The 57,671-nt window shown below is 69.7% G+C and carries 31 protein-coding genes and 1 tRNA gene (1 of these 32 running past the window's edge); 24 read left to right on the top strand and 8 right to left on the bottom strand.

Annotated elements, in window-relative coordinates:
- On the top strand, nt 1-1,576 hold the 3' portion of the coding sequence (locus GXW79_RS06145; protein WP_211873474.1) for a glycoside hydrolase family 15 protein. The gene continues 221 nt to the left of window position 1, outside the view; the window shows 1,576 of its 1,797 coding nt (coding positions 222-1,797); its start codon lies off the left edge, out of view; the stop codon is at nt 1,574-1,576.
- Entirely contained in the window at nt 1,573-2,970 is a 1,398-nt protein-coding gene (locus GXW79_RS06140) for an alpha,alpha-trehalose-phosphate synthase (UDP-forming) (protein WP_211873473.1), read from the top strand. Before GXW79_RS06145 ends, GXW79_RS06140 begins: the two co-directional genes overlap by 4 nt.
- A gap of 25 nt (nt 2,971-2,995) precedes the next feature.
- Here the strand turns inward: GXW79_RS06140 and GXW79_RS06135 are convergent, their stop codons facing one another.
- The 3 genes from GXW79_RS06135 to GXW79_RS06125 all read right to left on the bottom strand — a co-directional run bounded on the left by GXW79_RS06135 (nt 2,996) and on the right by GXW79_RS06125 (nt 9,307).
- A complete protein-coding gene (locus GXW79_RS06135) occupies nt 2,996-6,670 on the bottom strand; it encodes a translocation/assembly module TamB domain-containing protein (protein WP_211873472.1) in 3,675 nt (1,224 codons plus the stop codon).
- A gap of 5 nt (nt 6,671-6,675) precedes the next feature.
- Nucleotides 6,676-8,538 carry an autotransporter assembly complex protein TamA gene (locus GXW79_RS06130; RefSeq protein ID WP_211873471.1) on the bottom strand — a complete coding sequence of 621 codons (1,863 nt, stop codon included), beginning with the start codon at nt 8,536-8,538 and terminating at the stop codon, nt 6,676-6,678.
- A gap of 184 nt (nt 8,539-8,722) precedes the next feature.
- Entirely contained in the window at nt 8,723-9,307 is a 585-nt protein-coding gene (locus GXW79_RS06125; protein ID WP_211873470.1) for a TetR/AcrR family transcriptional regulator, read from the bottom strand.
- Between the two features lie 222 nt (nt 9,308-9,529).
- Here GXW79_RS06125 and GXW79_RS06120 point away from each other — a divergent pair, with 222 nt between their 5' ends.
- The 22 genes from GXW79_RS06120 to GXW79_RS06015 all read left to right on the top strand — a co-directional run bounded on the left by GXW79_RS06120 (nt 9,530) and on the right by GXW79_RS06015 (nt 46,247).
- Nucleotides 9,530-10,690 (top strand): efflux RND transporter periplasmic adaptor subunit, encoded by a 1,161-nt coding sequence (locus tag GXW79_RS06120; RefSeq protein WP_246503771.1) that lies wholly within the window; start codon nt 9,530-9,532, stop codon nt 10,688-10,690.
- 160 nt (nt 10,691-10,850) lie between these two features.
- A complete protein-coding gene (locus GXW79_RS06115) occupies nt 10,851-14,042 on the top strand; it encodes an efflux RND transporter permease subunit (protein ID WP_211873468.1) in 3,192 nt (1,063 codons plus the stop codon).
- A 189-nt stretch (nt 14,043-14,231) separates the two neighbouring features.
- The gene (locus tag GXW79_RS06110; protein WP_211873467.1) at nt 14,232-15,080 is read left to right on the top strand and encodes an MBL fold metallo-hydrolase; all 849 of its coding nucleotides are present in this window, start codon (nt 14,232-14,234) and stop codon (nt 15,078-15,080) included.
- Nucleotides 15,077-16,543 (top strand): YcaO-like family protein, encoded by a 1,467-nt coding sequence (locus tag GXW79_RS06105; RefSeq protein WP_211873466.1) that lies wholly within the window; start codon nt 15,077-15,079, stop codon nt 16,541-16,543. Before GXW79_RS06110 ends, GXW79_RS06105 begins: the two co-directional genes overlap by 4 nt.
- A gap of 10 nt (nt 16,544-16,553) precedes the next feature.
- The gene (locus GXW79_RS06100) at nt 16,554-17,807 is read left to right on the top strand and encodes an MFS transporter (protein ID WP_211873465.1); all 1,254 of its coding nucleotides are present in this window, start codon (nt 16,554-16,556) and stop codon (nt 17,805-17,807) included.
- A gap of 153 nt (nt 17,808-17,960) precedes the next feature.
- A complete protein-coding gene (locus tag GXW79_RS06095; RefSeq protein ID WP_211873464.1) occupies nt 17,961-19,160 on the top strand; it encodes an inositol-3-phosphate synthase in 1,200 nt (399 codons plus the stop codon).
- Nucleotides 19,157-20,077, top strand: a complete 921-nt coding sequence (locus GXW79_RS06090) for an HD domain-containing protein (protein WP_211873463.1) — start codon at nt 19,157-19,159, stop codon at nt 20,075-20,077. The genes GXW79_RS06095 and GXW79_RS06090 overlap by 4 nt, the downstream gene beginning before the upstream one ends.
- Nucleotides 20,074-21,189 (top strand): class I SAM-dependent methyltransferase, encoded by a 1,116-nt coding sequence (locus GXW79_RS06085; protein WP_211873462.1) that lies wholly within the window; start codon nt 20,074-20,076, stop codon nt 21,187-21,189. Before GXW79_RS06090 ends, GXW79_RS06085 begins: the two co-directional genes overlap by 4 nt.
- Nucleotides 21,186-22,184: a Gfo/Idh/MocA family protein gene (locus GXW79_RS06080; protein ID WP_211873461.1), complete on the top strand. Its 999-nt coding sequence runs from the start codon at nt 21,186-21,188 to the stop codon at nt 22,182-22,184. Before GXW79_RS06085 ends, GXW79_RS06080 begins: the two co-directional genes overlap by 4 nt.
- Nucleotides 22,181-23,011, top strand: a complete 831-nt coding sequence (locus GXW79_RS06075; protein ID WP_211873460.1) for a sugar phosphate isomerase/epimerase family protein — start codon at nt 22,181-22,183, stop codon at nt 23,009-23,011. The genes GXW79_RS06080 and GXW79_RS06075 overlap by 4 nt, the downstream gene beginning before the upstream one ends.
- The gene (locus tag GXW79_RS06070) at nt 23,008-24,234 is read left to right on the top strand and encodes a glycosyltransferase family 4 protein (protein WP_211873459.1); all 1,227 of its coding nucleotides are present in this window, start codon (nt 23,008-23,010) and stop codon (nt 24,232-24,234) included. Before GXW79_RS06075 ends, GXW79_RS06070 begins: the two co-directional genes overlap by 4 nt.
- Nucleotides 24,234-24,947 carry a PIG-L deacetylase family protein gene (locus tag GXW79_RS06065; protein WP_211873458.1) on the top strand — a complete coding sequence of 238 codons (714 nt, stop codon included), beginning with the start codon at nt 24,234-24,236 and terminating at the stop codon, nt 24,945-24,947. The genes GXW79_RS06070 and GXW79_RS06065 overlap by 1 nt, the downstream gene beginning before the upstream one ends.
- Nucleotides 24,944-25,984 carry a UDP-glucose 4-epimerase GalE gene (gene galE, locus GXW79_RS06060; protein WP_211873457.1) on the top strand — a complete coding sequence of 347 codons (1,041 nt, stop codon included), beginning with the start codon at nt 24,944-24,946 and terminating at the stop codon, nt 25,982-25,984. Before GXW79_RS06065 ends, galE begins: the two co-directional genes overlap by 4 nt.
- Nucleotides 25,985-26,163: 179 nt before the next feature.
- Nucleotides 26,164-29,151, top strand: coding sequence for an alpha-1,4-glucan--maltose-1-phosphate maltosyltransferase (locus GXW79_RS06055; RefSeq protein WP_367614818.1), 2,988 nt, complete (start codon nt 26,164-26,166; stop codon nt 29,149-29,151).
- Nucleotides 29,151-32,447, top strand: a complete 3,297-nt coding sequence (gene treS / locus GXW79_RS06050; RefSeq protein WP_211873456.1) for a maltose alpha-D-glucosyltransferase — start codon at nt 29,151-29,153, stop codon at nt 32,445-32,447. Before GXW79_RS06055 ends, treS begins: the two co-directional genes overlap by 1 nt.
- The gene (gene glgB, locus GXW79_RS06045; protein ID WP_211873455.1) at nt 32,444-34,609 is read left to right on the top strand and encodes a 1,4-alpha-glucan branching protein GlgB; all 2,166 of its coding nucleotides are present in this window, start codon (nt 32,444-32,446) and stop codon (nt 34,607-34,609) included. The genes treS and glgB overlap by 4 nt, the downstream gene beginning before the upstream one ends.
- Nucleotides 34,606-36,687 (top strand): glycogen debranching protein GlgX, encoded by a 2,082-nt coding sequence (gene glgX, locus GXW79_RS06040; RefSeq protein ID WP_211873454.1) that lies wholly within the window; start codon nt 34,606-34,608, stop codon nt 36,685-36,687. The genes glgB and glgX overlap by 4 nt, the downstream gene beginning before the upstream one ends.
- A complete protein-coding gene (gene treZ, locus GXW79_RS06035; protein ID WP_211873453.1) occupies nt 36,684-38,459 on the top strand; it encodes a malto-oligosyltrehalose trehalohydrolase in 1,776 nt (591 codons plus the stop codon). The genes glgX and treZ overlap by 4 nt, the downstream gene beginning before the upstream one ends.
- Nucleotides 38,452-40,464 carry a 4-alpha-glucanotransferase gene (gene malQ, locus GXW79_RS06030; RefSeq protein WP_211873452.1) on the top strand — a complete coding sequence of 671 codons (2,013 nt, stop codon included), beginning with the start codon at nt 38,452-38,454 and terminating at the stop codon, nt 40,462-40,464. Before treZ ends, malQ begins: the two co-directional genes overlap by 8 nt.
- Before the next feature lie 115 nt (nt 40,465-40,579).
- Nucleotides 40,580-43,336, top strand: coding sequence for a malto-oligosyltrehalose synthase (treY, locus tag GXW79_RS06025; RefSeq protein ID WP_211873451.1), 2,757 nt, complete (start codon nt 40,580-40,582; stop codon nt 43,334-43,336).
- Complete coding sequence (locus GXW79_RS06020; RefSeq protein WP_211873450.1) at nt 43,333-44,730, top strand: alpha,alpha-trehalose-phosphate synthase (UDP-forming); 1,398 nt, start codon at nt 43,333-43,335, stop codon at nt 44,728-44,730. Before treY ends, GXW79_RS06020 begins: the two co-directional genes overlap by 4 nt.
- Nucleotides 44,731-45,134: 404 nt before the next feature.
- On the top strand, nt 45,135-46,247 hold the full coding sequence (locus GXW79_RS06015) for a carboxylate-amine ligase (protein ID WP_211873449.1): 1,113 nt from the start codon (nt 45,135-45,137) through the stop codon (nt 46,245-46,247).
- A 104-nt stretch (nt 46,248-46,351) separates the two neighbouring features.
- On the opposite strand, the gene GXW79_RS06010 is transcribed toward GXW79_RS06015, so the two are convergent.
- The 5 genes from GXW79_RS06010 to GXW79_RS05990 form a co-directional block, all read right to left on the bottom strand.
- Entirely contained in the window at nt 46,352-50,050 is a 3,699-nt protein-coding gene (locus tag GXW79_RS06010) for a cellulose biosynthesis protein BcsC (RefSeq protein WP_211873448.1), read from the bottom strand.
- Nucleotides 50,050-54,603 carry a UDP-forming cellulose synthase catalytic subunit gene (bcsA, locus tag GXW79_RS06005; RefSeq protein ID WP_211873447.1) on the bottom strand — a complete coding sequence of 1,518 codons (4,554 nt, stop codon included), beginning with the start codon at nt 54,601-54,603 and terminating at the stop codon, nt 50,050-50,052. The genes GXW79_RS06010 and bcsA overlap by 1 nt, the downstream gene beginning before the upstream one ends.
- Complete coding sequence (bcsQ, locus tag GXW79_RS06000; protein ID WP_211873446.1) at nt 54,600-55,427, bottom strand: cellulose biosynthesis protein BcsQ; 828 nt, start codon at nt 55,425-55,427, stop codon at nt 54,600-54,602. The genes bcsA and bcsQ overlap by 4 nt, the downstream gene beginning before the upstream one ends.
- A gap of 551 nt (nt 55,428-55,978) precedes the next feature.
- On the bottom strand, nt 55,979-57,034 hold the full coding sequence (locus GXW79_RS05995; RefSeq protein WP_211873445.1) for a glycosyl hydrolase family 8: 1,056 nt from the start codon (nt 57,032-57,034) through the stop codon (nt 55,979-55,981).
- Nucleotides 57,035-57,594: 560 nt separating this feature from the next.
- Nucleotides 57,595-57,671 (bottom strand) — tRNA-Met (locus GXW79_RS05990).

Genomic DNA, 57,671 nt, shown 5'->3' with positions numbered 1-57,671 from the left:
CACGCCGGTGCTGACGACTCGCCACGCCGATGCGGATGGCAACGTCATCGACGTCATCGATTTCTGCCCGCGCTTCAGCCGCCATCATCGCCCCTATCGCCCGGTGGCCTTCGTCAGGATCGTCCGGCCCGTCGCCGGCAGCCCGCGCGTCCGCCTGCGGCTTCGACCGGCGCGTGCCTGGGGCAGCGCCGATCCCGAGCGGACCCGCGGGTCGAACCACATCCGCTACATCCTCGACGACATGACCTTGCGCCTGACGACGACCGCGCCCGTCGGATGGATCGAGGATGAACGGCTGTTCCGCGTCGAGCGGCCGCTGTACTTCTTCCTGGGTCCGGACGAGACCTTCGAAGGTGATGTCGCCGAGACGGTCGAGACCATGTTCGAGCGCACCGTTGCCGATTGGCGCCACTGGGTGCGCGGTCTCGCGACGCCGATCGAATGGCAGACCACGGTGATCCGTGCCGCAATCACGCTGAAGCTGTGCCAGCACGAGGAGACCGGCGCGATCGTCGCCGCGCTGACGACATCGATCCCCGAAAGCGCCGACTCCCAGCGCAACTGGGACTACCGGTATTGCTGGATCCGCGACGCCTACTACACGGTCCAGGCCCTGAACCGCCTCGGCGCGCTAGACGTGCTGGAAACCTACCTCGAATACCTGCGCAACATCGTGGACAACGCGAAGGGCGGCCATATCCAGCCGCTCTATGGCGTGGCCGGAACCGCCGCGCTCACCGAACGGATGGAGACCGGCCTCAACGGTTATCGCGGCATGGGTCCGGTCCGCGTCGGCAACCAGGCCTATGAGCAGGTCCAGCACGACGCCTATGGGCAGATCGTGCTCTCCAACGTCCAGGCCTTCTTCGACCAGCGGCTGTACCGGATGGCGGGGATGGAGGATTTCCGCGCGCTCGAGATGGTCGGCGAACGCGCCTGGCTTGCGCATGACCAGCCCGATGCCGGGCTGTGGGAGCTGCGCACGCGCAGCAACGTCCACACCTATTCCTCGGCGATGTGCTGGGCCGCCTGCGACCGGCTCGCCAACGCCGCGACGACGCTCGGCCTTACGGACCGCGAGGCGTTCTGGCGCGAGCGTGCGGCCGCCATTCGCACCACCATCGAAGCCGCCGCCTGGCGCGAAGGCACCCAGCGGCTGTCGGCGACCTTCGGCGGCGATGATCTCGACGCGAGCCTGATCCAGCTGCTCGACCTGCGCTTCCTCACCCCGGCCGACCCGCGCTTCCGCGCGACGCTGGAAGCGGTGGAAACGGGGCTTCGGCGCGGCTCCACCATGCTGCGCTACGCGACCGAGGATGATTTCGGCCTGCCCAAGACCGCCTTCAATCTCTGCACCTTCTGGCTCATCGAGGCGCTGCACGCCACCGGCCGCATCCTCGATGCCCGCGCCCTGTTCGAGGAGATGATCGAGCGCTGCACGCCGGCGGGGCTGCTCTCCGAGGGCATCGACCCGCTGAGCGGCGAGCTGTGGGGAAACTATCCGCAAACCTATTCGCTTGTCGGCTTGATCAATTGCGCCTGCTTGCTGAGCAAGCCCTGGAGCTCCGTCCGATGAGCCGTCTGGTGATCATCTCGAACCGCGTCTCGGTGCCGACGTCGGATGTGGGCGGCGCGCAGGGCGGGCTGTCGGTCGCGCTCGCCGCGGCGCTGCGGGAGAGCACGGGCATCTGGTTCGGCTGGTCGGGCGAGGAGACCGCCCATTTCTCCGGCCACATCAACTTCCAGCGCAATTTCGGCGTGACGACGGCGACCATCGACCTCGAGGCGCAGGATATCGACGAGTACTACAACGGCTACGCCAACCGCACGCTGTGGCCGCTGTTCCATTACCGGGTCGACCTGGCCGAGTTCGAGCGTGGCTTCGCCGGCGGCTACGAGCGGGTGAATGCGCGCTTCGCCGACACCGTCGCGCCGCTGATCGAGGCGGAGGACCTTGTCTGGGTCCACGACTACCACCTGATCCCGCTGGGCCAGAAGCTGCGCGAGCGCGGCTGCCGCAATCGCATCGGCTTCTTCCTGCATATTCCCTGGCCGCCGACGCCGCTGCTGCTGTCGCTGCCCAGCCACCGCGAGCTCGTGCAATCGGTCTTCGCCTACGACGTCGTCGGCTTCCAGACGCTGGATTCGCTCGAGGCGTTCCGCGACTATGCGCGCGTGCAGCTGGACGCGGAGTTCGGCGAGGATGGCAGCGTCACCCATGAGGGTCGCACCATCCGCGCCATCGCCTGCCCGATCGGGATCGATACCGCCGAGTTCCGCGCCAGCGCGACCAGCGAGGTCGCGCTGGGCGTCTTCGAGCGGATGCGGCTCAGCGCCAATGGCCGCACCATGATCATCGGCGTCGATCGTCTCGACTATTCGAAGGGGCTCGAGGAGCGGTTCCTCGGCTATGAGCGTTTCCTGGGTTCGCATCCGGACCAGCACGGCGCGGTGTTCCTGCTCCAGATCGCGCCGCCGTCACGCGCCGACGTGCAGAGCTACCAGGAAATCCGCGCGCATCTCGATGCGCTGTCCGGGCGGATCAACGGCGAATTCGCCGACGCCGAGTGGGTGCCCATCCGCTACGTCAACAAGGGCCATCGGCGCGACCAGCTCGCCGGGATGTATCGCGCCGCGCGGATCGGGCTGGTCACGCCGCTGCGCGACGGGATGAACCTGGTCGCGAAGGAATACGTCGCCGCGCAGGACCCGGCGGACCCGGGCGTGCTGATCCTGTCGCGCTTCGCCGGGGCGGCCGAACAGTTGGTCGACGCGTTGCTGATCAATCCGCACTCGCCCGAAGACATGGCCGACGCCATCGCGACCGCGCTCGCGATGCCGCTCGCCGAGCGCATCGCCCGCTGGCGCAGGCTGATGGACAACATCGAGGCCGAAGACGTGATCTGGTGGCGCCGCCGCTTCACCGAGGCGCTGGAGGCGGCGCGGCCGCATCCCCTGCCCCCAGGCTGAGCTGCGCGGATCCGCGGACCGCTCCTCAATACTCGTAGGAATAGCTCAGGCCGAGCCGGTCGCCCGCCTCGCCTGTCTGGGTCTCCGCCTCGAGCCGCAGCCGGGGCGTGAGCTCGACCTGCACGTTCACGCCCGGGGTGGCGGTGCTGGTCCCCTGCCTCACGCCGACATAGACGCCCGGCGCGACATAGCGGCCCGCTTCCACCGTGGCCCCGCCGCCCTGCTGGCTCTGCCCGGCCGAGAGGCGGTCGAGCCCCAGCAGGGCCCGGATGCGCGCGGCGGGGGTCTGGCTTTCGGTGATCACGCCGGCAAGCTGCCCGAGCGCCTGCGTCAGGCTCGCGATCTCGAATGGCGACAGGCGGCTTGTCTCCCGGTCGAACAGCAGCCGCGCCAGCGCTTCGTCCTGCGGCAACTCCGGGACTGCGCTGAGGGTGAGCTGCGGTGCCGAGGGCTGGCCGGTGATGGCGAGCGTGATGGTGTGCGACCGGCTGCGCGTGCTGGCGAGAAAGTCGAGGCTCGGCATCAGCGTGCCGGCGTCGAAGCTCACCACGCCCCGGGTGAGGTTCAGCGAACGCCCGGCGAGATCGAAGCTGCCGCGCCGCAGCCGGAAGCTGCCTTCGGGCAGGGGCGCGGCGAGGTTGCCGCGCACGGTGATCTCGCCGCCCAATTCGGATTCGAGTCCGCGCCCGCGCACGAAGATGGCGCGCGGCGCACTGATGGTCACATCGAGCCCCAGGGGCGGGCCTGGCGGTGGCCCCGGCCGGGCATTGCCCCGAGCCACCGGCGCCGGGCGGCCAGGCGGGCGTGGCCCGACCTCCCGCACGGCACCGATCTGCGGGATGTTCGCGGCGAGCTGCTCGGGGATGCGGATGTCGACGCGCAGCAAGTCGACGCGGCCAGAAAGACGGCCGCCTGCCATCAACGGACCGGCGACGCGCAGGTTCGCGTTCAACAACACCTCGGCCAGCTCGGACCGCACTGGCCGCGCGCGCTCGGCGGTGAAGGTGAGGGAAGCGGGAATATCCTGGCCCAGCGGTTCCACCCAACCCTCGGCCGCGAGCCGGCCGCCGCCGGGCGTCGTCGCCGCGAAGCGCTCGACGACCAGCCGCTGACCCGCGGCGCTCAATCGCGCGGTGATGTCGTTGATCTGCACGCCCAGCTCGGAATCGGCATAGCGGCCGCCGGCGAGCTCGGCGCTGCCGGAAAGCTGCGGCGCGTTGGGCGTGCCCGAGACGCGCAGGTCGAGCGTGGCGCGCCCGCTCGCCCGGGCCGCGCTGCCGGCCAGCACCGGGGCGGTGAGCACGGCGACATCTAGGCGCCCACGCAGCCGTGCCTCGGTCGCGGCGTCGGCGCCGAGCCCCCGCGGCTGCGCCGCCTCGAGGGTCAGCGCGATGCCCGGCCCAGCGTCGAGCCGCGCTTCGAGCCGGGCCGCGGTGGCCGAGGCGGTTCCCGTTGCCGTCAGCTGCGCGAGAGGCAGCGTGGGTGCCGCGAGCGCACGCAATCCCGTTCCTCGCAGGTTGAACCGGGCGTCCGGGTTCGCGAGTGGCCCGCTGGCGGTCACCTCGCCCGACAAGACGCCTTCGGCCGCACCGCCGCTGAACGGCGCCAGCGGCAGCGCCGTGAGTTCCGCGCGCGCCGTCAGCGCATCGCCGCGGGTCTGTGCCTGGAGGACGAGCCTGCCGCCGCGCGGCGAGATGAAGCGCGCCGAGGCCAGCGTGATGTCGCCATTCGCCTCGCGCCGCAGCCGCGCGCCGCCCTGCAGCGCCACGGATTCGGGACCGGCGCGCAGCTCGAGCCGGCTGATCGCCGCCTCGATCGCGTCGCCGATGCTGATGCGCGCCGCGGCCTCCAGACCCGCCTGCGCATTCGCCGCGCTCAGGCGCAGCTCTGTGGCCGCGAGCGTGCCATTCGCTTCCAGCGCAACGCGGCCCTGCTGGCCGCCCAGCCGCAGTGCCGGACCTTCCACGCGCAAGGTGAGGCCCTGCGCCGCCGGGCCGGTGGCGCCGGGGATGGCGACGGCGCGCGCCGAGGCCGTGAGCCGGCCGCCGAGCCCAGGCGCGAAGCGCGCCAGGTCGGGCAAGGTGAGGTCCAGCGCGCCGGCAAAGGGGCCGCCGACCGGGCCCTCGCCCTCGCCGCGCACGGTCGCCCCGGCCCAGCCGGCGTCGAGGCCGCTCACCCGGAAGCGGCCATCCGCCGTCGCGGCGTCGAGGCGCAGGGTCAGCGGCTGGCGGTCCAGCCGTCCTTCGGCCTCGGCATGCAGCGCGTCAAGACGAGCGTCGATCGCCAGACGCAGCGCTTCCACCAGGCGGCCGCCGGCGCGCAGGTGCTCCGTCTGCAGCACGGCCCGGGCGCGCGGGGCCTCGGCGGTGCCGGTGACGCGCCCTTCCAGCGTCACCCGGCCCTCGGCGCTGGGTGGATCGACGACGCTGCCGCGGATGGCGAGATCGAGGTCGCCCACGGCGGCGCCTTCGGCCGCAAGCTCGATGCGCGCGGCACGGAGAGCGATGCGCACCGCCCGGCCGCCCTCGGCCGCCCGCGCGGCCAGGGTGACGCTATCCCCAAGCAGGGGATCGGCGGGCGTGCCCGTGCGTGGCTCGGTGATGGCCGCGTCGATTTCGGCCGAGGGCGCGGCGAGCGTGCCGCCGAGACGCGCATCGAGGCGCGCCGACGCCCAGGAAAGCCCTGGTAGGAGCAGGGCCTGAAACACCTCCGGCGTCGCGAGGTCCAGCCGCCCGGTTCCGGAAAGACTACCGTCGGCACCCGCTCGGGCGGAACCGTTCAAACGACCGGCGGGTGTCGTGACGGCCAGGCGCTCGACGGTCCAGCTCGCGTCCGGCGCCTGGCGCAGCGCGATGCCGAGGACCACTTCCCGGGCGAGGGGCTGCAACGTCGTCGGCAGGAAGGCGCCGGGCGTCGCCCGCAGCTCGCCGGTCAAGGCGAGGCCGCCCGCGACGTCCAGGGTGCCCTCGCCTTCCAGTCCGGTGTCGCCGAGCTGGGCGCCGAGGCGCCAGCGGCCCGCCTCCAGGCGCAAGCGAGCCTCGAAGCTGGCCTCCGCGCGGCCCGCCATCGTCGCCAGCACACCACCGGCGGGCTCGGCCGCGTCCAGCCGGGCCGTGAGTGCGCCGTCGGCGAGCCGCGCATCGAGCTGGATGGTGCCCGGCTGATCAAGGCGCGTGACCGCAAGCCGCGCCACCGCCTCGGTGTCGGCGACCTGCACCGCGCCGTCGACCGAGAGCACCGCCGGCCCACCGGGGACAGCCTCACCCAACTCGAGGCGGGACACCTGCAGCGTATCCAGGCGAATGGCGACGGGCAGCCGCGGCAGCTCCGGCAGCGTGATGGCCGCGGGTTCCTCCGGCACGGGCGCAGGCGTCTCCCCGGCGGGCAGCCGCACGATCCGGACCCGGGCGGCGCTGAGCCGGGACACATGCGCCTCGCGGTGAAACAGGGCCAGCCAGTCGAAGTCGAGCCGGACGCCCTCCAGCAGCAGCCAGGGTCCATCGGCGTCGGCCATCTCGGCGCGCGCGAGGGAGAGCCGCGACGGCAACGGGCCTTCGACGCCCTCGAGCGTCAGACCCGGCACCGCCCACATGGCGACGCGACCCAGCTGCGCGCCACCCCAGGGTGTCGCGAGGATGATGATCAGCAGCACCGGCAGCAGGATCAGCACACCCAGCGCACGGAGGAGGAACCGGACCATGCGTGTCAGAAGGCGTGCCCGATCCCGATGTAAAGGCCGTAGCCGGAACTGCCGGGCTGGCGCACCAGGGGCACGGCGACGTCGGCCCGCACCGGCCCGAAGGCCGTGTAGTAGCGCACCCCGACGCCGGCGCCGACGCGCAGGGAGTCCGTCGGCGCGAAGGCATCCGTGCCGACCGCGCCGGTATCCACGAAGACCACGCCGCCCAGGCTCGCGCCGAAGCGCTGCCGGAACTCGACCGATCCCTCGAGCAGGCTGGCGCCACCGGCCGGGCGGTCGCGGGCGTCGCGTGGCCCGATGCTCTGGTAGGTGAAGCCGCGCACCGAGCCGCCACCGCCGGCATAGAGGCGCTGCGCCGGCGGCACGTTGGGCGCGTCGGCGCCGAGCAACGAACCGAGGCTTGCCCGAAAGGCCAGCACGCTCCGGCCATTGCCGCTGAGGTCGATGTAGGTCGAACCCGTGGCGCGGGTCGGCATGTAGGCTTCGGATCGGCTGATCGAGTAGCTCGGCGTCACGTTCAGGTTCAGGCGGATGCCGCGGCGCGGATCGAGCGGACTGTCGGTGCTGTCGTAGCGGGCATTCATGGCGAAGCCCACGAGGTTGGAAGGCCGGAGCTCGCCCTCGGACGGGCCCGTCCGACCGATTTCCGCCGTGGGGCCGGCACTCGCGGTCCAGCGCCGGCTCAGGCGCCATTCATACAGGATCGAGGCTTCCACCGCGTCGCGGTCGAAGGCATCCAGGCGGTCGCGGTTGAACGAAAGCCTGCTCACCAGCGCACCATCGTAGTCGAACGGGATGGGCAGGCGGAACGTTCCCGTCAGGCGCGCATTGGTCCGGTCGAACGCGCTGCCGAGGCGCCGCGCCTCCGCCTCGATGGTCAGCCGTTCGGCACCCCCGAGCAGGTTGCGATGCTCCCAGCCCAGCCCGACCGTCGCGCCGAAATTCGTCTCGTAGCCCGCCGAGCCGGTCAGGGCGCGGAACGGGCGGTCCTGCACGCGGAAGGTCACCGGGAAGCGTCCATCGGCGTCGAGTGCCGTGCCCTCCTCGACCCGGATGGATCCGTAGGGGCCGAGAGCGAGCAGGTCGGACCTGGTCTGCGCGATCAGTTCGGGGCTGTAGGGGTTGGCCGCGAGGCGCGTCGCGGCCACCCGCTGCGCGATCTCCGGCCGGACACCGACGCTGCCCTCGATGGTCGCGACCACGGCGCTCGCCAGCGGACCGCGCGCGACCAGGAAGCGCACATCCATCGCCCGGGCGGCATGGTCGACCGTCACCTGGCGCTCGATGCGCGCGAGCGGGTAGCCCGCGGCGCGATAGCCGGCCTGGGCCTGCGACTGCACGGCCAGCACGGTATCGGCGCGCGCCGGCTGACCGGCAGCCAGCGCGATCGGATCAGCGCCGTCCGTCACCACGCTGCGGATGGTGTAGCGCGGGCCAAGGCGAGGACGGAGTTCGATGTTCACCGGCCGCGGCGCCGCCTCCACCTCCGCGATGGTGGGGGGGGGCGCCCCATCGGGCGCGCCGCGCAGGGCAACGGTCGCGCGACCGGCCCAGTAGCCCTCCGATTCGAACGCCAGGCGCAGGCGGTCCGGCTCCGCCAGCATGCGCGCCTGGAGTCCCGATGCGTCGGTAGGGGCCCGCGCACGCAGTCGGATCAGTCCGGAGGCGGCACGCAGAAGCTCGTCCACCGCCTCGTCGCCGGAGGGCAGGACGGTGACGGCATGGGCAAGGCCGGCGGGTTGTTCCGAAGCGGGTTCGGCGGCGGGGTCCTGCGCCACGCCTGACAGCGGCTGCATCGCAGCAAACAGCAACGACACCCAGGTGACAGCGCTCCGCGCTGCGGCGCGGAAATGCGACGTCTTGGTCATCTCCGCCAACTTAATCGATCGTAGCGGGTGTTACAGCCCCGCAACCCGCTCCAGCCGCGATGTGGCCGGGGAAAACAGCCCAGGCGCGGTCAATTGCGCGCTAGGACCGGATGGGGCGCCGCGCGTTGTCTCAGCGGCCTACCGCCGCGCGCACCAAGCGGACTTACCGGGCTGCGGACCGCGCCTACCCGGCTGGCAGAAAGGCCCTCAAAAAGATATCGGAGCCGTCGCGCAGCACCTCACCGGCGCGCTTGCCGCCCAGATAGGGCAGGCTCGACCAGGCCCCGTCGAACAGCATGCACAGCAACTCGCCCAGGCGCCGGGGCTCGGCCGCACCCGCTTCTCGCGCAAGATCCACCAGCTTGTCGCAGACATGCGTCTTGAAGGCGGCGACCAGGCGATGCGTCGGGTGCTCGGGGTCGGGAAATTCTGCCTGGGCCAGGAGCATGGGGCAGCCGCGAAACTCCGGGTCTTCCATTTCATGGGAGGCGGCGACCATCAGAGCGCGCAGCTTGCCCGCGGGCGTAGGCGCATCGGCCGTCACTTCGGTGAACCACACATCCCACTCGGCGGCGTCGTCGCGCAGGATCGCCGCGATCAGCGCGTCCTTGCTCGGGTAGGCGCGATAGAGACTCATCTTCGTCGCTTCGGCGACGCGACACACCTCCTCGACGCCCGTGGCGCGGATCCCCTGGCGATAGAAAAGGTCCTTGGCAGCGCTCTGGATGCGCTGCGCGGCTTTCGGCTTGGTGGCCGTGGCCTCGGACATGATGGGTGAACTCCTTTTCTCCGCGATCCGGCGGTAACGTTTTGCGGTGCAGCAAACTTTGCTCTTGATGTGACTGACCGGTAACTTCTATATAGGGACGAACCGGTCGGTAACATCCGCCCTCGGAGAATGGCAATGTCGATCCTTCAACACAAGAGCCCTGCAAGCACCCCAGTCAAAAATCCCCGCGATACGCCTTGGTTTTCCTGGCTCACGAAGACTTTGGCCGCGAGCACCGGCCGGGCGGGTCACGGCGTCGCGGCGCTCGCCATCCTGGCCGCCGTCGGCACCACCTCGCCCGCCTTTGCACAAGGCCCCCCGGCGGGCCCGCCGCCGGTGACGGTGGCGACGCCCGTCTCCCGCTCCGTCCCGCAATGGGATGAGCATACCGCCCGCATCGAGCCCCTCGCACGTGTCGAAATCCGGCCGCGCGTGTCCGGCCAGGTGATGGAGGTGCATTTCCGCGACGGCGCCCCGGTTCGCGCCGGCGATTTGCTGTTCACCCTCGACCAGCGGCCGTTCCAGATCGCCGTGGCCACGGCGCGGGCCGAGGTGGCGCGCAACGAGGCCCGGGTGAACGTCGCCGAGCAGCAGGTGAACCGCTACGCCCCGCTGGTGGCGCAGCGCTTCTCCTCGGAGGCGGACATGGACAATCGCCGCAGCACGCTGCGCGAGGCGCAGGCAGGCCTCGCCGCGGTGCGCGCCTCGCTGCGCCAGGCCGAGCTCGACCTAGAATTCTCGGAGATCCGCGCACCGCGCGACGGCCGCGTGAGCGACCGCCGCGTGGATGCCGGCAACCTCGTCCAGCAGGGCACGACGCTGATGACCACGCTCGTGGCGCTCGACCAGGTCTATGCCGTGTTCGACGCGAGCGAGGCGCAGTACCTCCGTTACGCCCGCGCGGCGGCCGGTGGCATGCGCCCCGGCGGCGCGCAGGACGGCACGCCGGTGCAGCTGCGCCTGCTCGACGAGACGGAATTCTCACGCGGTGGCCAGCTCGATTTCGTCGACAGCGTGTTCGATGCGCGCAGCGGGACGATCCGCGGCCGCGCCGTGGTGCAGAACCCCGGCTTCCTGCTGGTGCCCGGCAGCTTCGCGCGGCTGCGGCTTTTCGTGGGCGATTCCACCTCGCTGCTGGTGCCCGATTCCGCCATCCTCGCCGATCAGGGCGGGCGCATGGTGCTGACGGTCAACGAGCAGGGCGTGGTCGCGCCCAAGCCCGTGCAGCTCGGGGCGCTGGTCGATGGGCTCCGGGTCATCCGTTCGGGACTCACGCCGCAGGACCGCGTGATCATCGGCGGCCTGCACCGCGCCCGCCCGGGAACGCCGGTCACAGCGCAAGCCGGCCGCATCGGCCCTGCCCCGCTGGCCTCTGCCGACTAAGCCTTTCGCTGCCCCGGACGCACTGGCCGCACAGCGGCCGGATACGTCCGGACCACCCTGCCAACCATTCACGCCCTGACAGGGCGCGAAGCCAAGCGCGCGCAGCGCGCGCGTCATGCCGAAGGCGTGCCTTCGCACGACGTCTGAGGGACAAAGTATTATGCGCCTCGCGAGATTCTTCATCGACCGCCCGGTCTTCGCCGCTGTGCTGTCGATCGCCATCACGCTGATCGGCGCCATCGCCGCCACGCGCCTGCCGATCGGCGAGTTCCCCGAGATCGCGCCGCCGACCGTGCAGGTCACGGCCTTCTACCCGGGCGCCTCGGCGGAGACGATCGCCTCCACCGTTGCCGGCCCCATCGAGCAGGAGATCAACGGCGTCGACGGGATGCTTTATCTCTCATCGCAATCCACCGGCGACGGGCGCGTGGCGATCTCCATCGTGTTCCGCCAGGGCATCGATGTGGACCAGGCGCAGGTGCTGGTGCAGAACCGCGTCGCCATCGCCGAGCCGCGCCTGCCCGAGGATGTCCGGCGCCTGGGTGTGACCGTCCGCAAGGCCTCGCCGGACTTCCTGATGGTCGTGCACATGCTCTCGCCCGACGGCAGCCGAAGCCCGGAATATGTCTCCAACTACGCCACGCTCACCATCAAGGACCGCCTGGCGCGGCTGGAAGGCGTGGGCGACGCGCAGGTCTTCGGCGCGCGTGACTATGCGATGCGCGTCTGGCTCGACCCGGACCGTGTCGCGGCGCGCGGCATGTCGGCCGGCGATGTCGTGGCGGCGCTGCAGCGCGCCAACGTGCAGGTCGCGGCCGGCGCCATCGGCCAGGCACCGCGGGCGAGCGGTGCCGGCGCCTTCGAGGTTTCGGTGCGCGCGCAGGGCCGGCTCTCCACGCCTGAGGAGTTCGACGAACAGGTGATCGGCACCGGCGCCGACGGCGCGACGATCCGTCTGCGCGACGTGGCGCGGACCGAGATCGGGGCGAATGACTACACCATCAACGCGCTGCTCGATAACCGCGTCGCGGTCGGCATCGGCGTCTTCCAGCGGCCGGGCAGCAATGCGCTGGCGACCGCGGCCGCCATCCGCGCCACCATGGAGGAGGCCGCGCGCTCCTTTCCCACCGGCATCGCCTACGACATCGTCTATGACCCGACCCGCTTCATCGCCCAGAGCATGGAGGCGGTGCTCGAGACCTTCCTCGAGGCCGTGGCGCTTGTCGTGCTCGTGGTCATCCTGTTCCTGCAGAATTGGCGGGCGGCGGTGATCCCGCTGCTGGCCATCCCGGTCTCCATCATCGGTACCTTCGGCATCCTGCTCGCGCTCGGGTTCACGCTGAACTCGCTCACCATGTTCGGGCTGATCCTGGCGATCGGCATCGTGGTCGATGATGCGATCGTCGTCGTGGAAAATGCGGAGCGGCACATGGCGCTCGGGCTCTCGCCGCTGGAGGCGGCGCGCAAGACGATGGACGAGGTCGGCTTCGCCCTCATCGCCATCGCGCTCGTGCTCGTCGCGGTGTTCATCCCGACCACCTTCATCAACGGCATCTCGGGCGCCTTCTACCGGCAATTCGCGGTGACGATCTCGGTCGCCACCGTGCTGTCGGCGATCGTGTCGCTCACGCTCTCGCCCGCACTGGCCGCGCTGCTGCTGAAGCCGCACGGGCACGCGGAACCCCGGCGCATCTTCCTGCCGGTCACGCTGTTCTTCCGCGGCTTCAACTGGTTCTTCGACAAGCTCTCCTTCGGCTATGGCGGGCTCACGCGGAAGCTGGTGCGGCTGCCGGTGATCCTGCTGATCCTCTACGCCGGCTTGCTGGCGTTCACCGGGCGGCAGGTGCTGGTCACGCCCACCGGGCTGATCCCGCCGCTCGACCGCGGCTACATCATCGCGGCCTTCCAGCTGCCGCCGGGCTCCAGCCTCAGCCGCACCGACGAGGTGATCCGGCGGGCCTCGGACACGATCGCGGCGGTGCCGGGTGTGGCGAACTCGATTGCCTTCGTGGGCCTCGATGGCGCGACCTTCACAAACGCACCCAATACCGGCGTGGTGTTTGCGGGGCTGCGGTCATTCGAGGACCGCGCCCATCTCGGGGTCACCGGCAACTCCATCCTGGCCGACCTGCAGCGTCGCCTGATGGGCGAGGATGCGGCGCTGGTGCTGGTGATCCCGCCCCCACCCGTGCCGGGCATCGGCACTGGCGGCGGCTTCAAGCTGATGATCCAGGACCGCCAGGGCCGCGGCCCGCAGGCGTTGGAGCGCGCGACGCAACAGGTGCTGGCGGCGGCGAACGGGGCGCCGGGCATCGCCTTCGCCTTCAGCCTGTTCAACACCTCCACGCCGCAGATCCTGGCGGAGATCGACCGTCCGCGTGCCGAGATGATCGGGCTGCCGATTTCGCGCGTGCATGAGGCGATGAGCATCTATCTCGGCTCGGCCTTCGTGAACGACTTCAACCTGCTCGGGCGGACCTGGCGCGTGACGGCGCAGGCCGACCAGCAGCACCGCATGACCATCGAGGACATCGCGGCACTTCGGGCGCGCACGGATACGGGTGCCATGGTGCCGCTCGGCAGCGTGGCCACCTTCCGCGAGACGGCCGGCCCCTATCGCGTGCCGCGCTACAACCTGTTCCCGGCCGCCGAGGTCCAGGGCGCGGCAATCCCGGGCTTCTCCACCGGCCAGGCGATCGCGGCCATGGAGCAAGTGATGCGCACGGCGCTGCCGGAGGGCTTCGGCTACGAATGGACCGAGATCGCGCTGCAGGAGACGACGCAGGGCAACACGGCCCCGGTCGCCTTCGGCCTCGCGGTGGTGTTCGTCTTCCTTGTGCTGGCCGCGATGTATGAGAGCTGGCTGTTGCCGCTGGCAGTGGTGCTGATCGCGCCGATGTCGGTGCTCGCGGCACTGCTGGGCGTGCAGCATGCGGGCCTCGACAACAACGTGCTCGTGCAGGTTGGGCTGGTGGTGCTCGTCGGCCTCGCGGCGAAGAACGCGATCCTGATCGTGGAATTCGCCCGCGCGGCCGAGGAGGAAGGCATGTCGCGGTGGGAGGCGGCGGCGGCGGCGGCCCGCACGCGGCTCCGGCCGATCCTGATGACCTCGCTGGCCTTCATCCTCGGCGTGCTGCCGCTGACGGTGGCGACGGGCGCCGGCGCCGAGATGCGCCAGAGCCTGGGTGTGGCGGTGTTCTACGGGATGCTGGGGGTGACGATCTTCGGGCTGATGTTCACGCCTGTATTCTACGTGATCGCGCAGAAGTTCCGTGGCGGGGGCAAGGCAAAGGTGGCGCCGCCGGCGGAAGCGCCGGTCGCGCCGGACCCCGACATCGGTCCCGCGCATTGATGCCGGGGTGGCGGGGCCGCCGTGCCCCGCCACCCGTCGCGTTCTCCACCAAGCCCCATCCACCGCATCGAGGGCGCGGAACCAATCGCCAGGTCGGGTGTTCGTCTCCGATAGGTCTCGCCGGCCATACGGATGATGGAGCAGCCTCTTGGCACAGGGTTCACAGGCCAACCGCAAATCGCGCTCGACATGGCGCTGACCCCCTGGGCCTGCGCCCATTGCGGCTTCTGGCAGAAGCATTTCAAGCCAGCCGCTTGTCCCGTCTGTGAGGACACGCGCAACGACCTGCCCGAAGATGGCTGGCATTTCCTGACCGAAGGCGAAGTCGCGGCCCGGCTTACGGGCGATTGGCGTCGCCTGCCCGGCGACATGGTGGCGTTCACCACCAGCCCTGGCTTCGGCCTCAACGGCACGGGGTGGCTGTTGCTGCATCCCGACGGCAACACGGCCTTCGAGGCGGCGCCCTACTACACGCCGCCAATGCTCGAGGAGATCCGCAGGCTCGGCGGCATCCGGTTCCTCGCCGCGTCGCATTGCCATGGCTACGGCGCGCTGTGGCAGCTGCAGGAGGTGTTCAAGCCGGAAATCCTCGCCATTCAGAAGGATGATCTACGGATGACGAAGGCGTTCCGCGTGACCTGGCCCTACGACGATACGCTGGAGCTTCGTCCCGGCCAGGTGCTGCACCATGTCGGCGGCCACTATGAAGGCCAGGCGGCGCTCCATGATTCCGGCCGGCGTACCCTGTTCTGCGGCGACGCGTTCAAGGTCGACCAGGATGCGGCGGGCAACAACCTCGCGCTCTCCTCCCACAAGGCGTTCCACAAGGACATTCCATTGTCGCCCTCTGAACTGCGTCACTATCGCGATGTCATCGCGCCCCTGGATTTCGACACCATCTGCACGCCCTTCGAGCACGCGCCGGGCATCACCACCGCGATGGCGCTGGCCTCGCTCGATGACCAGCTGGCGCGACGCCCGGGCGTTCGCCGCATTCCGATCGATGACCTGCGCAACATGGCGGGGAACGTGCGATGACTCTGGACGCCGTGGCTCAGGCATTCCGCGACAGCTTGGCAGGTCTTGGCGAGCTGACGGTGTTCCGCATCGATGCGCTGGACAGGACCGGTATACCGGTCGTGCAGGCCAACCTGATCGCGCCGGGCAAGCCCGCGACGACCGGCTATGGCTACGGCTTCTCGGCCATCCAGGCCGAGGTCGGCGCCTTGGGCGAGCTCTGCGAGGAAATCCACGCCGAACAGCAGGTCGAGCGCATCACGCCGATCCGCGGCAGCTACGCCGCGCTTTCGGCGAAGCGTCCCGTGATCGACCCGCTCACCCTCTGTCTGCCGGCGGGCAGCCACTACACCGCCGACATGACGCTGGATTGGACGGAGGCGCGGCGCTGGACCGATGGCGAGACCACCTTGCTGCCCGTCGAGTGGGTGGCCGCCTACGGCTACCAGATGGTCCACGGGCCGGCGCAGCTGATCACGCCGATCACGAGCGGCCTTGGTGCCGGGCTTGATCTCGAACACGCCATCGCCCACGGCATCATGGAAGCCCTGCAGCGAGACGGGAACGTGGTCGGATTTCGCGCGCTGGATCAAGGGCTCGTGGTCGAGCCCGATTCCGTGCCCGAGCCCGAGGTGCGCGCGCTGTTGGCAAAGCTGAGCGCGCTCGACATCGACGTCACGATCAAGCTCGCTTCCACCGATTTCGGCATCAGCAACCTCTACGTGGTGGGCCCCGATCGCGGCGGCCCGGCGGTGCCGATCCAGGTCACCTCGTGCGGCGAGGCGGCCCACCCCGACCGGGACCGTGCGCTGCGCAAGGCGCTGCTGGAATTCTGCGGATCGCGCGCGCGCAAGGCCGCGACGCATGGTCCGATCGAGTTGCTCCTCCGGCATCTGCCCGAGAGCTACACCGCGCCGCAGCTTGCGCTGCTGGATGTCGAGGAAGAGGAACCCCGCGCCCTGGCGGCGATGACGGCTTGGCTGGATGACGACGCGGCCGCACTGCAGGCACGGCTCGCCGATACGGTCTTCTCCGAATCATCCCGCCAGAAGCTTTCGGATCTGCCGAGCGCGCCGGTGCCGACGTCGGTGGCGACCCTCGATTTACTGACCAGCCGCCTCGCCGCCGAGGGGCTCGAGGTGTTCTACGTCGATTGCTCGCCGCCTGGTGATCCGGTGCGTGTGGTCAAGGTCGTGGTGCCGGGTCTGGAGGCCGAGACGATGAGCTATCACCGCATCGGCTGGCGCGGCGTGCGCAGGCTCCGCGCGCGCCAGGATCCGCTGGTGGTCGATGCTCCGCGCGCGGGTGCAAAGCGTGTCCTGCTGCGGCCGGAGGACGAGGCCCGCTCCGGCGGGCCGGCCTGGTTCGATGCTGCGCTCGCGGATCGGCTGGTCGGCAGCCTCTACCCGCTGTATCGCGAGCCCGGCACCTTCTCCGCACAGCGCGAGCGGCTGCGGCGGAAGGGCCTGCCGGTTCCGGCATGACGGACGGCTGATGCGCGCGCCAGGGCCGCTGCTGGCCTCACCCAGCTGGCGGCTGTCCCTCGTCGCGACCTTGTATTTCTACCAGGGAATCGTCGCCGGCTTCGCCCTGACGGCCTTGCCCAACCATGCGGCGAGCCTCGGCGCCAGCACGGCCGAGCTCGGCGCCTATGCCGCGGCCATCGGCCTGCCGTGGATCCTGCAGCCCTTGTGGGGCCCGGTGGTGGATCGGTTCGGCGGCATGCGCATGGGCCGGCGGCGCTTCTGGGTGATGACCGCCATGGCGGGCTCGCTCGCCGCGCAATCCTGCCTGTTGTGGCTTGGCGAGGCGCGACCGGGGGAACTCTCCACCATCGCCGCGATCTTCACGCTGCACAGCCTCTGCGCCGCGCTGATGGACACCGCGACCGACGCCATGATCATCGATCACACGCCCACCGATCAGATGGGTGCGGCCACGGCGTGCACGCGAGCCGGCCTGGTTTCAGGCATCGCCGTCGGCGCCGTAGTTTTTGCCTGGGTGCTGCCGCAAGCCGGACTCGCGCAGGCTGCGATGGTGCTGCTGTGCCTTGGCTTGCTGGCAGCGATCATGCCGCTGCTGGTGCGCGAAGCACCCGATGATGCGTGTCTGTCGCTGCGCCGGCGGACGGTCGCGACAGGGTCACGCATCGGTGCGCTGGTCGCGGAGCTTGGCCGCGGCATGGTCCGGCCGGTTCATCTGGCCCTTCTCCTGTTCTGCCTGTTGCAGGATTTCTGCGGGGCGCTGTTTCGCCTCCCTCTCGGGGTCTACCTGATCCAGCAGGAGGGCTGGACCGCCGGCGCGCTCTCGACGGCGCAGGGGATGATCGGCCTGGCCTCGGGCACGCTCGGCGCCTGGCTTGTCGGGCGATGGACGGACCGCGTCGGGCCCGCGCGCGCGCTCGGATGGCTTCTCGGCGCCAGCGCCGCGGCGCATGTGGCGTCCGGCGCGGTGCTCGGCCTGAGCGGCGGCTGGGCCGGACCAGCGGCGCTGTCGCTGTCCGGCATCACATCCGCGTTGTCGTTCGTGGCTCTCGCGCCGGCGGTGATGCATGCGAGCCGCGGCGCGGTCGCGGCGAGCCGGTTCGCGCTGTACATGGCCGCGCTCAACCTGGGTGACGTGCTCGGTTCCGCTGTCGCGGGGCCCGCCGCCGCGCTCGGCGTGGTGCCGCTCGCCCTTGCGGTGGGCGCGGGCTACGGCCTGCTGGCCCTGGGCAGCGCCAGCATGGTGCGCCGGTTTCAGCAGTAACGTCGAAGTTGCGCGCCGCGCGAAAAATATCGCGACGCATCTTCGGCTTGCGAGGCGTCGTTACACGCCCAAGTCCCGCTCCGATGCTTTGTACGTTGGTCCGGATCCGCATAATTCGGCGTGGATCCATGAATAAGAAAGAGGATGTGTTGCATGAACGTGATCGCGAAGCGCCGAAAGATCGGCGTGGCAGTCATCGGCATGGGTGGTGCCGTCGCAACGACAGCAGCAGCAGGGCTCGAAATTCTGCGGCTTGGCACCAATCGCATGGATGGACTGCCGCTCGCCCATCTTTCGGTTCCGCGGATGGTGCAATACGAGGATCTCTACTTGCGTGGCTGGGATCTCAACGCACAGTCACTGGCTGATGCGGCCGTCGAACATCGCGTGTTGCCTGCCGACCAGATGGCCAGTGTCGAGCCCGCCCTCTCGGCGATCCGTCCCTGGGCGGGTGTGGCGAGTGCCGCCTACTGCCGCCGGATCGAGGGTGCGAACATGCACACCGCCGCGGGCCATCGCGCGGCGATCGACGCCATCACCGATGACCTGCGCCGGTTCCGCGACGAGGGCGATTTCGACAGCGTCGTCATGATCAATCTCGCCTCGACCGAGCGCACGCCGCAGGCCAGCGACGCCTGGGCCTCGCCCGAAGCGTTCGAGCGCGGGCTGGATGCGGATGACGCAGCGATCGGGCCCGCGATGCTCTACGCCTATGCCGCGATTTCCGCGGGCGTGCCTTACGGCAATTTCACCCCATCCACGGCGGCGGAGGTGCCGGCTCTCGTCGAACTCGCGCAGCGGCACGGCGTCCCGCTCGCCGGCAAGGATGGCAAGACCGGTCAGACACTGATCAAGACCGTGCTTGCCCCAGCGTTCAAGGCGCGCGCCTTGCATGTCGATGGCTGGTTCTCGACCAACATCCTCGGCAATCGCGATGGTGAGGCGCTCCAGGACCCCGACAGCCTGAAGTCGAAGCTCGGCACCAAGGGCAGCGTCCTCGACTCCATCCTCGGCTACCCGGTCGAGGATCATGTGGTCGACATCCGCTACTACCGCCCGCGTGGCGACGACAAGGAAGCCTGGGACAATATCGACGTCACCGGCTTCCTCGGTCAGCGCATGCAGATCAAGGTCAATTTCCTGTGCAAGGACAGCGTGCTCGCGGCGCCGCTGGTCCTCGAGATCGCGCGCGTTCTCGACCTCGCGCAGCAGCGCGGCGAGGCCGGTCCGCAGGAGCAGTTGTCACTGTTCTTCAAGGCGCCGATGACGGCCCGCGGCGACGCGCCCGAGCACGCCTTCCCGGTTCAGGAACGCATGCTGCACAGCTGGCTGATGGCGGATACCGCCGCGTGAACCTGCCCTCGCCGCACTGGCTGCCGCTGCTGCGCGAGATCGGCAACCTCAAACGCGTGCGGTCGGCCAACCAGACGGGATCGGTCGCCGAGCGGCTTTTTGCTTTGGCGTGGCGGCGGCTTGTGGCCGGCGAGGAGACGAACTCGGTCGCGCGCGACGTCACGGCGCGGGCCTTGGTTGCGACGCGTCTGGGCGATCTGGATGCCGCCAGCCTGCACGCCGCGGGCCTGCCGGGCGAGGCGGTGCGGGAGATTCTGGGAAACGGGTTCGACGCTGCCGCGGTTCTGCTCGATGCGCCGGCGCGGCGCTGGTTGCGCGGCGGCTCGCCTCAGGTGCACCTCGACGATGACGCGGATCCGGGCGTGTCCATGGCGGTGCCCGCCTTCGTCGAGCGGCTGGCGCGGCAGCCCCGTGCCGGTGCCACCACCCCCGGCCGCTCCAGGCTGATGCTGGAGCCGCCCGAGAACCATGCCGAGCATTGCCTCTGCGTCGCCGTAGCGGCCGTCCTGCTGGCGCCGGAGACCGGTGCCGATACCGGCTGCGTCTTCCTGGCCTCCCTCGCGCATCACCTCCACAACGCCCTCCTCGCCGATGCCGGTTTCGCCGGCGAGACCTTGCTGGGCGAGTGGCTGGCGCCCGCCATCTCCGGCGCCACCGAACTCGCACTCGGGGAGCTGACCCCGGCGCTGGGAAGCCGCGTCGCCGAGGCGTGCCGCATCCTGCCCGACGTCGAGACCGCCGAGGGCCAGGCGTTCCACGCCGCCGACACGCTCGACCGCGTCCTGCAGATGGAACATCACCTGCGCGCCGCCAGCACCACAATGGCCTATCTGCAGAACGAGATGGCGCTGGTCCACGCCGGGCCGATCAAGCCGTTCCAGGATGCGCTGCTCGACCGCATGGGCCTCGCCGCGTGATCGCGGACACCGCACACTCGGTGCGCGACGCACAGGGACGTCGCTGGCCGGCGCCGGACGGGATCGCCTTTCTCCGCACCGGGCGGGAGGCCCTGGCAGCGGCGGCGCTGGAGCGGCTGGATAACGGCGACCGCACCGGTGCGCTGGTGCTGCTGCTCGGCGACCAGGATGACTGGTGGCAGGGCCCCACGGCCGACCCCGTAGCGCTGCGCGAGCTGGTCACCCGGCGCGAGACGCTGACGCTGCGGCAGGCGATGGCGCTGCTCGCCTGGGGACCCGTCGCGGATTACTTCGCGCATCGCTGGTCCGATCCGACCTTCCTTGCCGGACTCGCGCTGGTCGAGGCGCATTGCCCGGCGCCCTCTTCGGTGTTCGAGCTCGCCTGCGGCATCGGGCACCACCTGCGCGAATTGGCGCTGCGCGGCGCGGCGGTTACCGGCGCCGACGTGGTCTTCGCCAAGCTCTGGATCGCGCGGCATTGGCTGGTGCCGGAGGCTCGTCTGATCTGCATGGACGCAGCGCAGGATTGGCCGCTGCCCGATGGAGCCTTCGACCTCGTCGCCTGCCAGGATGCCTTCTATTTCCTGGAGCCGAAGCCCGCGATCCTCGCCAGGCTGCACCGCCTTCTCGCGCCACTGGGCGTCCTGGCGATCGGCCACGTGCACAATCGGGACTGGCCGAATTTTTCCACCGGCAGCGCGATGACGGCTACAGAGCTCACGGCCATGTTCCCGGGCGCGGCGCTCTACGATGATACCGAGCTGACCGAGGCCCTTGCCGCAGGCCGGGCGCCGAAGGTTGCGCACGGCGAGGCGCTCGCCGCCGCAGAGGCCTTCGCGATCGCGACCGGCCCTGGCCTGCGACCGGCTTGTGCCGTGCAGGGTGGGCTCGCCCTGCCGGCGTCGGGCACCTCCCTGTCGCGCAATCCGCTGTACGATGATGGTGGGCGCCGCGTCTGGCCGAGCGAGCGCTACAGCCGCGAATACGGGTCTCGCGCAACCTATCCCGAGACGACCAGCGCACCGTCGCGCGCCATCCTCGATGCGGCGCAACCCGCCCTCCGCGAACAGGCACGCCGCCGCGAGCTGGTCGCCCTGCCGGAGCGCTGGTGACCGTGTCGGGGCTGGCCTGGGGCGTGCTGGGATTCGGCTGGGTGGCGCGGGATTTCGCCGCGCCAGCGATGCTGGCGTCGGGCGGCACGCTCGCCGCCATCGCTGACCCTGATCCGCAGGCGAGGCGCGCCGGAGAGGTGCTGGGCGCACGTGCCCATGCCGATCTGGAGACGATGCTCGACGACCCGGCTGTGCAGGCGATCTATGTCGCGACGCCAAACCATCTCCACCGCTCAGGCGTCGAGGCGGCCGCCGCGGCGGGCAAGCCCGTGCTGTGCGAGAAGCCCATGGCGGCCACGCTGGCCGATGCCGAGGCGATGGCTTCCGTCGTCGCGCGCGCGGGCATTCCCTACGGCACCGCCTTCGACCAGCGCCATCATCCTGCCCATGCGGCGATGCGCGATGCGATCGCCGGCGGCGCCATCGGCACCCTCACCGCCATCCGCATCGTCTATGCGTGCTGGGTCGACGCCGGCTTCGCGGCGGATAATTGGCGCGCGGACCCGGCCCGCGCCGGCGGCGGCGCGATGATGGACCTGGCACCGCATGGCCTGGACCTCGTCGACTTCCTCGCCGGCGAGCCGCTGGTCGAGGTGGCGGCGCTCACGCAGCGGCGCGTGCAGGACTACGCCGTCGATGATGGGGCAGCGCTGATCGGGCGCACCGCCCGCGGCGTGCTCGCGCAGCTGCACATCGCCTACAACTGCCCCGAGGGCCTGCCGCGCCGCCGCCTGGAGGTGATCGGCAGCACCGGGCAGCTGCTGGCCGAGAACACCATGGGCCAGACCGCAGGCGGCGACGTCTGGCACATCGGCGGCGCGAGCGGCATCCGCACGCGCATGGCCGTTCCGCAGGCCGAGACCTCCCCCTTCACCCGGCAGATGGCGGCCTTCGCGCGCCATGTGCTCGCCGCGCCGGAGCCCGCCTTCAGCCTGGCGCGCGATCTTCACACCATGCGCCTGCTGCACCGCGCCTATGGAGCCGCCACGCAATGACGCTGCGCTATGCCTACAACACCAACGGCACCGCCAATCACCGGCTCGACGATGCCATCGGCCTGATCGCCGATGCCGGCTATGCGGGGGTGGCCCTCACGCTCGACCATCATCACCTCGACCCGATGGAGGAGGGCTGGCAGCAGCGCGCCGAGGCGCTCGCGCGACGACTGCGCGCCGACGGGCTTGGCTGCGTGATCGAGACGGGCGCGCGCTACCTGCTCGACCCGCGCCGCAAGCACGAGCCGACCCTGCTCTCCCCCACCCCCGAGGCGCGCGCCGGGCGCATCGCCTTCCTCAACCGGGCGATCGACATCGGCGCGATCCTGGATGCGGAGGCGATGTCGTTCTGGGCCGGCGTGCCGCTGCCCGGTGTGGATCGCGACGATGCCGCCGGCTGGCTCGCGGATGGCGTCGCCGCCGTGCTGGCTCATGCCGAAGCGAGTGGCGTGGTCGCGGCGCTGGAGCCCGAACCGGGGATGCTGGTCGAGACCTTGGACGACTGGCTGCTGCTCCAACGTCGATTGCCGCAGCTGCGCCTGGCGCTCGACCTCGGCCATTGCCTGGTGACGCAGGAGCGCGAGCCGGCCGCCGCCGTCAAGGAATTCGCCGATGTCGTCGGCACCGTCGCCATCGAGGATATGCGCCGCGGCGACCACACCCACCTGCCGTTCGGCGAGGGCGACATGGACATCCCCGGCTGCCTCGATGCGCTCGAGGCGATCCGCTTCGAGGGTCTGGTCTGCGTCGAGCTCTCGCGCGAGAGCCATCGCGCGCACACGATGGTGCCCGACGCCATGGCCTGGCTGAAGGCGTGCCGGTCATGAGGGTATTGTTCTGCTCGCGCCGGTTCTTTCCCGCCATCAGCGGTATGAGCGTCTATGCCGCGAACCTGCTGCAGGAGCTGGTGGCCGCCGGACATGACGTGACCATGGTCAGCCAGTATCGCGGCGACGCGGCCGGCACGCGCATCTATGGCGGCGGTCCGCCGCCCGCCGTCGAGGGCGTCACGGTACTGGGGCGGCGATCCGTGGGCGAGGAGGTCACGCCCGCGGATTTCGAACGCGACGTCGACGACATGCTGGAGACCATCCTCGCCGAGCACGCGAAGGTCCCTTTCGACATCCTGCATGCGCAGTATGGCTATCCCAATGGCTGGACGTTGCTGCTCGCGGCGCAGCGGCTCGGCATCCCGGCCGTGGTGTCCATCCAGGGCGGCGACGGCCATTGGGTGGGCTCGTGCTGCGAGACGCATCGGCAGGCCATGCTGCGCGTGGTCGAGAACGCCGATGCCCTGCTCATCGGCTGCGAGAGCTTCGCCGGCGAAGTCGTGCAACGGCTCGGCGTGGCGCGGGAGCGCTTCACCATCGTGCCCGGCGCTGTCGATGTCACGCGCTTCAAGCCGGTGCAGGCGCCAGGTGCGGCGGCAGCGATACCGCGACTGCTCTATCATGGCCGCGTGGACCGGCGGAAAGGCGTGCTCGATTTCCTCGCCGCGCTGCGTCTGCTCCGCGATGACGGCGTGGCCTTCGAGGCGGTGGTGTCCGGCATCGGGCCCGATCATGACGCCGCACAGGCGCTGGCCGCCGAGCTCGGCCTTGATGTCCGCTTCACCGGCCACGCGGCCTATGAGGATGCGCCCGCGGTGTATGCCCTGGGCGACATCTTCGTCTCTCCCACCTATGCGGAGGGATTCTCCAACACCATCCTCGAGGCGATGGCGTCCGGCCTGCCGTGCCTGTCCTGCCACGCGGTGGGGGTGATGGACTGCCTCCGCGATGGCGAGAACGGTCTGCTGGTCGAGCCGGGCGACGTGCCGGCGCAAGCGGCCGCGCTGCGTCGCCTGATCGAGGAGCCCGAGCTGCGCCGGCGCCTCGCCGAGGCGGCTCTCGACGAGTGCCGGCGAACCTATTCCTGGGCAGCCGTGGGCCGGCAGATCATGGAGGTCTACGGCCAGTTGCGCGGCGCCGTTCCGCGTGCGCGCTCGATGGACACGGAGCTGCCGCATGATGCGACGTGTCGGTTCCGCGCCGCGCCGCATCTGTTGTGATGCCGCACGCCCTGGCCTTGTCACCGCATCTGGATGACGCCGCCTTCTCGTGCGGCGGCACGCTCGCGCGGCTGGTGCAGCAAGGCTGGTCGGTGACCGTCTGCACCGTGTTCACCCGCTCCGTCACGGCGCCGAGCGGCTTCGCGCTGGCCTGCCAGACCGACAAGGGCCTCGCGCCGGATGTGGACTACATGGCGTTGCGCCGCGCCGAGGATGCGGCCGCCTGCGCCGTGCTGGGCGCGGAGCCGCTGTGGCTGAATTGGCCGGAGGCGCCGCATCGCGGCTACCAGGATGCCGCGGCGCTGTTCGGTCGCCCGCTTGAGGAAGACCCCGCGCACGGCCTCGCCGAGACGTTGCCCGACGGGCCAGCCGACCTCCTGCTTGCCCCACAGGCGGTCGGCGGACATGTCGACCACGTGCTGCTGGTGCAGGCGCTGCGGCTGCAAGCGCGGCCCGTCCTGTGGTGGACCGATTTCCCCTACGCCACCCGCGCTGCGTCCGTCCGCCCGTTCGACGCTGACATGAAGCGTCTTGCGGAATGCCAGGTCGAGGGTGACGCGCAGGCCCGGCTGCACGCCTGCGCGGCCTACACAACCCAGCTGCCGTTCCAGTTCGGCGGCATGAAGGGCCTCGAAGCGGCATTGAACGCAGAGGGGGATGTCGAATCCTTCCGGGGCGACGCGGCACGCCTGCCCCGCGGTATCGTGCGATGAGCGAGGCTGCGGTGCTGGTCACCGGCGGCGCCGGCTACATCGGCAGCCATGTGGTCCTCGCCCTCCGCGACTCCGGCATGTCCGTGGTGGTGTTGGACGATCTTTCCACGGGTGTGGCCGACGCCGTGCCCGTCGAGGTGCCGCTGGTGCGCGGGTCGACCGGCGATTCGGGTCTGGTGCGTCGCACCCTGCGCCGGCACGGCGTCGGCGCCGTCGTGCACCTGGCGGGCTCGCTGGTGGTGAGCGAGAGCGTCGCCAAGCCTTTGGGCTATTGGCGCAACAATGTCGCGAATACCCTGAGCCTTGCGGAAGCCTGCGTCGCCGAGCGCGTCACTCGGCTGGTGTTCTCCTCCACGGCCGCGGTCTACGGCATCGCCGATGGGGCGCCGGTGACGGAGGACACGCCGTGCCGCCCGATCAACCCCTATGGCGCGAGCAAGCTTGCGGCGGAACGGCTGCTGCAGGATGTGGCATCGGCCAACGACATGGCGGTGGTGGCGCTACGCTACTTCAACGTCGCGGGCGCCGACCTCGCCGGCCGCGCAGGACCGCGCAACCGCAATGCCACGCACCTCATCAAGGTCGCCTGCGAGGCAGCGCTGGGCCGGCGCGACGCGGTGGCGGTGTTCGGGCAGGATTACGACACGCCAGATGGCACGGGGGTGCGTGACTACATCCATGTCAGTGACCTCGCGGGCGCGCATGTCGCAGCGCTTCGCTACCTGGGCGAGGGCGGCGGCAGCCAGGTGCTGAATTGCGGCTACGGACGTGGCCATTCGGTGAACGAGGTCGTGCGGGCGGTGGAACGTGCGGCGCGTCGTCCCGTCAGGCTAAGGGTGGAAGGGCGTCGCGCGGGCGATCCGCCGAGCCTCGTCGCGTGCAACGACCGCATCCGATCGGTGCTCCAGTGGCGGCCGGAGCATGATGATCTCGACGCTATCGTCGCGAGCGCCCTGGCGTGGGAGCGCGCGATGGATGCGCCGGTGGACACCCTGCGCCACGGCCCGGAGCCGCGCGCCCGCGTCGCGCGTCGGTAGGCTCGGTCGTTTCGTGAACGACGATCTTCACCGCGCATCAGGAACGCGCTGCGCGGAAACTCCCCTGTGATCCCCGCGTTCCGCCTGCGGTGAGCGATTGAGGTTTCAAAGTGGCAGAAAGCGTCGGGTTAAAAAGCGCGGCGACGCGTAGACGGACCCAACGCGACCAGGTTGCCTCAGTGCCGACCTCCTATTATTGGGTCGTGCCGGGCATGGTTGCCGATTGGACGCAGATGGGGGCGCACGCCGCGTCACTGGGTTGCGATGCCATCATATTGGCCGCACCGGATGAGCGGGCGCGCGTCAGCAAAATCCCGATCTACCAGGATCTTGCGCCACAGCCTGGTGCGTCAGCCGAACTTCCGGATCCTCGCTTCGATAACGCCGAACGCGACGCGTCCCGCGAGTCCGTCGAGAAGGATGTTGCCGACGCGAAGGCGCGGGGCGTCACGGGGTTCCGTTGCCTGACGCCGCAGCTGCTTTCGGCTGCGGATTGGGCCGCCATCATATCATCACACTCGGACTGCCGCTTTCTGGCCTGGACGCCCGGCCTTCCGCCGGATGAACTTGCCTCGCTCGCCGGCGCCGGGTTCGCAAACGTATTCGACAGCCTTGCGTGGTGGGACGCCCGTCGCGCCTGGTATGTTGAGGAGGCGTGGCGCCTCGCCGCCGTGGCACCCGCCATCGCGACGCTGGAGGCGCCGGGCGCGCCCCGCTCGGCTTCCTCCCACACGGAAAACGAGCGTGAAGCTGCAGCCCGCCTGCGGATCGCGCTTGCCGGCAACTTGGGCGCCGGGATGCTCGTTCCGATGGGGTACGAGTTTGGCGCGCGGCACCCCCTTGATGCGGCGCGTGGCACTGCCGAGGAGTGGGAGTGGCTGCAGGAAAACGCGCCCTATGACCTCAGCGGCGCCCTTCGCGACGCGAACGCCGCCATCGCGAGCCGCGGCACGACCAAAGCCTCGCTGATGCCTGTGAGCGGCCCCGATACCGCCATCCTCGCACTGCTGCGCCACACCGCAGCGGGGTCGCAATCGACGCTGATACTCGCCAACACCGACCCTCTCCGCACCCTCACGCTGGACCCGGGTGCCGTGCCGCCTGACGTGTCGCCAGCGCTCGCCGGCGTCGGGCGCTTGTCTCTTCACGGTGCCGAGGTCCGTACGCTGAGCCTGCCCGCACCGACGTCGATCCTCGGCGCGTCGCGCGGCCAGGATGGCGCGCGCGATGCCGCAGCGGCGCCGCGCGTCGCCATCGAAGCCGAGCGGCCGAGCGTGGATGACGGACGCTTCGCGGTGAAGCGGACGCTGGGTGAAAACGTGCGCGTCGAGGTGGACCTGATCACCGACGGCCACGAGAAAATCGGCGCCGTTCTGCAGTGGCGTGCGGCGGACGAGACCGAATGGCAGGAACTTCGTCTGGCACCTTCGGGCAATGATCGCTGGTTCGCGGAGTTCCCTCTGCTTCGCCTGGGCGCCTACCGCTTCCGCATTCAGGCATGGCCCGATGCCTTCGCGAGTTTCGCCGATGGGCTCGCGAAGAACAGCAAGGCGGGCGTGCCGGTGACGCTGTCGCTCGAAGAAGGCCGGCTCCTCTTGGCCAAGGCTGCGGAAGGCAAGAGCGGACCCCTCGCGGCGCTGGCGACGCGGCTGCTCGCGGCCGACGAGGCAGAGCGTTTGGCCGTTCTTCAATCCGGGGAAACGGCGGCGCTGATGGCTGCGGCCGACCCCCGCCCCCTCCTCGCCCAGAGCGGCGAGTACGGCGTCGACTCGGAACGCACGGCAGCGGGCTTCGCGGCATGGTACGAGTTGTTCCCTCGCAGCCAGGCTGGCGACGGAAAGCGCCACGGCACCTTCGCCGATGTCATCGCCCAGTTGCCCCGCATTCAGGCCATGGGGTTCGACACGCTGTATTTCCCGCCGATCCATCCGATCGGGATGAAAGCCCGGAAGGGCCGCAACAACTCGCTCACCGCGGCGCCCGATGATCCCGGAAGCCCGTACGGCATCGGCGCTGCCGAGGGTGGCCACGACGCGCTCCATCCGGAGCTCGGCACGCTCGAGGACTTCGCCCGGCTGCGCGCGGCCGCCGCCGAGCATGGCTTGGAACTGGCGATCGATTTCGCCATCCAGTGCAGCCTCGACCATCCATGGCTGAAGGCGCATCCGGGCTGGTTCGACTGGCGGCCCGACGGATCGCTCCGCACCGCGGAAAACCCGCCGAAGAAGTACGAGGACATCGTCAACGTCGATTTCTACGCCGAGGACGCAATCCCCTCGCTCTGGCTGGCGTTGCGCGATGTCGTGCTGTTCTGGGCAGAGCAAGGCGTGCGATGCTTCCGCGTGGACAATCCGCACACCAAGCCCTTGCCGTTCTGGGAATGGATGATCGCCGAGGTGCGTGCCGCCTACCCGGACGCGTTGTTCCTGGCCGAAGCCTTCACGCGGCCGAAGCTGATGTATCGCCTGGCCAAGCTCGGCTTCTCGCAGAGCTACACGTACTTCACCTGGCGCAACACCAAGGTGGAGCTCACGGACTATCTCACCGAGCTGACGACCACGGCGCCACGCGACTTCTTCCGTCCGCATTTCTTCGTCAACACGCCCGATATCAATCCTTTCTTTCTGCAGACTGGCGGCCGTCCTGGGCACCTCATCCGCGCAGCTCTGGCCGCCACGCTGTCCGGCCTATGGGGTGTCTACCAGGGCTTCGAATATTGCGAGGCCGCTGCACTTCCCGGCCGCGAGGAATATCTCAATTCGGAAAAATACCAGCTGCGCGCATGGCCCGACCGGGCGCAAGGCGACATCGTCGACGAGATCGCGCGGCTGAACATCATTCGAAAGACCAATCCCGCCATGCGCAGTCACCTCACGCTCGAATTCCACGATGCGGCAAACGACCAGGTGCTGTGGTATCGCAAGGCGACGCCGGACCGCTCGAACGTGGTGTTCTGCGCCGTCAGCCTCGATCCGCATCAGGTGCAGGAGAGCGCGGTGGACTTGCCGCTATGGCAATGGTCGCTACCCGACGATGGTTCGGTCGAGGTCGAAGATCTCTTCACCGGCGAACGCTTCCGCTGGCAGGGGCGGCGGCAATCGCTGCGCATCGATCCCGCGGTGCGACCCTTCGCCATCTATCGGATCCGTCCGGCGGAGGCCGCTTGATGCGCGGCGCCCCTCATGGTGAAGCCGCGCAGCCGCGCGTCGCGCCATTGCGTGAGCCTGTCATCGCCGGCGCCGGCGATCCGCAATGGTATCGCGACGCGGTCATCTACCAGCTGCACATCAAGAGCTTCTTCGACGCCGATGGCGACGGCATCGGCGATTTTCCCGGCTTGCTCCAAAAACTCGACTACATCGTCGACCTCGGCGTCGACACCATCTGGCTCCTGCCCTTCTACCCGAGCCCGCGCCGCGACGATGGCTACGACATTGCCGACTATCGCGGCGTGCACGAGGATTACGGCAACCTCGGCGATCTGCGTCGCTTCGTACGCGAGGCGCATGCGCGCGGCCTGCGCATCATCACCGAGCTGGTGATCAACCACACCTCCGACCAGCATCCGTGGTTCCAGCGTGCCCGGCGCGCGAAGCCCGGCAGCGCGGCGCGCGACTATTATGTCTGGTCGGACACCGACACGCGCTACGACGGCACGCGCATCATCTTCACCGATACCGAGACTTCGAATTGGACGTGGGACCCGGTGGCCGGCGCGTATTTCTGGCACCGTTTCTTCAGCCACCAGCCGGACCTGAATTTCGACAATCCGCGCGTCATCGCGGAAGTGCTGAGCGTGATGCGCTTCTGGCTGGACCTTGGCATCGACGGGCTGCGGCTCGACGCCGTGCCCTATCTGATCGAGCGAGAGGGCACCAATAACGAGAATCTCGACGAGACGCACACGGTCCTGAAACTGATCCGCGCGAAGCTGGATTCGGGCCACCCCGGCCGAATGCTGCTCGCCGAGGCGAACCAGTGGCCGGAGGACACGCAGCAGTATTTCGGCGACGGCGACGAATGCCACATGGCGTTCCACTTCCCGCTGATGCCGCGCATGTACATGGCGATCGCGCAGGAAGACCGCTTCCCGATCACCGACATCCTCCGCCAGACGCCAGCGATTCCCGACGGCTGCCAATGGGCGATCTTCCTGCGCAACCATGACGAGCTGACGCTCGAGATGGTGACCGACCGCGAGCGCGACTATCTCTGGTCCACCTATGCCGCGGACAAGCGGGCGCGGATCAACCTCGGCATCCGCCGCCGCCTCGCACCGCTGCTCCAGCGCGACCGCCGGCGCATCGAGCTGATGAATGGGCTGCTGCTGTCGATGCCAGGCACGCCGGTCATCTACTACGGCGACGAAATCGGCATGGGCGACAATATCTACCTGCGTGACCGCGACGGTGTGCGCACGCCGATGCAATGGTCGCCCGATCGCAACGGCGGCTTCTCGCGCGCCGACCCGGCGGCGCTGGTGCTGCCGCCGCTGCAGGATGCGATGTACGGCTTCCAGGCGGTCAACGCCGAGACCCAGGCGCGCGACCCGCATTCGCTGCTGAACTGGACGCGGCGCATGCTCGCGGTGCGCAAGCAGAGCGCCACCTTCGGGCGCGGCGAGATGCGCATGCTCACGCCCGACAATCGCAAGGTGCTCGTCTACATCCGCGTGCTCGGCGACGAGCAGGTGCTGTGCGTGTTCAATCTCGCGCGCACCGCGCAGGCGGTCGAGATCGATCTCTCCGCGATAGGCGGCCGCGTGCCGGTTGAGATGCTGGGCGGCACCGCCTTCCCGCCCATCGGGCAGCTGCCCTATCTGCTGACGCTGCCGCCCTACGGCTTCTACTGGTTCCTGCTCGCCGAGGCCGCGGCGATGCCGGCTTGGCGTGCAGCGCCGCCCGAGCCTCTGCCCGAACTACGCACTCTGGTGTTCCGCGCGCCCGACAGCGACATCCTCACCGCCACCGCGCGCGCGACGCTGGAGCGCGATATCCTGCCGCTCTACCTGCCCAAGCGGCGTTGGTTCGCGGCCAAGGATCTGAAGATCGAATCGCTGCGCATCAGCGGCCACGTCACCCTGCCCGGGACCGAAAGCCTCGTGACGCTGGCCGAGGTCGAGGCGCAGATCGGCGGCGCCATCCAGCGTTACGCGATCCCGCTCGCTGCGGTCGAGGATAGCGAGACCAGCGGCGTGCTCGCATCCCAGCTCGCACTGTCGCGGCTGCGCAAGGGGCCGAGAATCGGCTTGCTGACCGATGCCTTCGCTGCCGATGCCTTTCCCCCTGCCGTCATGGCGTCGCTCGGCGCCAACGCGGTGCTTCCCTGCGACAGCGGCGAGATCCGTTTCCTGCCCACCGCGCGCCTCCAGGATATGGAGCTTGGCGACGCGCCCGTGATCCGTCGCCTCTCCGGCGAACAGTCGAACTCCTCGCTGGTCTATGGCGACAAGGTGGTGATCAAGATCCTCCGCCGCGTCAGCGACGGCATCCATCCCGAGGCGGAGGTGACGCGCCATCTCACGGCGCTCGGCTTCGCGAACATTCCCGCGCTGATCGGCGAAGTGGTGCGCGTCGCGCCCGACGGCACGCCGCACACTTTGATCCTGGTGCAGGAATTCGTACGCAACCAGGGCGACGCCTTTGCCTGGACGCTTGAATGGCTCCAGCGCGCGCTGGAGGAAGCACCGACCGCCGAGGCGCCGGAGACCGACCGCTTCGCCGGCTACCTGAGCTTCGCCGATGCCCTGGGTCGCCGGCTCGGCGAGCTGCACGTCGCCCTCGCGCTGCCCAGCGAGGACGCCGCATTCGCACCGGAGACGGCATCAGAAGCTGACGGTGAGGCCTGGGTCGTGGCGGCACTCGCCCAGCTCGACCCGGCGCTGGCCCATATCGAGGCGATCGATACTTGGCCTGACGAGGCCGATGCGGCCCGTGCCGGCTCGCTGCGCGATCGCGCTGATGCATTGCGCGCCGCGATCCGCGCCATGGCGCCGCGCGTCGCGGGCGCGATGAAGACGCGCACCCATGGCGACCTGCATCTGGGCCAGGTTCTGGTCGCGCAGGGCGACGCCGTGATCGTGGATTTCGAAGGTGAGCCGGCGCGGCCGCTGCAGGAACGCCGCGCCAAGGGAAGCCCGCTGCGCGACGTGGCCGGCCTGCTGCGCAGCTTCGACTATGCCGCGTGGATGAGTGCCAAGCCGCTCGGCGCGGCACCTGCGGTGGCCGCAGCCGAAGACCGTGCGGCGCTGCTGGAAACCTGGCGCGGTCTGGCCGAGGCGGCCTTGCTCGCCGCCTATCGCGGCGTTAGCCCGGAATCGGATGACGGCGACGCGGACCTGCTCGACTTGTTCCTGATCGAGCGCGCCGCCTACGAGATCCGCTACGAGGCAGCAAACCGCCCCGACTGGATCGGCGTGCCGCTGCGCGGTCTCACCACGCTCGTCGATCGGATCCTGGCATGAGCGATGATGCCGCGGCCATCGAAGCGCTCGTCCATGGCCGGCATGGCGATCCCTTCGCCGTGTTGGGCTGGCATGGCGGCACGTTTCGCTGCCTCCTGCCCGGCGCACACGCCGTGTCGATCCGCACCGGCGACGGCGAGCCGATCGCGCTGACGCTCGCCCACGCCGCGGGCCTGTTCACCGGCGAGGGACGCCGCGGACCATCGACGCTGCTAGACATCACATGGCCTGACACGTCACAGCAGGTCGAAGACGCCTACAGCTTTGGACTGCTGCTTTCCGACGAGGAGCTGCGCCTTTTTGCGGAGGGTCGGCTCGTGGAGGCCGGGCGGACCTTGGGCGCCAAGGCCATGCGCGTCGACGGCGTGCTCGGCACCCGCTTCGCCCTGTGGGCGCCGAATGCGCGGCGCGCCTCGGTGATCGGCCCGTTCAATGGGTGGGATGGTCGCCGGAACCCGATGCGCCGGCGCGGCGACAGCGGCGTCTGGGAGATCTTCATCCCGCGCCTATCCGCGGGCATGACGTACAAGTACGAGCTGCTCGGCGCCGACGGGGCGTTGTTGCCGCCCAAGGCCGACCCTTACGCCGCAGCGACCGAATTGCCGCCCGGCACCGCCTCCGTCATCGCCGACGCCGCGCCGTTTTCCTGGACCGATGCGGAGTGGATCGCGCAGCGCGGCGCGCGGCAATCCGCAACCGCCCCCATCTCGGTCTATGAGGTTCATGCCGCCTCCTGGTGGCGCGACGATGCCGGGCGTTCGCCGGATTGGGACGCGCTCGGTGACCGCCTGATCCCCTACGCCACCGGCCTCGGCTTCACGCATCTTGAATTGATGCCGATCATGGAGCATCCCTTCGGCGGCTCCTGGGGCTATCAGCCACTTGGGCAATTCGCGCCCTCGGCGCGCTTCGGGACGCCCTATGGCTTTGCGCGGTTCGTCGATCGTGCGCATGCCGCCGGGCTGGGCATCATCCTCGACTGGGTGCCGGCGCATTTCCCCACCGACGCGCATGGCCTGTATCGCTTCGATGGCACCGCGCTCTACGAGCACGCCGACCCGCGCGAGGGGTTCCACCGCGACTGGAACACCGCAATCTTCAACCTCGGCCGCCGCGAGGTGAGCGGCTTCCTGCTCGCCTCGGCGCTGCACTGGATCGAGCATTTCCACGTCGATGGCCTCCGCGTCGATGCCGTGGCGTCGATGCTCTACCGCGACTACTCCCGCGAGGCCGGCGAGTGGGTCCCCAACATCCATGGCGGTCGCGAGAATCTGGAAGCTGTCGATTTCCTGCGCACGCTGAACACCACCGTGGCCGAGCGCTGCCCGGGCGCCATCGTCGTCGCCGAGGAAAGCACGTCCTGGCCGGGCGTGACCGCGCCGGTCGCCGAGGGCGGCCTGGGCTTCGCCTTCAAATGGAACATGGGCTGGATGCACGACACGCTGCGCTACATGGAGGAGCCCTCCATCTACCGCCGCTGGCACCATCACGAGATGACCTTCGGCCTGGTCTACGCCTGGTCGGAAAAGTTCATGCTGCCGCTGAGCCATGACGAGGTGGTCTACGGCAAGCATTCGCTGCTGGAGAAGATGCCCGGCGACCGCTGGCAGCAGCTTGCCAATCTGCGCGCCTATTTCGCGTTCATGTGGGCGCATCCGGGCAAGAAGCTGTTGTTCATGGGCGGCGAGATCGCACAGCCCCGCGAATGGAACCACGACGCCGCCATCGCGTGGAACCTGCTCGACGATCCGGCGCATCGAGGCGTGCAGGCGGTGGTCCGCGACCTCAACCGCGCTTATCGCGACCACCCCGCGCTGCATCGCCATGATGCGAGTGCCGAGGGTTTCCGGTGGGTCATCGGCGATGCCAGTGCGGAATGCGTCTTCGCCTTCCTTCGGCTCGGCGATGATGGCGAACCGCCGGCCCTGGTCGTCAGCAACTTCACGCCGCTGCCGCGGGAGGGCTGGCGCATCGGCGTGCCGGTCGCCGGGCAGTGGCGCGAGGTGATCAATACCGATGCCGCGGCCTATGGCGGCGGCAACCTGGGCAATACCGGCAGCGTGCGCACGGACGCGATCGCGAGCCATGGCGAGGCGCAGTCGCTGTCGCTGCTGCTGCCGCCGCTGGCAACCCTGATCCTCCTTCCGGAACCCTCTCCATGAGCGCCAGCCTCCCGCCGCTGCAAGACGGCAAACCCTATCCTCTCGGCGCCAACTGGGATGGGCTTGGCGTCAACTTCGCCGTCTTCTCCGCCCATGCCGAGCGCATCGAGCTGTGCCTCTTCGACCAGGCCGGGCGGCGCGAGATCGCGCGCCACGCCCTGCCGCAATGCACCGACGAGGTGTGGCACGGCTACCTGCCCAATGCGCTGCCCGGCCAGCTCTACGGCTACCGCGCCTACGGGCCTTATGAACCGGCGCGCGGGCATCGGTTCAATGCGAACAAGCTGCTCATCGATCCCTATGCGCGACAGCTCGCCGGCCCGCTGCGTTGGTCGGATGCGCTGTTCGGCTATCGCACCGGCCGGCCAGAGACCACCTTCGACCGGCGCGACAGCGCGCCGGCCATGCCGAAATCCGTCATCGTGGACGACAGCTTCCACTGGGGCGACGACAAGCGCCCCGACGTCCCCTGGGACCGCACGGTGATCTACGAGACGCATCTGCGCGGCCTGACCATGCAGCACGACGCCATCCCCGCCCGCGAGCGCGGCACCTTCGCGGGCCTCGGTCACCCGGCGATCATCGAGCACCTCCAGCGCCTCGGGATCACCAGCGTCGAGCTGCTACCGATCCAAGCCTTCTGCCAGGACCGCTTCCTCGTCGAGAAGAACCTGCGCAACTACTGGGGCTATTCCACCCTCGCCTTCTTCGCGCCCGAGCCCAGCTTCCTGGTCGAGGAATGGCAGCGCAACGCCATTAAGGTCGCGGTGCGGCGCCTGCACGCGGCGGGCATCGAGGTGATCCTCGACGTCGTCTACAATCATACCTGCGAGGGCAGTGGCATGGGCCCGACGCTGTCCTGGCGCGGGCTCGACAACGCGTCCTACTATCGGCTGCTGCACGACGATCCGATGGTGCACATCAACGACACCGGCACCGGCAACACGGTGAACCTCTCGCACCCGCGCGTGCTGCAGATGGTCATGGACAGCCTGCGCTACTGGGTGAACGAGTACCACGTGGACGGCTTCCGCTTCGACCTCGGCACCATCCTCGGGCGTGAGGCCGATGGTTATGATCCTGGTTCGGGATTCTACGACGCGATCCGCCAGGATCCGGTGCTCAGCCAGGTCAAGCTGATCAGCGAGCCGTGGGACATTGGTCCCGGCGGCTACCAGGTCGGCAACCATCCGCCCGGCTTCGGTGAATGGAACGACAAGTTCCGCGACGGCGTGCGCCGTTTCTGGCGCGGCGATCCCGGCATGCGCGCGGAACTCGCCGCGCGCATCTCGGGTTCGGCGGATCTGTTCGACCGGCGCCGGCGCCGTCCCTGGGCCACGGTGAATTTCCTCACCTCGCATGACGGCTTCACGCTCCACGACCTCACCGCCTACGAGGAGCGGCACAACGAGGCCAATGGCGAGGACAATCGCGACGGCCATGGCGAAAATCTCTCGCGAAACTGGGGTGCCGAAGGCGACACCGAGGATGGTGGCGTTCTCGCCACCCGCGGCGCGGTGCAGCGCGCGATGCTGGCCACGCTGTTCATCTCGGCCGGCACGCCGATGCTGCTGGGCGGCGACGAGATCGACCGCACCCAGTCGGGCAACAACAACGCCTATTGCCAGGACAATGCGCTGTCCTGGGTCGACTGGACGCGGGCCGCGACGCCGGCGGCCGAGCAGCTGCATCGCTTTACAACCCGGCTGATCGCACTGCGCCATCGCATCGCCGCGCTCCGCCCGCCCGAATTCATGCATGGACAGCATGAGCCGTCGCCAGGCATTCTCGACATGGCCTGGTTCGACAATGCGGGCCAGGTGATCTCGCCCGACGCCTGGAACGATCCCGAGGCACGCTGCCTTGCGCTCCGACGCATGGTGGGTGGCGATATCGCGCTCGTCCTCCTCAATGCCGGTGAGGGCGAGGCGGTGTTCACCCTGCCCGCGCCGGCGCTGACCTGGACTCTCTGCCTCGACAGCAACGTGCCCGACGCGGAGGAGCGCGCGGTCGAAGGCGATGCGCTGACGCTCGCCGCGCGCAGCGTCGTCATCCTGAGTGCGAGACGCCCGGAATGACAGAAACGCGTTGGGGCGCCTGCCTCCTCGGCCCAGCCCAGGCCCGTTTCCGTCTCTGGGCGCCCGGGGCCGGTGCGGTCCTGCTTGAGCGCGACGGCAGCGCGCCTGCGCCGATGCTGGCAGAAGCCGATGGGTGGTGGAGCATCGAAACCGCCGCCGCCGCCGGTGACCGCTATCGCTACCGCGTGGACGGCCTGTTGCTCCCCGACCCCGCCTCGAGGCAGCAGGATGGCGGGGTGCACGACGCGTCTGTCATCGTCGACACATCGCGCTTCGCCTGGAAGCACGCGGATTGGCGCGGCCGTCCCTGGCACGAGACCATCCTCTACGAGCTGCATGCCGGCGCGATGGGCGGGTTCCGCGGCGTCACCGAGGCGTTGCCGCGCCTCCAGGCGCTAGGGGTCACCGCGATCGAGCTGATGCCGATCGCCGCGTTCCCCGGTGGACGCAACTGGGGCTATGACGGCGTGCTGCCCTTCGCACCCGACAGCAGCCTCGGCACGCCAGAAGAGCTCGCGGCGATGATCGATACCGCGCATGGCCTGGGGCTGATGGTGTTCCTCGACGTCGTCTACAATCACTTCGGCCCGGACGGCGCCTATCTCCACGCCGTCGCGAAGCGCTTCTTTCACCCGGAAATCCACACACCCTGGGGCGCGGCGATCGCCTTCGACGAGCCGGCGGTGCGTGCCTATTTCGAGGAGAATGCGCTCTACTGGCTGCGCGAGTTCCGCTTCGATGGGTTGCGCCTGGACGCCGTCCACGCCATCGCCGACCCGGACTGGCTCGACCAGCTCGCCCGCCGCCTGCGCGCTGCGCTCCCCGACCGGCACATCCACCTGGTGCTGGAGAACGAGGACAACGCCGCCCGACACCTGGGTGCCGATCTGTTCGACGCGCAATGGAACGATGACGGCCACAACACGCTCCATCGCCTGCTGACGGGCGAGACCGAGGCCTACTACGTCGACTATGCCGAAGCGCCTGCGGAGAAACTCGCCGCCGTGCTGCGCCAGGGATTCGTCTTCACCGGGCAGCATTCCCGCCATCGCGAGCAGCCGCGCGGGGAACCTTCGGCGCATCTGCCGCCGACCGCCTTCGTGCTGTTCCTGCAGAACCACGACCAGGTCGGCAACCGCGCCTTCGGCGAGCGGCTTGCGCATCTTGCGGATGCGGACGCGCTGGCTGCAGCCACCGCACTGCTGCTGCTCTGCCCGCAGATCCCAATGCTGTTCATGGGCGAGGAATGGGGTGCGACCGCGCCGTTCTTCTTCTTCACAGACCACAACGCCGAACTCGCTCCGCTGGTTCGGGATGGCCGGCGCGCGGAATTCGCGCACTTCGCCGCCTTCCAGGACGAGGTGAGGCGCGAGTCCATACCCGACCCGAACGACACGGAAACCTTCGCCCGCTCGATCCCCGACGTCGCCGAAGCGGAACTGCCCGCGCATGCCGCGATCCTCGCGCGACATCGTGCCCTTCTCGCTTTGCGCCACCACGTGATCATCCCGCGGCTGCAGGGGGCACAGGCCATCGGCGCCGACGCCGTCGGTGAGGCGGCGGTCGTGGCGCGCTGGCGCCTGGGGGACGGCGCCGTGCTGGCGATTGCGTGCAACCTCGGCGAGGCGGCGGTGGACACCACCCTGGCCGGCGACCTGCTGCACGAGACCCGCGCCGGCGCGGCCGCGGCACTCGCCGCCGGGCGTCTTGACGCGCGCTGCACGGTCGCGTTGCTGCTCGATATATCTGCCGGAACCACTGACCATGGATGACACATTGCTCGCCTTGTCCGAGGCGGCCGGCATCGCGACCCGCTGGCGTGACGTGCGCGGCACTGAGCACCAGGTCTCGCCGGAGACGCAGCGCGCACTGCTCAAGGCCCTTGGCCTCGATGCGGAGACGGAGGCGGATATCGCCGACGCACACCAGCGTCTCTCGGCCCCGCCGTCACGACCGCCGCCGCTGATCGCAACCGTGCAGGGTGGCGAGCCCCTGCCCCTCCCCGGCGCCAGGCCCGGCCATCGCTTCAAGCTGGCCTGGGAGGAGGGCGGCACGCTCGAAGGCCGCCTTGATGACGCCGGACGCCTTCCGACGCTCGACCGCGTCGGATACCACCGCTTGAGCCTCGACACTGTCGCCATGGCGATCGCCGTGGCGCCGTCGCGCTGCCCTTCCCTCGTCGAGATCGGCGCGCTTCCGCATCTGGACGCCAAGCCCTGGACGCTCGCGGTCCAGATCCCCTCGCTGCGCCGCGCCGGCGATGGTGGTGCGGGCGATTTCACCGCCCTCGGTGACCTCGCCGAGGCCGCGGCCCGGCATGGCGCCGCCGGGCTGGCGATCAGCCCCACCCACGCGCAATTCGCGGCACGGTCGGGAAAGTTCCTGCCGTACTCGCCATCCAGCCGGCTGTTCCTGAACCCGCTGCTGGCCGATCCCGATGCGGTGCTGCCGGGTGCGGCGCCCGCCGTGGTGCCGACCGACGCGGTGCTGATCGACTGGCCCGCGGTCGCGGCCGGGCGTCAGGCGCGGCTGCGCGCGTTGTTCGAGACCGCAAGTGACGATCCGCGCTTCCTCGCGTTCCGCGCCGAAGGCGGCCGCGCGCTGGAGGAGCACGCCCGCTTCGAGGCACTGCACACGCATCTGCTCGCAAGCGACGCGTCGCTGTGGCATTGGCGCGACTGGCCGATGGCGTTGCGCTCGCCCCAGGCGCCCGGCGTGCAGGCCTTCGCGCGCGAGCACGCCGGCGAGGTGGCGTTTCACGCCTTCTGCCAATGGATCGCGGACGCCTCGCTCGCGGACGCCGCGGCGCGTGCCGGTGCGGCCGGCATGCCGCTGGGGCTGATCGCGGATCTCGCGGTCGGCACCGATGGCGCCGGCAGCCATGCCTGGCAGCGCCAGGATTCCATCCTTGATGCCGCCAGCGTGGGTGCGCCGCCCGACATCTTCTCGCCGCTCGGGCAGGATTGGGGATTGGCGACCTTCTCCCCGCTCTCACTGGCCGCCCATGGCTTTGCCGCCTTCATCGAGATGCTGCGCGCCAATCTGCGCCATGCCGGCGGCCTGCGCATCGACCATGCGATGGGCCTGCGCCGGCTGTGGCTGGTGCCGCGCGGTGCCGGGCCGGCGGACGGCGCCTACCTCCGCTACCCGTTGCGCGAGATGCTGCACCTGCTGGCGCTCGAGGCGCATCGCCACGCCGCGATCGTCATGGGCGAGGATCTCGGCACGCTGCCCGAGGGCTTCGCGCAAGACATCACCGATGCCGGCATGCTCGGGATGCGCGTGCTGTGGTTCGAGCGCGGCGAGGCGGGCGGCTTCCGCGACCCCGCGCACTGGACCCGCGAGGCCGCGGCGATGACCACGACGCATGACCTGCCGACGGTGGTTGGCTGGTGGCGCGGCCGCGACATCGACTGGCGCGAAGACCTGGCGTTGCTGCCCGACGCCGACGCCGAGCGCCGCGCGCGCGAAGCCGAGCGCGAATCCCTATGGCAATGCCTGTCGGCGACAGGCAGTGCCTCCGGTCCGCGGCCCGCCGAGGACAACCCCATCCCCTTCCTCGATGCCGCCATCGCGCAGGTCGGCCGCAGCGCCTGCGAACTCGCAATCCTCCCGCTCGAGGATGCGATGGCGGAAGTCGAACAGCCCAACCTTCCGGGCACTGTCGAGGGCCATCCGAACTGGGAGCGGCGGATGCCCGGCGAGGCGGCGACGATGCTCGATGCGCCCGATGTCGCCGCCCGGCTCGCCTCCTTCACGGCCGCGCGCCGCGCGTGACGGCACGGGGGGAACGAGATTCCCTCGCGCCTGGACTTCGATTCTCCGCGCTCCGCGCAACGTCCGCGCCTCGCTGGCGCTTTGACGCATGACGATCGCTTCCTGAGGACCCCGCATGCCCGCCACACCGCCGCGCGCCACCGCGCGCCTGCAATTCCACGCCGGCTTCACCCTGCACGATGCGGTGCCGCTGGTGCCGTATTTCGCGCGCCTCGGGATCAGCCACCTCTACGCCTCGCCGCTGCTCACCGCGCGTCCCGGCTCGACGCATGGCTACGACATCGTGGACCATTCGCGGATCAACCCCGAGCTCGGCGGCGAGCCGGCGCTGGAGCGACTGGTGCAGGCCCTGCATGCGCACGAGATGGGCCTCATCCTCGACATCGTGCCCAACCACATGGGTGTCGGCGGCAGCGACAATGCCTGGTGGCTCGACGTTCTCGAATGGGGCCGCCAGAGCGCCTATGCCGGCTTCTTCGACATCGACTGGAACCCGCCCGACGCCAGCCTGCGCAATCGCCTCCTGGCGCCGTTCCTCGGCGCGCCCTATGGCGCCGCACTCGCCTCGGGCGACCTTGCGATGCGCTTCGACGCCGCGGCGGGCAAGCTGTTCATCGGCTATTTCGAGCACCGTTTCCCGCTGCACCCGCCGCACATCGCGGGCATGCTGCGCCTCGCGGCCAACCCCGCCCTCGCGCCGGCGATCGACGCCTTCGCCGCCATCCCGGCCGGCGAACGTGGCCGGGCGCTTGCGCGCGACGCCGAGGCTGTCCTCGCCGGCATCGCCGCCACGCCGCCGGGCGCACTTGCCATCGCGCAGGTTCTCGCGGCCTTCGCGCCCGACCAGGAGGCCGGCCGCGCCCGGCTACACCGCCTTCTTGAGCGCCAGCACTATCGCCTCGCCTGGTGGCGCACCGCGACCGACGAGATCAACTGGCGCCGCTTCTTCGACGTCAACGCGCTCGCCGGCTTGCGGGTCGAGCGACCCGAGGTCTACGACGCCACCCACGAATTGATCGAGCGGCTCTATGCCGAGGGCAGCATCGATGGCTTGCGCATCGACCATGTCGATGGCCTGGCAGATCCGCGTCGCTACCTGCGCAAGCTCCGCCGCCGAATGCAGGCGCTGCGGCCGGACCTCGAGCCGCTGATCTGGGTTGAGAAGATCCTGGCCCCCTTCGAGGCGCTGCGCCCCGACTGGCAGACCGACGGTACCACCGGCTACGACTTCATGGACCGCGCCGCCGCGGTGCTGCACGACCCGGCCGGCGAGGCGCCGCTCACCACGCTCTGGTCCGAGACCACCGGCCGCCCCGCCGCCTTCGAGGCCGAGGCGGTCGCCGCGCGCCGGCAGATCCTGCGCGACAATCTCGCCAGCGAGCTCAACGCCGCGGCGGTCATGCTCAAGCGCGTGGCCGATCAGGACCTGGTCACGCGCGACGTGACGCTGACGGCGCTGCGCCGCGTGCTCGCCGAAGTGCTCGCGCATTTCCCAGTCTATCGTCTCTACATCACGCCCGCCGGCCGCGACGAGGAGGATCGGCGCATCCTCACCTGGGCGCTCGCCGGCGCGCGCCGGGCGCTCCGCGCCAAGGACCAGCCGCTGCTGGAGCTGCTCGATACTTGGCTGGGCGGCGAGGCGCCGCGCGGGCTGCCGCAGGCGCAGCGCCGCGCCCGCCTGGCTGCGGCCGTCCGGTTCCAGCAGCTCTCCGCGCCCACCGCCGCGAAAAGCGTGGAGGACACCGGCTTCTACCGCTACGGCCGCCTGATCAGCCGCAACGAGGTGGGCAGCGAGCCGTCCCGCTTCGCCATGACGCCCACGGCGTTTCACGCCATCAACCGCAACCGGGCGCAGCAGCTGCCACAGGCGCTGCTGGCGACGGCCACGCATGACCACAAGCGCGGCGAGGATGCGCGCGCGCGCCTCGCGGTGCTATCCGAGCTGCCCGAGGAATGGGCGACCGCGCTCACGCGCTGGACGCGGCTCAACGCGCCGCTGAAGCGCGAGGCGGGCGGCGCGCCGGCGCCCGATGCCGCGGATGAGGCGATGCTCTACCAGACGCTGCTCGGCGCGTGGCCACCGGGGCTGGACGCCTCGGACGTGGAGGGCACCGCGGAACTGCGCACTCGCGTCGCCGCCTGGCAGGAGAAGGCGCTGCGTGAGGCCAAGCGCCACAGCGAATGGGCGGTGCCGGACGAGGCCTACGAACAGGCCTGCACCGGCTTCCTCGACCATCTCTTCGACCCCTCGCGACAAGCCCCCGTGCTCGGCGAGATCGCTGCCCTCGCGGAGCGCCTGTCGCCGGCGGGCGCGATCAACGGCCTGGCACAGCTGCTGCTGCGCTGCACCGCGCCTGGCGTTCCGGACCTCTATCAGGGCACCGAATTGTGGGATTTCAGCCTGGTGGACCCCGACAACCGAAGGCCTGTGGATTTCCCGCTTCGGGAACGAAGCCTGGCGGACGGCACCCCGCCGGCGCAACTGCTGAACCACTGGCGCGACGGTCGCGTCAAGCAGGCCATCCTGCACCGAGCACTGCTGCACCGAGCGCGGCATCCGGCGCTCTATGCCGAAGGCAGCTACGAGCCGCTCGCCGTCGAGGGTCCCATGGCGGGCCATGTGCTCGCCTTCGGCCGGCGCCTGGGCAAGCAGCGGAGCGTCACGGTCGTGACACGCCTTGCCGCGCGGCTGGTCGAACAGCGTCCTCACGTCGCGCCTGAACTCTGGGCGGAAACCAAACTCGTCCTGCCGCGTCACTACCTCGGGATAATGCGAGATTCGCTTTTGCAAGAAGCCGCGCCCAGCGCACCGTCGATCCGGATCGGCGATCTGTTGCGGCACTTGCCCGTCGCATTGCTGGAGGGTGAATGAATCGCGTTGTGGTGGTTTCGAACAGGGTGCCTGCGGCCCCGCGCGGTAGCCAGCAAGCGGGCGGGCTTGCCGTAGCGCTCGACGCAATGATGGGCCGCCGTGGCGGTCTTTGGTTTGGGTGGAGTGGCGAGGTTACCAGCGCCGGGCGCAATGCCCCTGTGATCAAGCGCGATGGAGCGGTGGAATACGCGACGATTGATCTCACCGAGGTCGAGCATCGCGGCTACTATGCTGGGTATTCCAACGATGTGCTGTGGCCGATGCTGCACAACCTGCCGCAGCTCATGCATTTCCGCAGGTCGGATTACGATTGCTACATGCGTGTCAACCGCCGTTTCGCCGATCATTTGGTACCGATGCTTCGGCCCGATGATGCGATCTGGGTGCATGACTACCAGTTGATGGCGCTGCCGGGCGCGCTGCGCGCCCGCGGCGTGACCAACAACGCCGGTTTTTTCCTGCATGTGCCGTTTCCCGCGCCCGAGGCGGTCGCTGCGGCGCCGGGCATCAAGCGCGTGCTGCGTGAGCTGATGGGCTCCGACCTGCTCGGATTCCAGACCCGCACCGACCGTGACAATTTTGCCGCGACGGCAGCGCTGCTGCTGCGCGCGGAGCGTTTCGACGCCGAGCATATCTCGCTCGACGGGCATGCCGTTCAGCTCGGCGTCTTTCCGGTGGAGATCGCGGCCGAGGAATTCGCGCAGACCGCGGCGGCGCAGGTCCAGCTTCCGCCCTCGCGTCGGCTGGCAACGTCGCTCGGCGGAAGAGCGCTGCTGCTCGGCATCGATCGGATGGATCCGACCAAGGGACTTCCCGAGCGGCTTGACGCCTATGGACGCCTGCTCGCGCGCCGGCCGCCGCGCAGCACCACGATGCTGAACATCGCCGCGCCCTCGCGCGAGGACGTTCCCGCATACCGCACCCTGCGCCATGACCTGGAAACGGCCGCGGGCGCCATCAACAGCGCCTTCGGGGAGCCGGATTGGACACCGTTGCGACTGATCGCCAAGGCGCAGGGGCGTGACACCTTGGCCGGGTTCATGCGCCTTGCGCGCGTAGGCGTCGTCACGCCGATCCGCGATGGCATGAACCTGGTGGCAAAGGAGTTCATCGCCGCCCAAGATCCTGCGGACCCCGGCGTCTTGATCCTCTCTCTCTTTGCCGGAGCCGCCGCCCAGCTGGGGTCGGCTCTGCTGGTCAATCCGCACGACGTCGAGAGCATGGCGGATGCGATGCAGCAGGCGCTCGATATGCCGCCTGGCGAACGTCGAGAGCGCTGGAAGCTGGCCTGGAACGCCATTCGTGGCGCGACGCCCGAAGAATGGGGCGAGTCCTTCATGCACGTGCTGACCGACAACCGACTTGCCGCCATGCCGGTGGTCGGTCGCGCGTGATGCGGGTGTAGGATAGTATCGGTCGGCCAGTTTGGGTCGATCTGGCGCGAGCGCGGCTCGCCGGCCTATGGCCCTGGGGCTATCGTGCTCAAGGACTGAGGTCTGCATCTTTTTTTTGGCCCGCCCACCCCACCGGAATGGCTCGTCCAGCGCGGGTGGCGTTATCTGCTGCTGTAGCCGTCCGCCCAAGACATACGGCGCCAAAAGGGTCAGGCGCAGCAGGCGCGAACCATGGAACAAGTGCATCTTCTCGGCCGCCGACAGGCTCCGCCATCGGATGGCGGAGAACCGTCCTTCGCACCTTCCGACGACGATCCCGCGAAGTGAACTGCACCTGAGCAACGACAGGGCTCATCGGTCGTCTAGATTCCCTAAGCCGACGCAACCTTCGCAGCAGGAACGACATGGACGCGCGCTATCGCTTCGGAATCGAGGAAGAATACTTTTTGGCAGACGCCGTCACCCGCGACACGCCTCAACACACGCAGGCCTACCACGATGCGCTTCGCGCGCGCATTCCTTCAGCGGAACGCGAACTGCTGGCGGCCCAGGTCGAGGTCGCCACCTCGCCCTCCGACAACCCTGCCGCAGCCCGCGCGCAACTGATGGAACTGCGCGCCGGGCTGGCCGAGATCGGGAAGGAACACGGGCTGCTTGTCCTGGCCTCGGGTACGCAGCCGCTGGCGCGCTGGGCCAGGCAGCGCCAGACAAAGAAGCAACGCTATGACCGCCTGATGCAGCAGATGCAGATGCTCGGGCAGCGCAATGTGGTCTGTGGCATGCACGTTCATGTCGAGGTGCCGCGGCCGTCGGAGCGTGTCGATCTCATGAACCGCATGCTGCCGTTCACCCCGCTGCTGATGGCGCTGTCCGCCTCTTCGCCATTCTGGCAGGGCCGCGACACGGGGCTCGCTGCCTATCGCCTTTCCGTCTGGGGCGAGATGCCGCGCACCGGGCTGCCCGACCTCTTTGAAGACGAGGCCGATTACGAGCGCTACGTCGCGGCGATGACGCGCTCGGGCGCGATCACCGATGCCAGCTTCCTGTGGTGGACACTGCGGCCCTCCGTTAGATACCCCACGCTGGAATTGCGTGTCGCCGACAGCTGCACCAGGCTCGACGACACGATGGCGATCGCCGCCTTGTATCGCTGCCTCGTGCGGCTGCTCGATCGTTCACCGTCGCTGAACCGTGGGCAATCCGGTGCCGCACGGGCGATCACCGCGGAGAACCTTTGGCGCGCGCAGCGCGACGGTATCCGCGCCGCGTTCCTGGACACCGACGGCGGCACGGTTCCGTTCCGAGTGGGGCTCGACAGCATCCTTTCGCTAGTCGGGGAGGATGCGGCGGCGCTGGGATGCGAGGCCGACCTGGATTGGCTGCGCACGCTGGCGGAGACAGGCACGAGTTCGGACCGGCAGCTCGCCATTTTTGCCGGTGCGCGCGGCAACGCCCGGCAAGCTCTGTCGGCCACCGTCGACTGGATCGCAGCAGCGACGGCCGGTACCGCGCGCTGAGGCGAAGTGAGTGCGTCGCGCACCGACGCGAGAAGGCGGGAGATGCGGGAACACGGTCGCGCTGGCAAGCGGATCCTGGGGTTACGCAGGTCGTTGCAGACCACTCATTCGAGGGCATACCGCAAGTACATCAGCCCCCGCGTCTCGTTGAAATCCGCCGTCCGCTCGAAGCGCAGCAACCCGCCCACGCGGATCTGCTGGTTGATCCGGTATTCCAGGTCGCCGCGCACGCTCGCGACGACGCCGGACTGGGATTGCGAGGGGTATTGCGTGACCAGCGTGCCGTCGCTGCGCGCCGCCCCCTCGAGCCTGCCCTGCAGGGCCGCATTGCCCGGGAAATACGGCGCCGCATCCTCGCGGAAGGAGGCGAAGCCGAGGCTCGCGCCCAGCCGCCAGGTCAGGTCGCCGCTGCGGCCACGCCAGTCCAGCGGCACCGTCAGCGCCGTGTAGCTCTGCGGGCTGAAATAGCCGCCGTGGCCCAGCGTGAAGAAGCGCAAATTCCGCTGGTAGCCGAAATGCGCGATGTCGACGCCGGTGGTGAGCTCGCTCTCCTCGTCGCGCCACACCCGATAGCCCAGGCCGGCACCCGCCTCGTAACGCGTGTTGTCCTGCACGCCCTGGCCGCTGAAGGAGGAATAGCCGCCGCCGGCGTAGAGGGTCACCGGACCCTGCCCGTATTCCAGCTGCGCCCGCCCGCCAGTGCGGATCACGCCGCCGAAATCCCGCCCCGACTGCGTATCGCGGATGCCGGCCCAGGACAGCAGGCTGTCGGTCACCGCGCGGCGCTCGGCAAGCGCACGGATGCGCAGGTTGCTGCCGATCGCCGGCGAGATCTCGATGCCGCCCACGAATTCGGTTCGCGGAAAGCCGATCGGGGTGGTGCCGGCATCGATCACCAGACCCTCGCGGCGGTACTGCACGCCGAAGCCCACGCCCTCGGCCGAATTGCTGCGCGGTGCGGTGCCGCCGCCAGGCCCGGCGAGCGCGTTGCCGCCATAGCGGCGCAGCGTGTTCGGGTCGCGCTCCAAGCTGCCGGCATCGGCGAGGACCGGCGTTGCACGAACGCTGACATCGCCGCCGGCGAGGGGACCACGCGCCTCGATGCCGGCGGAGATCTCCGTCAGGCGGTCGAGACCGGTCGTGCCTGAGCGCGCCCGCACATTGGGTTCGGCGGCGAAGGTGACCCGGCTGCTATCCTGTACCGCGGCCAGCTCGCGCGCGATTTCAGCCCCGATCGGATCGCGTGTGGGCAGCACCGGGCTGAACGCGCCCGAGCGCGGCCGGAACGGGTTGCCGCTGTCGCTGAACGCCACGCTGGTGACGCCGCGCGCGTCGCCCCCTGTCGCCGCACGGCGCTGCTCGGTCGCGAGTTCCAGCGCCTGCGTCGCGCGCCGCGGGTCGCCCGAGGCCCGCGCCACACGCGCCTCCATGATCGAGACCCGCGCCTCGGAGGGCGCGAGCACGCGCGCCTCGGCGACCAGCGCCTCGGCGCGGCGGAGGTCGCGCGACTGGATCGCCGCGTCGATCGCGACCTGGCGCGCATCGAGGTTGCGCGGATCGCGCGCCAATACGGTCTCGGCCACCTGCGCCGCCTCGACCGGGCGGCGGGCACCTTGATACAGGCGCGCGAGCGCGGCGTTGGCGGCGGGGTCGTTCGGGTTCTGCGTCAGCACCGGGCGCAGCGCGTCGAAGCCGCCGGCCTGGTCGCCGGCACGGTTCAGCCGGTCCGCATTGCGGATCGCCGCACCGGTCTGCAGCCCTTCCGCCTGGCGTCGGTCATCGGCACTCGCGCGCGGGTCGCGGGCGACCTCGCGCCCGAGGGCGAGCGCCTGCTGGTCGAGCCCCGCCTCCAGCATCGCACCGGCCAGCGTCAGCCGCGCGGCGGTGGACAGGCCCCCGCGACTGGCCGCGATGGCGACGCGATACGCCTCATCGGCGCCGCGCGAATCATTGGCGCGGCCGAAGGCGCGGATCACGGCGGCGGCCTGTGCGCCGGAGGGGTCCTGGCGCGCGGCGATGGCAAGCAGGCGCTGGCGCGCGACGAACAGGCTGCCGCCGGCGAGGTCATTCGCGGCGGCATCCACCTCGGCATTGCCACGCGATCGCGCAACGAGGCGCGCCATGTCGGCGGTGCGCGCCCCGGGCGGGATGCGGGCGATGAGCGTCGCGGCGTCCTCGCTGCGCCCCTCGGCCTCGGCATAGAGGGCGGCGGCGAACAGCGTCTCGGCGCCGCCGCGGTCGAGCCGCTCCTCCATCAGGGCGCGGGCCTCGGCGCCGCGGCCCTGGCGCAGCAACAGCCGCGCGAGGTCGAGGCGTCCCCAGGGATCGTTGGGATTGGCGGCGATCGCGGCGCGCAGCAGCGCCATCGCCGTCTCGGGGTCGCTGGCGCGCGCGGCCTGGGCGCGCTGCGCGGCACCCGGCACCGCCGCAATCTCGCCCGGCGGACTGCGCGGGATCTGGCGCGCGACCTCGTCGGCCTCGGCGCCGCGATTCTGGGCGCGCAGCGCGCGGGAAAGGCCGGTGGCGGCCTCGACCTGGCCGGCGCGCGATTGCAGGGCGGCGCGGTACTGGGCCTCGGCCTGGGCATTGTCGCCACGGCGCAGCAGGATGTCGCCCAGCAGCGTCTGCGCTTCGGATCGGTCAGTCACGTCCCGGCGGATCGCGGCCTGCAGCAGCGTCTCCGCGCCGGTCATCTGCCCGGTGCGCATCTGGCGCCGTGCTTCCTCGATGTCGATGCCATAGGCCGCGCCGTCGAAGGCGCGCTGCCAACGCGGCGCGCCGACCGGGTCCGCGGCCATCGCGCGGCCGAGCAGGTCCCGCGCATCGCGTGCCCTCCCCTCGCGCAGACGCGCGACGCCGAGGCCGCCGAGCGCATCGGCGTCATTGGGGTTGCGCGCCAACGCCTGTTCGAAGGCGCTGACCGCATCGCGGGTGCGGCTGCCCTCGAGCCGCTCGAAGCCCAGGCGCCGGGCCTCCGCCGCCGCATCGTCGCGCCGCCGCCCGGGGTCGCGCGTGGCGGCGAGGAGCTCCGCGATCACCGGGTCGTTCGGCGCAATGGCGAGAAACGCCTCCATCTCGCGCTGCGCCTCGGGGATCGGGCCGGTCCAGATCAACGCCTGGCGCCACGCCTGGAGCAGCGCCGGCTCGGGCGGGCGCTGCTGTGCGAGCAGGCGCAGGCGCTCGATACCCTGGCTGCGGGTGTCCGGCGTCCAGCTCAGCGCCTGGGCATAAGCGAGCTGAGCGCGGACGTCGTTGGGCCGCCGCCGCACCTGCTCGGCAAGGCCCGCCATACCCTCCCGGCGGCCATCGGGCGTACCCGCAAGGGTCGAGTACACCTCCACCGCGAAGCCGTCCGGCGGCACCCCGTCGCCGAAGATCCGGCGATAGGCGCGCGCGGCATCGGCGGTGCGGCCGGCCTGGCCAAGGCGGCGTGCCTCGGCGAGCTGCTCGGGTCCGGCGGCGGCGGTGCGCAGCGCACCCTCGGTCTGCGCCAGCAGCGGGTCGCTGCGCTGGATGGTGGCGCGCAGCCGCGCGGTCAGCGCCTCGGCGGCCTCACGATTGCCCAGCGCCGCTTCGGCCTGCGCCGCACCAGCGAGGGCCGCGCCATTGTCTGGCTGCACGTCCAGGACCCGGCGGAAGCTGCGCAGCGCCACGTCGAAGCGACTTTGCCGCAGCCAGAACTCGCCCTGCTGCACCAGCGCGCGGATCGGGTCCACCCCCGGGCCGGCGGCCGGCTGGGCCAAGCCCGGTGTGGCCGCGATGCCCGCCAGCAGCGCCAAGCCGGCGGAGTTGAGTATGCGCATCACAGCCCCCGAAGACGTCGCGCCGATCGCCGGCGGAGTGACCAGTACAGGACCGCGCCGAGCAGGAAGGCGCTGACGGTGCCGATCAGCACCAGCAGGCTCCAGCGCCCTTCGAGCGCGTGTTGCGGCCATAGCCAGAGGGGGAGCTGGCCGACCGTGTAGTTCTGGCCCGTGCGAAAGGATTCGAGCTGGGTGCCGTGCAGCAGGATCAGGTCGCCCTGGATCTGGTCCTGCCGGTCGGGGTCGGCGAGCGCCTCGCTCATCGCCAGCACCGCGCCCGGCGTGCCGCCGCCGATCGCGATCACCGAGCGCCCGGGCGTGACCGGACTTTCGAATCCGGCGACGAAGCCCAGCCGGTCCGGCGCCATCCCGAGCAGGATGGCGGCGCGGTCGCGGGCACCCGGACGCTGTTCGGGCTGCAGCAGGCGACGGTTGGCAGGCAGGCCCTCCGGCAGATCGAGCGTCAGCCGATTGCCGTCGAGCCGGACCGGCGCATTGCCCATCAGCTCGGCGAAGGCGGGCTGACGGCCGAGCGTGCCGATCAGGATGATGTCCTTCTCCCGCGCCTGCGCCACCTGACCGGGGCGCAGCACCGTCAGCCCCGAGGCCGACACGCCGACGCGGGCCGAGAGCCGCCCGACCAGGTTGAGGAAGGCCGAGACCTCCGCCTGGGTCGCCTGCTCGGGCATGATCACGGCCGTCTCGGAAAGGTCCGCCATGCGCGTGAAGGGAAAGCCCGAGGAGCCGAAGAAGGCCAGGTTCGGCAGCACCGCAAAACGATGCGCGCCGGAGATGTCGATCGAGCTCTGCGGGTCGATCGCGGTGCGGACGTCGCCGGGGATGCCCGCGCAATCGCCGCGGTTGAGTGGCCGCATGTCGAAGCGCAGCTGGACCTCGTTGTCGCCGTAGATGAGCCAGGGCGGCAGACTCGCGCTCGCCGTATTCGCGGAGTCGGCGAAGCCGATCCAGCGCAACGCGACATCGATCGGCCAGGGCGCATCCTGGTCGCGCAGCGGCAGCGAGCGCACGTAGCGGTCCGAGACCGAGACATCCAGGCGCGAGACGGCGAGGTCGATGACCGGCGCCGGCGGGTTGCGATAGCGGATGTCGAGGCGCGGCGCTTGGCTGCGCCAATAGTAGAGGTCCGGCGCCGTGCGCAGCGGGATGGTGACCGCGCCCGGCGCATAGCCGGTGGATTGCAGGTCCTCGGGGGCCACGATCTCACCGAACCGCACGGCTCGGTCCGGCCGCAGCCAGCGCGGCGCGTCATAGGGCTGCCGCCGCGTCGGGGCGGGGCTTTCAATCCGCGCCGATGTGCCCGACAGTCCGACGTGGCCGGCGGCGAGCCCGAGTGCCGCCTGCGCCGCCTCCTGCGGAGTGCGCCCGGCGAGGACCAGCAACTGGCCCTCGGGATCGTTCGGATTGGGCAGCAGCAGGATGGTGGGCCCGTCGAGGCGCGGCAACGGCAGGCCCATGCTCGCATCGGGACCCGCCACCATCACCACCGCATGGCCCGTCGCGGGCGGCGCGGCGGAGACCGGGAAGCTCGCACCCCGGTAATCTGCCTTCACGGCGAACCAGGATGCCGCGATGGCGGCGGCGCGCAGCGTCTCGGGCGCGGCATTCTCCGGCAGCACGAAGGGCAGCGTCAGCTGCGTGCGCAGCGCACGGGCATCGAAGAAGGGTTCGGGGAGCCGGGCGAGGTTGGGCGTCATCGGCAACCGCGCGATGGTCAGCTGCAACGCGCTCTGCTCGTTGACCGTGGCCCAGAGCAGGCCCGAGAGCGGGTCGTTGCATTCGGCCGAATAGCGGCCGGCGAAGCGGAAGTTGAGCCGGTTCAGCTCGGTGAAGGTGGTGGGGTCGAGCGGAAAGGTCAGCGGGCCGAAGGCAGGCCGCTCGCGCTCCGGCTGGATCGTGCCGACGAACTGGTCGTTGAGCGTGACGACAATCTGGCTGGTCCCCGGGACCAGGGCGGGCGACATCGCGCCGCCCAGCGTCAGCGTCGCCTCGGTCACCACTTCATTCGCGCGGATGCCGAACAACACGCCTTGCAGGTCGGAGATGCTGCGCAGCTGCATCGGCCCGCGCAGCCCGAGCTGGCGGAGCGTGAGGGTCACCTGTCGCGTCCGGACCGAGGCCGCGCCGGGCTGTACCGCCGGATCGGGCGCCGGCGCGAGGGATGCGGGGCCGGTGAACGGCCCGGGTGTCGCCACGGGCAGTGCCGGCGCTGCACCGGCAGCCGGTGGTGCCTGCCCGGCGCCCGGCAACGGCACGTCCAGCACCGGCGCGGGCGGCAGCGACATGGGCGGGAGCGAAAGCTGCTGGCCCGCGCGGGGCTGCGCGAGTGCCGGCCCCGACAGCAGGGCGAAGGCCAGCAGGATGGCGGAAAGCTTGACCGGCGCCAGCACCTCGGAGCGCCGCCCGGGGGCGATCCCGGCCTCCGATGACGCGCGACGACGCGGTCGCAGCCGAAGGCCGGCGAAGACCGAGGTCATGCTGAGCAGCATGTTGCGGATGGAGTTGAGCGGCCGGTCGCGCCGGTAGGAATCCCAGCCGACCCAGGCGTCCGCGCGGCCCATCACCACCTGGGTGATATGCGCCTCGTCCACTAGGTCGCGCGGCGTGAAGCGGACCCGCACGAGCCCCTGCACAGTCACGTGGAACCGGCTGGGCACGCTGATCTCCTCGCCACAGGCGGTGATCAAGCAGGTGATCGGCTCCTCCGCGGTCAGTGCCGCGGCGGATGCCGGCGAGTCCGCCGCGAATGACACGCCGCCGAGCGAGACATCCTGCGTGTGGCCCTCGATGCGGATGCCGTTGGCGAGCACCAGGGTTGCCGGCAGCACCGCATCGATCCGCGCCTGGCGACGGATCTGCTTGCGCTCGCGCCCGACTGCGATGCCGGCCAGGACCGGGACCAGACACAGCAGCGCCCAGGCCCCGTTCAGCAGGTAGGCCTGGAATTCAAGACTGTCCGGCGGGTTGCTGAGCAGGCCGCGCACGCCGCTCGCCACGCCAATGGCGAGCAGCACGGCCAGCACCACGGTCGGCCAGATCGCCTTCCAGTCGTAGTGGCTCTCGGACAGCAGGCCGCCCTTGTCGGTCACGTTGAACTTGCCCTTGCGCGGGTTGATGAGCGTGGCGATCGTGACCGGCAGCAGCCACAGCGCCAGCACAACCTCGTAGACCTCGCTCCAGAGCGAATGGCGCACATTGCCGGTGACGCGCGTCGCGGTGAACAGCACGTGGCCGATATGCCCGCCGGCATAGGCGAGGATCGCGATCGGCGCGGCGGCGATGACGGAATGCCCGAGAAGCAGGAAGGCCAGCGGCGAGGTGAGGAACACCAGCCGCGGCACGGCGAAGGCGAAGTGGAACATCGCCGAGAAGTAGCAGATGCGCTGGGCCGGGCTGAGCCCGCTCACGATCAGCGGGTTCTCGATGCGCGAGATCTGCAGCATTCCGCGCGCCCAGCGCATACGCTGGCCGATATGCAGGATCAGCCGTTCCGTCGCGAGACCCGCGGCGAGCGGCATGCGCAGGTAGGCCGTGTTCCAACCCAGCCGCTGCATGCGCAGCGAGAGGTGGCAATCCTCGGTCACCGTCTCGGTCGGCACGCCGCCGGCCTGCACCAGGGCCGTACGCCGGATCACCGCGCAGGACCCGCAGAAGAATGTCGCGTTCCATAGGTCGTTGCCCGGCTGTACCGCGCCGTAGAACATCAGCCCCTCATTGGGCACGCCATGGCCGCCGGCGAGGTTCCGCTCGAACGGATCGGGCGAATAGAAATGGTGCGGGGTCTGCACCATCGCGAGCTTGCGGTCGCGCAGCAGCCAGCCAAGCGAGAATTGCAGGAAGGCGCGCGTCGGCACGTGGTCGCAATCGAAGATGGCGATGAACTCGCCCTGGGTGAGGGCGACGGCGTGGTTGATGTTGCCCGCCTTCGCGCCGCGATTGTCGGGGCGGATGACATAGCCGCAGCCCACCGCCTGCGCGAAGGCGCGGAAATCAGGGCGCCGGCCATCGTCGAGGATGTAGACGTTCAGCTTCTCCGGCGGCCAGTCCATTGCGAGCGCGGCATAGACCGTGGGCCGGACGATATCGAGGCTCTCATTGTAGCTCGGGATGTAGACGTCGACGGTGGGCCAGTCGGCCGGATCGCGCGGCAGCGGCACGGGCTTGCGCTGCAGCGGCCACAGCGTCTGGAAGTAGCCGAGCAGCAGCGCGAGGCCCGCATAGAGCTCGGCCAGCAGCAGGCCGACCATGAAGAATGCCTGCCAGAAGCTCTCGAACTCCATCGTGTCGGAGACGCGCCAGAACAGATAGCGCGCGGTGACCGCAACCGAGAGCCCGGCCAGGAACAGCGTCGCCGGACGCCCCGGCACGCGCAGAACCACGGCCATGACGAGGATGGTGCCGCCGGTCAGCCAGAGCTGCTCCACCGGCTCGAGAGGCACGGTGACGAAGATGAACAGGGCGCAGAGGCCGATCAGCAGCGCCGGCAGCGCCAGCACCTTGCGACGGAACGGCCTGATGGCAACGCCTTCCCTCATGGCCGGCCCCAGCTCGCGGGGTCGAGCAGCCGGGGCAGCGGCGCGGGCTCCGCGACCGGTGGCGGCGCCTTGGGCAAGGCGGCGGCCAGGGCCTGCGCGATCTGCCGGATGTCCCGCGCCGCCGTCGAGTCCGGGGCGAAGTCGAGCAGCAGGCGCTGATGCGCGAGCGCCTCGCTCATGGCGGGGTCCCGCAGCACGGCGCCGAGGAGGCGCGAACCAAGATGGGCCGCCACAGATTCCGCGGCGCTCACGCTGAGGCGAGAGGCTGGATCGACCTGGTTGAGCACGAAGCGGGCGCGCGAGGCGACGAGGTTGGCCAAGGTCCCCTGGCCGAGGAAGGCGCCGCTTTCGACCTGCGGCAGCAGCGCGGTGCTCGCCGCATCCGCCAACAGGATGACGACGACGAGGGCCGCCATCGGCAGGATCGCCGCCATCGCCTGCGAGGCACCAGGTGGTGTGTCGGCAAGCAGGATCAGCTCCGGATCGGCGAGAAGGCGCCGCACGGGGTCTGCCAACAGTGCGGGATTTGACGCGAGGCTGGCGTTGATCTGGAGAGCCTGGTGCATGTCCGCGCTGCCATGCGGCAGCAGGGCGGGCCCGGCCGTGGTCTGGCGCACCGCGCTCAGGGGGTCTCCACCCGAGGCGGTCCAAAACCCGGCGGTGTCATGCAGCGCGACACCGAAATGCAGCCGCAGCGCATTCTGCGGGTCGAGATCGAGCACGACGACGCGGTGGCCCGCGCGTGCCAGGGCATGGGCGACGTTCGCGGTGAGTGTCGTCTTCCCCACGCCGCCCTTGGGCGAACTCATGCAAACGAGTGGCATGCCTCAGGCCCGCGCCGGGTCGCGCGCGCGAAGCCATGCGGCCGTGTCCCCTAGGCTGGTGGTGGTGCTGGATGGCGAGCCGCCCAACGCAGCCCGGAGCAGAGGAAATCCGTCTGTCGGCACAACGGCGCGCGAGACGGGCGCCGCCGCCGGGGCGGCGACAGGGATCCGAGCGGCGGCCGGCGGAGTCCAGTCGATTGACAGCGCCATCATCGTCTCCGGCGCGGCGGCAGGTGAAGGTGCGACGCGCGCTTCGTTGTCAGGAGAAGCGGGCATCGGCTCGGCAGACGACGCAAATGACAACTGCTCAGCCTTCGGCGCTAGCCGAATGGGGCCATTGCCGAAGTGGATGTAGGGGAATTTCGGTGAGCCCATCCGAGTAGCGAGGCGCCCGACATCCGTGTCACCTGGGTACATAACATCCTCACACCTGGATCATAGCGCGTCCCACGCGGGCAAGTCTCTGAAATCAGACGCATGGCAGCTGCGTTGTTCAGCACGTTGTCGAGCGAATGCAGAACCGTCGATGTGCCTGTGCCGATACGAATGGATCAGCGCCGTACAAGGTTGAGGTCAACCGCAGCGACGCCCGCCAGTAGTCCTAGCATTGAGGCGTAATAATCCTCGGTAATCAACTGATTCGGTGTCTGAAAACTTCCCTGGCCCTGGGCAACGGCCTCGATCAGGCGGGCGATGGCACGCACGCCCGAGGAGGCCGGGTATGGCGCCACCTCTGCGGTGCGGAGATCGACCCAAGCGGGTGGTGCCGTGTTGGCGCCTGTGCTGCTCCAGAACCTCCTGGCCGCGGTGTTCGCGGGGGCGTCGTGATGGCGTCCCCAGGCGAGCAGAAGGGGGATCCGCACGGCGTCGAAGCCGAAGCGCGGCGGCCGGTTGTCGGCGAGTTGCAATCGCCCGGTGGCGCGATGCACCGAGAGCCAGTCAGGCGGCAGGGCCCATGTGCCGAATCGACCGCGATCGAGGATCTGCAGGGCGTTGCGTTCCAGCCGTGACCAACGGGGGTCGGGGGCGATCGCGGCGAGGGCCTGGAAGGCGGGGAACACGAAGTAGGAGGGATTGATCGTGACATGGGTGGTCGTGCTGAATCCCTGCGCACCGGGCAGGAGAAGGACGGAGTCGCCCAGGGTGACAGTGCAGACCCCCAGAATCGCCCGGGCGATCTGGGCGGCAGAATCGCGGTAGGACGCGCTGTCCCACCGCGCGGCTGCCCTCACCAGTGCCAAGGCGATGTAAAGGTCGCCATCGGTCGCGTTGTTCGGGTCATCGACGGCGGCACCTGGCCGGAAGCGCCATGAGTGCAGCCCATCGGGGCGACGGAGGGTCTGCGTGGTCCAGGACCAGATTCGGTCGAAGGCTTCGCGGTCATCATTGGCCGCGGCGACGAGCATGCCCCAGCCCTGGCCTTCGCTGTGTGAAACGCCGCCATTGCCGGTATCGAGGATTCGGCCATCGGGTTGAAGGAACCGCGCCTTGAAGGTTGACCAGGGCGGAGTGGTTGCGGATGCCTGACGTGAAAGGAACGCTCCGGCAAGCGCGGCGCCCGGCAAGAGCCTGCGCTGGATGTCGGCTGCGATGGTCCGTTGCGTCATTGTCCAGAACCATTCGAAAACCATCGATGCAGCAGTATGCATCGAATTCGTTGTGATTTCCTCATCAACCAGCTTTGTGGCCGATAGGAGCAGAGTTCCCCGTGCAGCGTTTCGGGAGGGTCGAGGTTCCGGGGCGGCCAGTTCTCGGCAAAAAACGAAAGTTGAGCTCACTCATATGCGTTGAGTCGCTCTACGAAGGTGTCAGAATGGTAAATCGAACACAAACCTTTCCTATTTCGTTCGTGCGGGATGCCTAGCACATCCTGGTGACAGTTTTGCTAACGCTAAACGTGAAGCATGAATGGCGGTGACTAGAAGGCTCGGGGCCAGATTGGCGTCGGTAAAATACAGCCAAGCGTCATACAAGAGGAGATCTGCGTACAAATATTAAGATGGTCAGTATCGACCACTCAACGAGATATGAAATAACCCTCGACGAGGAAACATACGTTGTTGACGCAGGCGCCTGCATGGGTGAATCGAAACGACCACCCATCCTGCTGCATTGCTGCGTGCCGGCAGTGCCGATGTTGCTGCGGTCTTTCTGAGTTCGATCAAGCTGGATGCGGGGACAGGATTTGAACCTGTGACCTTCAGGTTATGAGCCTGACGAGCTACCGGGCTGCTCCACCCCGCG

The sequence above is a fragment of the Plastoroseomonas arctica genome (genome assembly GCF_018128965.1).
GTDB lineage: Bacteria > Pseudomonadota > Alphaproteobacteria > Acetobacterales > Acetobacteraceae > Plastoroseomonas > Plastoroseomonas arctica.
The sequence above is the reverse complement of the archived record's forward strand: the minus strand, read 5'-3'. Positions and strand labels throughout refer to the sequence as shown.

Bases quoted from the DNA above. Each gene is read 5' to 3' on its own strand.
- GXW79_RS06010 (WP_211873448.1), bottom strand. From the start codon at position 50,050: ATGCGCATACTCAACTCCGCCGGCTTGGCGCTGCTGGCGGGCATCGCG.
- GXW79_RS06070 (WP_211873459.1), top strand. From the start codon at position 23,008: ATGAGGGTATTGTTCTGCTCGCGCCGGTTCTTTCCCGCCATCAGCGGT.
- treY (WP_211873451.1), top strand. From the start codon at position 40,580: ATGCCCGCCACACCGCCGCGCGCCACCGCGCGCCTGCAATTCCACGCC.
- glgB (WP_211873455.1), top strand. From the start codon at position 32,444: ATGAGCGATGATGCCGCGGCCATCGAAGCGCTCGTCCATGGCCGGCAT.
- GXW79_RS06015 (WP_211873449.1), top strand. From the start codon at position 45,135: ATGGACGCGCGCTATCGCTTCGGAATCGAGGAAGAATACTTTTTGGCA.
- GXW79_RS06140 (WP_211873473.1), top strand. From the start codon at position 1,573: ATGAGCCGTCTGGTGATCATCTCGAACCGCGTCTCGGTGCCGACGTCG.
- GXW79_RS06130 (WP_211873471.1), bottom strand. From the start codon at position 8,538: ATGACCAAGACGTCGCATTTCCGCGCCGCAGCGCGGAGCGCTGTCACC.
- GXW79_RS05995 (WP_211873445.1), bottom strand. From the start codon at position 57,034: ATGACGCAACGGACCATCGCAGCCGACATCCAGCGCAGGCTCTTGCCG.
- GXW79_RS06100 (WP_211873465.1), top strand. From the start codon at position 16,554: ATGCGCGCGCCAGGGCCGCTGCTGGCCTCACCCAGCTGGCGGCTGTCC.
- bcsQ (WP_211873446.1), bottom strand. From the start codon at position 55,427: ATGCCACTCGTTTGCATGAGTTCGCCCAAGGGCGGCGTGGGGAAGACG.
- GXW79_RS06075 (WP_211873460.1), top strand. From the start codon at position 22,181: ATGACGCTGCGCTATGCCTACAACACCAACGGCACCGCCAATCACCGG.
- galE (WP_211873457.1), top strand. From the start codon at position 24,944: ATGAGCGAGGCTGCGGTGCTGGTCACCGGCGGCGCCGGCTACATCGGC.
- treZ (WP_211873453.1), top strand. From the start codon at position 36,684: ATGACAGAAACGCGTTGGGGCGCCTGCCTCCTCGGCCCAGCCCAGGCC.
- GXW79_RS06020 (WP_211873450.1), top strand. From the start codon at position 43,333: ATGAATCGCGTTGTGGTGGTTTCGAACAGGGTGCCTGCGGCCCCGCGC.
- glgX (WP_211873454.1), top strand. From the start codon at position 34,606: ATGAGCGCCAGCCTCCCGCCGCTGCAAGACGGCAAACCCTATCCTCTC.
- GXW79_RS06110 (WP_211873467.1), top strand. From the start codon at position 14,232: ATGGCGCTGACCCCCTGGGCCTGCGCCCATTGCGGCTTCTGGCAGAAG.
- GXW79_RS06115 (WP_211873468.1), top strand. From the start codon at position 10,851: ATGCGCCTCGCGAGATTCTTCATCGACCGCCCGGTCTTCGCCGCTGTG.
- GXW79_RS06105 (WP_211873466.1), top strand. From the start codon at position 15,077: ATGACTCTGGACGCCGTGGCTCAGGCATTCCGCGACAGCTTGGCAGGT.
- treS (WP_211873456.1), top strand. From the start codon at position 29,151: ATGCGCGGCGCCCCTCATGGTGAAGCCGCGCAGCCGCGCGTCGCGCCA.
- GXW79_RS06135 (WP_211873472.1), bottom strand. From the start codon at position 6,670: ATGGTCCGGTTCCTCCTCCGTGCGCTGGGTGTGCTGATCCTGCTGCCG.
- malQ (WP_211873452.1), top strand. From the start codon at position 38,452: ATGGATGACACATTGCTCGCCTTGTCCGAGGCGGCCGGCATCGCGACC.
- GXW79_RS06065 (WP_211873458.1), top strand. From the start codon at position 24,234: ATGCCGCACGCCCTGGCCTTGTCACCGCATCTGGATGACGCCGCCTTC.
- GXW79_RS06125 (WP_211873470.1), bottom strand. From the start codon at position 9,307: ATGTCCGAGGCCACGGCCACCAAGCCGAAAGCCGCGCAGCGCATCCAG.
- GXW79_RS06095 (WP_211873464.1), top strand. From the start codon at position 17,961: ATGAACGTGATCGCGAAGCGCCGAAAGATCGGCGTGGCAGTCATCGGC.
- bcsA (WP_211873447.1), bottom strand. From the start codon at position 54,603: ATGAGGGAAGGCGTTGCCATCAGGCCGTTCCGTCGCAAGGTGCTGGCG.